Genomic DNA, 45132 nt, shown 5'->3' on the forward strand with positions numbered 1-45132 from the left:
GGGTAGAGGTGTGATTACGGGACAGCACCCCCCTCTGTCCTGCCGGACATCTCCCCCGCAAGGGGGGAGATTGGCCATCATCCATGATTTCGCCAACCTTCAAAACGAGGGCGCCTGATGGGTCACGACCTCGTCCCGCCACGCCAGCGCAAGAACGCAAAATCCATGCGTCGTGTGATGACCGATGCCGAGCTGAAGCTCTGGAACGAGCTTCGCGCGCACAGGCTGATGGGATTGAGCTTTCGACGGCAGGTGCCGATCGGCCCCTACATCGTTGATTTTGCCTGCTCGGACAAAAAGCTGACTGTTGAGGTTGATGGCAGCCAGCATGCGGATGCTGAGCATGTCGAGCGCGATGCAGAACGCAGCACCTTTTTGAAGGGCAGCGGCTGGACCATCCTGCGCTTCTGGAACGACGACGTCATTCGCGATATCGACAATGTCTGCCAGCACATCGTGATCGAAGCCGGCCTGGCCGGCGCTGAAATTCTGGCGAGCGAACCAGCAAGGGAGTCCGTACCATGATCGACCATCTCGGTATCACCGTTGCCGATTTCGATGCTTCGAAGGCTTTCTACGACAGGGCGATGGCGCCGTTGGGCGCTGCGCTGCTGTATATGGTGCCGCCGGAATACACCGGCGGCGCCAAGGTCGGCGGCTATGGCCGCGACCGGCCGGTGTTCTGGCTGAGTTCCGGCAAGGACAGGCCGAAAGACCACCAGCACGTCGCCTTCACCGCGCGCAGCCGCGCCGAGGTCGATGCCTTCCATGCCGCGGCACTTGCCGCCGGCGGCAACGACAATGGCGGGCCGGGCCTGCGTCCGCACTATCACCCGAATTATTACGGCGCCTTCGTCTTCGATCCCGACGGCAACAATGTCGAAGCCGTCTGCCATGCCCCGGAGTGAACCGCGATGAGCCTCGACAACCGACCGATCTATACCGGCGGCTGCCAGTGCGGCGCGGTGCGCTTTCGCGTCGAGGGCGCGCTTGGCGACGCTTCGATCTGCCATTGCCGCATGTGCCAGAAGGCGTTCGGCTCGTTCTACGCGCCGCTGGTTTCGGTGCGCGGCGCAACGCTCGACTGGACGCGCGGTGAGCCCAAATATTTCCGCTCGTCCAGCCATGTCGATCGTGGCTTTTGCGCCAATTGCGGCACGCCGCTGACCTTCACCGCGCCGGACGGCGTTGGCCTCGCCATCGGCGCGTTCGACAATCCGGCGGAGATCGTGCCGCTGATCCAGTGGGGCACCGAGGCAAAGCTGCCCTATGTCGACACGATCCCGCAATTGCCGGGCGAGGAGACGATGGCGGACATGTCGTCGGCCCCCTATCTGGCCGATCTCGTCTCCTACCAGCACCCGGACCACGACACCGAACAATGGCCGCCGAAGGAAAGATCATGACCGAGACAATACGAACCGGCGGCTGCCAGTGCGGCGCGGTGCGCTTCCGCATCAAGGGGGCGCTCGGCCGGCCGTCGATTTGCCATTGCCGCATGTGCCAGAAGCAGTTCGGCTCGTTCTTCGGGGCGCTGGTGACGGTGCCCAGGGATGGCGTCGAATGGACCCATGAGGAGCCAAGCTATTTCCAGTCGTCGGTCAACATCGATCGTGGCTTCTGCGCCCGCTGCGGCACGCCGCTGACCTATCGGCAGCCCGGTGGACTGGAGATCGCCATCGGCGCCTTCGACGACCGCTCCGATCTCGCCCCGCAAATCCAGGTCAACTACGCCGCGCGGCTGCCCTGGGTGGAGACGATCTTCGACCAGCCCATCCACCAGGACCCCGACTACTACGCCCGGCAGGAGCAGATCATCTCCTTCCAGCATCCCGACCACGAAACGGCGGACTGGCCGACCAAAGGTTTGCAGCTATGAGCAGTCGACTGCGCACCCTCTATCCCGAGATCGAGGCGTTCGAGTCCGGCATGCTCGATGTCGGCGACGGCCATCAGGTCTATTGGGAACGCTCCGGCACCAGGGGCGCCAAGCCGGCGGTGTTCCTGCATGGCGGGCCAGGCGGCACCATCTCGCCAAAACACCGGCGGCTGTTCGACCCAAAACTTTACGACGTCATCCTGTTCGACCAGCGCGGCTGTGGAAAATCGACGCCCAACGCCTCCCTGGAAGCCAACACGACCTGGCATCTGGTCGCCGATATCGAACGCCTGCGCGAGATGGCCGGCGTCGACAAATGGCTGGTGTTCGGCGGTTCCTGGGGCTCGACCCTGGCGCTTGCCTATGCCGAGACCCACCCTGATCGCGTCAGTGAACTGGTAGTGCGTGGCATCTACACGCTGACGCGTGCGGAGCTCGAATGGTATTACCAGTTCGGTGTCTCGGAAATGTTCCCGGACAAATGGGAGCGGTTCCTGGCGCCGATCCCGGAGGCCGAGCGCGGCGACATGATGGCGGCTTACCGCAAGCGGCTGGTGGGCAGCGACCGCAAGGCGCAGATCGAGGCGGCTCGGGCCTGGAGCCTGTGGGAAGGCGAGACGATCACGCTTTTGCCTGACCCCGAAACCAGCGGGCCTTTCGGACAGGACGACTATGCCGTCGCCTTTGCCCGTATCGAAAACCATTATTTCGTCCATGCCGGCTGGCTGGAAGAGGGCCAGTTGCTGCGCGATGCCTGGAAACTGAGGGATATACCCGGCACCATCGTCCACGGCCGCTACGACATGCCGTGCCCGGCGCGCTATGCCTGGGCGCTGCACAAGGCCTGGCCGAAGGCGGATTTTCACCTGATCGAGGGCGCCGGTCATGCCTATTCGGAGCCGGGCATCCTGGGTCAGCTGATCCGGGCGACGGACAGGTTTGCGGGCAAATGACCATGACCCGCGAGCGCCTCTACCTTTTCGACACCACCTTGCGCGATGGCCAGCAGACACCAGGCATCGACTTCTCCGTCGAGGACAAGATCGCCATCGCAAAATTGCTCGACGCTTTCGGCCTCGACTATGTCGAGGGCGGCTATCCCGGCGCCAATCCGACAGACACCGCCTTCTTCCAGGAGAAGCGCACGGCGCGCGCCAAATTTGTCGCCTTCGGCATGACCAAGCGGGCAGGGGTGTCGGCGTCTAACGATCCTGGCCTTGCAGCCCTTGTGCAATCGAAGTCGGACGCCATCTGCTTCGTCGCCAAGAGCTGGGACTACCACGTCCGCGTCGCGCTCGGCTGCACCAACGAGGAGAACCTCGACGCCATCAAGGCATCCGTCGAGGCGGCGATCGCCGCCGGCAAGGAGGCGATGGTCGATTGCGAGCATTTCTTCGATGGCTTCAAGGCCAATCCCGACTACGCCCTGGCCTGTGCCAGGACGGCCTTTGATGCCGGCGCGCGGTGGGTGGTGCTGTGCGACACCAATGGCGGCACGCAGCCGTCGGAAGTCCGCGCCATTGTCGAGCAGGTCATCGGCTCAGGCATCCCCGGTGGCAATCTCGGCATCCATGCCCATGACGACACCGGCCAGGCGGTCGCCAATTCGCTGGCCGCGGTCGAGGCCGGCGTGCGCCAGATCCAGGGAACGCTCAACGGCATCGGCGAGCGCTGCGGCAACGCCAACCTGATCTCGATCGTGCCGACCTTGGCGCTGAAGCCGGCCTTCTCCACCCGCTTCGAAACAGGTATTTCGGCGGAAGCCCTGACCGGTGTCTCCAGGCTTTCCCGCGCTTTCGACGAGCTCCTGAACCGTGCACCGGAAGCGCAGGCGCCCTATGTCGGTGCCTCGGCCTTCGCCACCAAGGCCGGCATCCATGCCTCCGCACTGGCCAAGGAGCCGGCGACCTATGAGCACGTGCCCCCGGAAGCGGTCGGCAACCGCCGCCGCGTCATGGTCTCGGACCAGGGCGGCAAGGCCAATTTCCTCGCCGAGCTGAAGCGGCGCGGGATTGATGTACCTAAGGACGACCACCGGCTCGATGCGCTGATTGCCGTGGTCAAGGAACGCGAGGCCGAGGGCTATGCGTATGAAGGCGCCGATGCCAGCTTCGAACTTCTGGCGCGCAAGATGCTGCACGGCCTGCCGGAGTTCTTCAACGTCACCTCGTTCCGTTGCATGGTCGAGCGCCGCTTCGACGCCAACGGCCAGTTGAAGACGGTGTCCGAAGCGATCGTCAAAGTGCTGGTCGACGGCGAGGAGAAGATGTCGGTGGCCGAGGGGCATGGCCCGGTCAACGCGCTCGACATTGCCCTGCGCAAGGATCTCGGCAAATTCCAGAACGAGATCGCCGACATGGAGCTTGCCGACTTCAAGGTGCGTATCCTCAATGGCGGCACGGAGGCGATCACCCGCGTGCTGATCGAATCGCATGATGGTACCGGCGCGCGCTGGTGGACGGTCGGCGTTTCCGAAAACATCATCGACGCTTCGTTCCAGGCGCTGATGGACTCCATCGTCTACAAGCTGATGAAGAACCGCGAGATGGCCGGGCTGGTGGCGGCGGAGTAGGGTTGAACCATCAACGAAAGTCCGTTGATCCATCAGAACTTTGTGATGGTCTTGGCAAGGCGGCTGGGCCATAGCGTTGGCCCATGGCCCCTGAAGCAACTGCCCTGGACACCGATTCAAAGGCCCGCCGCGGTTTTCTTTTGGCGCTGGGCGCCTATCTGCTGTGGGGATTGCTGCCCTTCTACATGAAGGCGGTCGCCCACCTGCCGCTCGCCGAAGTCATTGCCCACCGTATCGTCTGGTCAGTGCCGATCGCCGCGGCCGTGCTGGTCTGGGCCGGCCGCACGGCGGATTTCAAGGCGGCACTTCGCTCACCCCGAACCATCGCCATGGCCGCGCTGACAGCGGCGCTGATTTCGGTCAACTGGGGCATCTATGTCTGGGCGATCGCCGTCGACCGCACCGTCGAGACCGCGCTTGGCTACTACATCAACCCACTGGTCAACGTCGTCGTCGGCGCGCTGCTCCTGGGCGAGCGTCTCGACCGGTTGCAGATCGCGGCGGTGGTGCTGGCGGCAGTCGCCGTCACGGTGCTGACCATCGAGGGCGGCAAGCTGCCCTGGGTGTCGCTGGCGCTGGCGTTTTCCTTCGCCGCCTACGGCTTCTTCCGCAAGACGCTGCCGATCGGCCCGAGCCAGGGCTTCCTGCTCGAAGTGCTTTTGCTGTCGGTGCCGGCTCTCGGTTACATCGCCTACCTGATCGCGACCGGGCAGGACCACATCGTGTCCGGTAGCGGCGTCGATACGGCGTTGCTTATCGGCTGCGGTCCGGTCACATCGGTGCCGCTGCTGCTGTTCGCCTTCGGTGCCAAGCTGCTGCGCCTTTCGACCATCGGCATCATGCAATACATCGCGCCGACCATGGTGTTCCTGATCGCAGTCCTGATCTTCAACGAGCCTTTCGGCACCACCCAGGCCGTCGCCTTTGCTCTCATCTGGGTGGCATTGGCGATCTATTCCTGGTCGATGCTGACGAACGCGCGCAAGGCTTCTATCCGGTAAGGAGTTTCGATGTACCTGCTGCACATCGCCAACAAGAACTATTCCTCATGGTCGCTGCGGCCATGGGTGCTCATGCGCGAGCTGGATATTCCGTTCGAGGAGCGGCTGACGCCATTTCCGACCGGATCGAGCTGGGATCTCTACCGGCCGTTCTCACCCAGCGGCCGGGTGCCCTGCTTGATAGACAACAGCCTGGTCGACGATGGCTGGGCGGTCTGGGATTCGCTTGCCATCGTCGAGTATCTGGCCGAGCGTCACCATGGCGTCTGGCCCGTCGAGGCCAAGGCGCGCGCCTGGGCGCGCTCGGCCGGCGCCGAAATGCATTCGAGTTTCACCGCACTGCGCGGCGCGTGCCCGATGACTTGCGGCGTACGCGTCAAACCGTTCCCGATGTCCGATGCGCTGAAGCAGGATCTCTTCCGCCTCGGCGACCTATGGAACGATGGCCTTGCCCGTTTCGGCGGGCCGTTTCTCGCCGGCGCACATTTTACCGCCGTCGATGCCTTCTTTGCCCCGGTGGCGTTCCGGGTGCAGTCCTATGGGCTCACCTTCGAGGGGGCGGCTGCGGCCTATGCGGCACAGCTCCTCAATCTGCCGGCGATGCTCGAATGGTATGCGGCCGGCCTTGCCGAGACCTGGCGCGACCCGGACCACGAGGCGGAAATCCGTGCCGCCGGGACCATCATCGAGGATCTTCGCGCTTCGGCATGAACAGTCGCCGGGCTGCGGTTACAGCCCCCGGCCAAGCCGCCTGACGAACAGATAGGTGGCTGCCGCGATAAACACCGAGACCGCGGTCACCACCCAGAAACCCATGGGTGTGTCGACCAACGGCAGCCCGCCGACATTCATGCCGAACAGGCCCGAGATGATGGTCATCGGCAGCAACACCGCCGTCATGACAGAGAGTACATAGAGCAACTGGTTCGACTGCATGGTCAGCTTGGCCATCAACTCGTCCTGCAACAGCCTTGTGCGCGCCTGCAACTGCTCGCCGTCATGATAGAGCGTATGCGCCCGCTGCGAGAGCCTTGCCGCCATGTCGTTGATCGGGTCAGGCAGCTCGTTGCGATGCGAATGGTCGAGATGCCGGAACAGATTGGTGATCGTCGCCATCTGCCGATGGATCACCACCAGCTGCCGGCGCGCCTCGACCAGCGCCTGTCGCTCATTGTGCCATGCATCGCGCACGACGCGGTCCTCGATGCCGTCGAGCGTGTCGCCCAGCTTGCCGAGCTCGACCGACATGCCGTCGAGAGACTGGCCCGTGACCGCCTCGATCAGTTCCGCCGGCGAGCGGAATTTCCGCGATCCATTCTCCACCGCCTTGCGGACGGCATCGACCGATTCCAGCGGCTGCTTGCGAGCGCCGACCAGCATCGTCTCGTTGAAGGCAAAGCGGAAATGGACAAGCCCGCGCGCTTCCGAAAAGTCGTGTTTTAGGTCCGGCAGATCGCCATAGAGCCAGCCATCCTCGAAGTCGATGTGACAGCCATGGCTGGGGGCGAGGAAGGCGTCGCGCACCGGCCCCGGCAAAGCTTTTTCGGCGCCGATCTCCTGGCGTGCATGCAGGTCGGTGATCTGATAGCTGCGCCAGGTCCAGCACGCCTGTGCCGGGTCCTTGGTGCGCAGGCCATCGGCGGTGAAATGATAGATGAAGAACAGCCCGTGCTCGTCGGGCAGGTAAGGCGACAGGTCGGTGCCTTCCGGGGCAAGAGCGACATCCATGGGCAGTACCAGATACAGTTTTCGGAAATGGCGCCGCGTGGCGGCAGCCTGACCGCGATTTCTAGCACGGACGAGTCCGCTTGCGTGTGACGGTTTCTTGACGGTCGATCACGGTCCGTCGATCACCGGCATCGCTTTCGATGTTGCCCGTCATCTGCGGCGCGCGAACGGGCCTAGAGCCCAACGCAATGGTGCGGTCAGCCGCCAGCTGCGTGACGCGAGGATCGCGTCGCGTTCTGCGCGGAGAGCGTCTCGGTCGCGGACGAGCATGTCGCGTTGGAGGCTGAGATCGTGGTTGGTGCGAATAAGTGCGTCGTGGTCGAGTGCGAGGTCACGCGTCGTGACCGTCGGCTGCGGTTGTTCCTGCAGCGGCAGCCGGGCGAGGAGCCATTCGGAAATTGCTGCCGGGAGGGCCAGCGTTCCGTCCAATATCGGATTTGCCTCTGCCGATCCGGCGCTGAACAGGTGATGATAGTGGATGTGGACCAATCGCGCCGCGTCGGGTGCCGGCAACCCAGCCAGGTTGTTGAGAGGAAAATTGTGCGTATCCGGCAAAAGTCGCACGGAGTGGTTTCCCGCGACTGCCGCCAGCGAGAAGGCGGCCTGGCTTGTACCCCAATAGGCGGTGGCCTCTCCGTGCAGAACCCCGGTTCCGGTGTTGTAGGTTGGCCCGTCGGCCCACGACTTCATATCCGCGGCCACCAATTGTCTGAAAATGTCTTCGGTGCGCTGGAAAAGCCCGCATGCCCTTTTTGCTACAAAAAGCCCGCCATTGTAGCTCGCCCGCACCGCCTGGCCACCGACCGTTGTGTGCACGATGGGCAGATGGTCATAGTCGACGCCGACAAGGGCGCACAACTTTCTCCAGTAGCTGTCGAAGGGGTCGCCAGGACCCGTCGTGCACATTCCCTTGACATCGACCGGGCGCGCGGCGGCCGAACTGGCGCCCAACGAAAAATCGGGCTCGGCGACAAATATCGTATCGCTGTCGAGCTGGATGATGATTGGCGGCCCCGGCCGACGTTCGACGTGAGCAAGCGCGTGAATGCGATACGACGTGCCATATTGCGGGTAGCAGCTCTCGATCTCGATCGGCAGATATTCGACACCCATCTGCTCAAGTTTGCGCAGCGTCGACACGGATGGGCGACGGTTGCTCCTTGGCGACACGACCGTTATCGGACACCGCGAATAGGCACCGGCGAAACAGCGTATGCTCTCGCACAGAAGCAGGGCTTGCGCTTCGAGAATGCCCGCCTCGGCAATCAGGACAAATTCGACACTCTTTTCGGCGATGTCGCGGGCCTGGCCAGCCTCCCGCGGCAGGGCCGGTACGCCCGGCGAGGGCGCCGGTGAAGGCTCTATTTTCGCGGTTTCGCCGAGCCATTTCCCCGTCGCGCGCAACCGGGCCTTCAAGCCAGCCGCCAGCCGCGTCATTGCCGCTCTGGTCGCGGCACGCCGGTCGAGCGGCCAACACAGGGAACAGACCCTCAGCATCTCGTGCATCGGCAACGGCGGACTGGCCAGCATGCGGGCAACGAGGCCATGCGCCAGCTGCCTGGCGGCATCCGCATCCTCGGCCCGCTCGAACGGCCCGGCGGCGGCGAGGAAGACGCGAAGCACGGCAAGCAGCTTGCAGTAGGCGGCGGCGCGCCGCTCGACGGCGATCTCATGCCCACGGATGAATTCGGTCATATCGCGCGCGAAGGCGTCGTCATAAAGATCGTAGGTCAGCCCAAGCTTGGCCCAAAGCGTCTCACGGATCGGATGCGTCCGGTTGCGCGCGTTCTTCGAGTGCTTCGTGCTCAGCCCTTGCGTGTTCAGCCGGTAGCGCGTCAGCGGCTCGGCAAGGTTTCGCGCCCGGCACAAAGGCAGCAGGGCAAAACACAGATAGTGATCATGCGATATCCACTGATCGGCCTTGTAACCTCCGACGGCCTCGAAGCCGCTACGGCGATAGGCCATGGATGAATGATAGAATGGATTGTGGAACAGGATGGTCCACCGGATCGCCAGATCCGTTTCGGGCATCAGCTGCCCGCCGACGACGCGGTCGGCTTCGTCGATCAGCGTTACCGCGTTTCCGACGAGGCCAAGCTCGGAGTCCTCGTCCAGCGCCGCGACCAGCCGCCCGACATGCGTCGGCTCGGCGATGTCATCGCAATCCAGACGCAGGATGATGTCGCCGCGGGCCGCCTCGATGCCGCGGTTGGCGGCGGCGGCTGGGCCAAGATTGGTGGGATTGGTCACGATCCGTATGCGCGGATCACGGCGTGCCAGCGCCTCGAAGACCGCGTCGTCGCCCGTCGCGTCATCGACGATCACAAGCTCAAGATCGCGGAACTCCTGGGTTAGGATGCTGTCGACCGCCGCGTCGAGGAAGCGCTGGTCGGTGTAGACGGTCATGACGACGGAGGCGCGGGGAGCGAGATCTGTTTCCGTCTCGGGTCTGTTCTCCAAAGTTTGTCCCCCTGCAGATGTTCCCCGATAGCCAACTCGCCCGCGAGCCGCAAACGGAAATCGCTACAGGACGAGTTTGCTCACCCGTATCCGGCGAAAGTCTTGGAGGGAGAGGAGGCGGCAAGCCTTGCCGACCGCCGCTCCTCTTGCGCCGTCAGCGCTTCGGGCCGAAGCCTGGATAGGGATTGAGCGGGACGATGGCGGCGATGTCCATCATGCCCGCCTTGACCAGCGGCAAGGTGGCGAGATGGTGGCGCACATCGGCGTCGCTGCCGGCCTCGAACATCATACCGCTGCCCGGGATGTCGCCGCGGTTCCACACCTGACGCACCGCGCCTTCGGCATAAAGCGTGCGCCGCTGCTCGGCCTCGCCGGGCAGCAGCGGCGCGAAATCGGCATCGCTGAACTTTTCGGTGTTGCGGGTGAGAAGGGCAAAGAACTGCATGGCGGTCTCCTTGGGTTGGGGTGTGCCAACTATCGCCGTGGCTAGCCAGACTGTCCAAGACTGAATAGGCTAAAGTTGAGACCTCCAAGGACTTGAAGATCGAAGAAAAATGTTCGACTTGCGCCAACTCCGCTATTTCGTCACGGTCGCCAAAACCGGCAATGTTGGCCGTGCCGCCGAAATCCTGCATATTTCGCAATCGCCGCTCAGCCGGCAGATCATGCAGCTCGAGGAGCAGCTTGGCGTTCCCCTGTTTGAAAGAGCCAGGCAACGGGTCCATCTCAACGCCGAGGGCCGCGCCTTCCTCACCGAGGCCCGCTCGCTGCTGTCCAACGCGGGACGATTGGAGGAGTTCGGCCGCAACCTAGCCAGCGGCGCCGTCGGCCGCCTCGCCATCGGCTATGTCGAGGGCGCCGTGCATGCCGGGCTTGTCGCCGGGATGCTGCGTCAGTTCCGCCGCGAACGGCCGGATTTTCACCTTCAATTGCGAAGCCTGCGGTCGGCGGCGCAACTGGAGGGGCTACGGCAACGCTCGCTCGACCTTGGTTTCGTCTATTCGCCGCCGGCTGACGATGACCCGGACATCGCCGCCATCGCGCTGCGCTGTGAGCCGCTGGTGCTGGTGATCCCTGAAGATGATCCGCTTGTGGGGTTGTCGGACATCAGGCCGCACCATCTCGACGGCCGCACCTGGATCACCGTCGTGCGCCAGCCTGACGACACCAACCGTGGCCAGTTCCTGGCCGCGTGCGCCAAGGCCGGCTTTCTGCCCGACATCGCTTATGAGACGGCCGATCCGTTGACCTCGCTCGGTCTGGTCAGCGCCGGTCTTGGCCTGGCCACGGTGCAGGCCAGCCTGCGTGCCGCCGCACCGTCACGGATCGTGTTTCGCGACCTGCCATGGTTCGAGCGAACGGTTTCCATCCATCTTGCCTGGCGGCGCCACGACCGCCGCGCGGTGATCGCCGGCTTGCGGCAGGCAGCCGGGGAAGAGGGCAGGGCAGTAGGGCAGTAGGGCGGCCTTGTGTAGCAAAAGTACCAAGCGCGGATTGGCGGTGACGCCGTTTGAAGAGATTCGCGACTACCCTCTTAGTCGGATTCGTTGCCCTTAGCGGTTACATGGGCTCCGTTTTTGGTGCCACGCTGCCAGAACTTCACCCTGAAATTGGTGAAGCGCGTCACGCCGAACACATCAAGGTAGAGAATCCTTCCGTGAGCCCAAAATCCGGCTTCGCCGCGGATGATCGCCTCACACTCTTCCTTGGTCAGACTGTGGTCGAGGCGAGCATCGTTTGTTTCGAACTGGATATGCATTTCTTCGTTGGGGCCAAGTGTCCCACTACTGCTACCCCCAAGGGAATCGGGTTCTGGCCAAATAGGCTCTTTGCCATCGTGAGAGATTACCCAGTGGCCCTCACCTTGAACATGATAGGCGGGTGTCTGGCCGCAATTTTTGCCGACGACATGGATGTCAAAAACGCCTTTCCGAACATCATAATTGATAGTCGTTCTAGCGGCGATGTAGGCGCGCAATTGGCGCTCACTGCTGGAGACGGAGTGGTCGTAGGTCCACTTGGTGTAAAGAAAGGCGGCGAACAAAAGGACCATGCCAAGGGCGCCCAAAATAGCTTGAGCGTATGTCGGCACTACCTGCCTCTCGGCGGCTGTAGCGCCACGTTCGGCGGCATTAGCGCCGCGAACCTGAGCGTCCAAATCTTCGGAATCATGCTTGTYGGCTTTTGTCTCGCGTTCGGTTGCGTGATTGGCATCATCTGGATTTTCGATAACCTTTACCGGGAGAGCCGACTTCCAGGTGTTGCGCTCGCTGGTGTCTGCATTCCCTTGGGAAAGCTTATCAATGGTGGCTTGGCCTTCAGCGGCCATCATCTGGGCTTCCTGCGCGCCTACATGGGTCGTTAGCACCATGAACAGCGCAACTAATAGAAACCGCATAGACTCCCCCTCCAGATCGCGCTTCTTTTGTCTTGTCGCGTCTACGCCTGCTTGCCGCCCTGCTTTTCGCGGCGCGCTTTCTCGCGAGCGGACCGCATGATGCGGCGGTAATCAACGATCCAGCCGGAACTGAACTGCGGCATGAGTTGCATAGGAAGGCGCAATTCCTTGCCCTCTTGGATTGCTTTTGCGATCTTTGCCCGACTCGGTCCGAACAAGAACAGGAATGTCGAGTCCATATCAATGTTTCCCGTTTTGACGTCGAAAACCGTTTGATATTCTAGAAGGCCGTCCACATTGAATCCGGGGCCACGTATTCCGGGGCCGGGATCGTCAGTTTTCCCAAATGCGCCAATCAAATAGTCGCCCTCGCTATCCGGCTGTATGATCTTTGCAATTTTGAAGATGCTCACGGTTCCTTCAACATGGCCGCCAGTCGGTTCTTCATTAAAGACATTGGCGTTACTTCTTTGGAAATTGGCAGTGACGTTGAAGGCCGGCGAGTTTCCGGCATTTCGCACCCTTATGAAGACCTGCGGATCCCTACTGCCATAGTAAACAACCGTTCCACCGGTGACGGCGAGATACGCACGGGTCTGGAGTTCGCCCATTTCGCGAGTGGCGGCCACGGCATTTTCGGTGGCTTCGGTCGCTCGTTGATTGACAACCAGCGTGCTTCTGACCAGCCACACGGCCCAAGTGCTAACGCCTACGCTGAAGAGAGCGCAAAACGCTGCGATCCATTGTGCGTACGTATCAGACGGCGTAGCGTAGGTTTTCCAGAAGCCGGGCGTTTCGACTGGTTTTTCGTTCCCTTCGGTTGTCTGTTCGGTGTGTTGCTGTCGATCCTTACTATCGGCTGGATCACGAAACCTCGGAACGGCCCAAACGAGAATCAAAAGCGCGATGGCGAGCCCAACAACTAGCCCGAGTGCAGTGTCTGCGACCCTATCGCGCTGAGACATTGAAGTAAAAAAGCCGCCGTGAATTTGCCCCTAGAGAGCTTATTCCGCACGTTTACCTCTTTCTCGTCAACGCCAATCGCATTCAGCTTTTCGACTAACTGCGAATAGGTGACGCCTTTCCGCTTCAATTCGGCTTTCAGGAGGTTGGTGCGTTTACTAAATAAGACCGCAGTAGGGGCAGCACTCCAGGCAATCTACATACTGCCTCACTGCCCCTACTCCCTTATTCCCCTACATCTTGTCGATAACCGACTGCATTCCCTCTGTCGGGGCGTCGACCGAGGAGCCTGCCACCATGATGGCGGCGACGATTGCCTCGGGGTCGTTGACGACCAGCGGCTTGACCCGCTGCGCGGTGTGGATGAAGCCCTCGGCGGCCATGTGGTCGAGCAAGGCCAGCATCGGATCCCAGAATCCGCCGACATTGGCGAAGACGATCGGCTTGCGGTGATGGCCGAGCTGCCCCCAGGTCATGACCTCGACGATCTCCTCGACCGTGCCGATGCCGCCCGGCAGCGCCACAAAGGCGTCGGATTTTTCGAACATCCTGTGTTTGCGCTCGTGCATGTTGTCGGTGATTACGAGTTCGTCGAGCCGGTCAAGCGCGGTTTCGGTCGCCTCCTTGTTGATCAGGAAGCGCGGAATGATGCCCGTCACCTTGCCGCCGGCACGCAAGGCGCCCTCGGCTACGGCGCCCATGATGCCTTTGGTGCCGCCGCCGTAAATCAGCCTGAGGCCGGAGCGCGCAATCGAGCGCCCAAGCAGGTGACCGGCCTTGGCATAGGTTTCATCGCGGCCCGGAGACGAGCCGCAATAGACGCAGACGGATCGAATCGTGTTCATACCGATGATTGGTGATTGGGTCTGAAAGCGGGGTCAAGCCCGGGGCGGGCTTTTTCTTGTCGGCTTTGGCAAAACAGGCTAGACCGGCATTAGGTGGCTAAGGGGTAGGGAAATATGGCAATTAATCCACTGAAGGCGTTCTTGTTCGCAGCGGGTGGGACCGTTGCGGCCGCAGGAACCGCCTATGTATCGGGCGCACTCGACCCATATCTCATTCGCAGGCCGCCGGCGGAAGTGGCAGCACTGACGCCGCCCGCGGCGCCGAAACCAGCCGATCCCGGCACGGAAGCGCGGCTGCCGCCAGCGGCGGTGCCGGCCGCTCCCGCCGCGGCCCCTCAGACGACGGCCCCGGCCGCACCGGCAACAGATGCGGCGGCTCCAGCCGCGCCCGCAACGGATGCGGCGGCGCCTGCTGCGGCCGGTCCGATCGTGCCGTCCTTCGATGTGGTGCGCGTCGAGAGCAATGGCTCGATCGTCATTGCCGGCAATGCGGCGCCCAATTCGAAGGTAGAGATCCTCAACGGCACCACCGTGCTCGGCTCGACGGTCGCTGGTCCCGATGGCGCCTTTGTCATCGTGCTCGACGATCCGTTGAAACCCGGCGACTACACAATCGCATTGCGCGCCACCACCGGCGATGTCGTGACCGCCTCGGCGCAAACCGCCGTCGTCTCGGTTCCCAAGGATGCGGCGGGCCAGGTGCTGGCCATGGTCGAGGAGCCCGGCAAACCGGCCGAACTGCTCACCGTTCCGGCGCCCGAGACAAAGCCGGCGGCACCGGCCGCTGGCGACCAGGCTGCCGCCCCGGCGGCTCCTGCGCCAGCCGTGGTTGCAGCAGCCCCCGCTCCGGCGGCACCGGCTACGTCGCCCGCCGGATCAGTGGCCGAACCCAAGATCGTCGTCGAAGCGGTCGAAATCGACGGCAAAAAGATCTTTGTCGCCGGTCTCGCCGATGCCGGCCGCAAGGTGCGCGCCTATGCGAATGACATCCTGCTCGGCGACGCGAAGACGTCGCCGGACGGCCATTTCCTGGTCGAGGCGACGCGTGACATTCCGGTCGGCAGCTACACCATCCATGTCGATGGCCTCGATGCCGACGGGGTGACAGTTGTGGCCCGCGCCGCCGTACCGTTCGAGCGCGAGCCGGGTGATTCTGTCGCCGCCGTGGCGCCCGCCGAAGCAAAGCCGGCCGTGCCTGCCGTCGCCGGGGCTGCTCCGGCGGAATCCGCATCGGCTCCTGCTGCACCGGCCACCGAGGCTCCGGCCACGACGCCCGCTCCCGCCACCGACGCTGCAGGAGTTGTGGCTGCGGCAACGCCGCCAGGCGATGTGCCCGAGACGGTGGCGCCCAAGCTCGAGCATGCCGGCAGTGCCGTCATCATTCGCCGCAACGATACGCTTTGGCGGATTTCGCGGCGCGTCTACGGCCATGGCGTGCGCTACTCGACCATCTACCTCGCCAACCAGGATCAGATCAGCGATCCCGACCGCATCTGGCCGGGGCAGGTGTTCAAGGTCCCGCAAAAGTCGAAGGAAGGCGAAGCCGCCGACCTCAAGGCGATGGGCGAGCAGGCGACGACGGCTCCGCCCAAGACCAAGTGATTGTATTGAGCGCGCTCGCCTCCACCGCGAGGCGAGACGCCTTCGACTGAGTCCCTGCACAACAAAGGACTTCTGGTTCGGTGTTGAACCAGCCCGGCGGTGTCGCTCGGGCTGGTGACCCAATTCTGTTTCGTCATCAATCCCCGGCGCTTCGGCCGTGATCGGTTTCGGCGTCCACCAAATAGCCGAGGACGAACATGTCGATTGGGCGCTATAATCGGCGCGCAGTCAGAAACAGGACTTATAAATGAGAAAAGGCGACTTCAGCGAGTTGGCCATGTTTATCGCGGTCGCCGAAGAGGGAAGCTTTACACGTGCCGCCGCGAAGCTTGGCCTGTCCCAGTCGGCACTCAGCTATGCCGTCCGCATGCTCGAGGAGCGGCTCAAAGTCAGATTGATCTCGCGAACGACACGCAGCCTGTCGCTGACCGACGCTGGAGAAAGGCTGCTTCACAGCCTGCGTCCGGCATTCGACCATATCGACAATGAAATCGCTCAGCTCACCGCCCTTCGTGACAAGCCTGCGGGCACGATCCGCATCACCACCTTCCGGCACGCGGCAAGAACGGTGCTCTGGCCCGTCCTGTTGAAGCTCCTGCCGGAATATCCGGACATCGCTGTCGAGATCAATGTCGATGAAGGGCTGACCGACATCGTCGCCGGTCGGTTTGACGCGGGCATCCGCGTCGGCGAGCAGGTCGAGAAGGACATGGTTGCGGTCCGGGTGAGCGCGGACATCCGCATGGCGGTGGTCGGCTCCCCAACGTATTTTGCCACTCGCGAGGTTCCCCAAACGCCGCGCGATTTGAGCAACCACAATTGCGTCAGCTACCGGCAGAGCGCAGGGGGTGGGCTCTATGCCTGGGAGTTTGAGCGCGACGGCGTCGAGCTTGAGGTCCGGGTTAACGGGTCGCTCGTCATCAATGACAACGAGATGCTGGTTAACACTGCCCTCGGCGGACTGGGGCTGGTCTATACCTTCGAATCGCAAATCGCCCAGCATGTTGCCGATGGACGCCTCATCCGTGTGCTGGAGGATTGGTGCCCGCCATTCTCCGGCTACCACCTCTATTATCCAAGCAGACGACAACAAACCCCGGCCTTCGCCGTCCTGGTCGAAGCGCTCCGCTACAAAGGGTAGTGGTTTTCGACTGACGATGACGCATTTATCAATCCCATTTCTAAGTTCATGCAGATAATAGCGTCTAATCGGGATAAGCTGCGCGGTCTATCTCCTGTCCATCGAAGACAAGGAGTTGGATATGAGCAAGGTCTGGTTCATCACAGGTGCCGGCAGCGGTATTGGCGCCGCCACCGCCAGGGCGGCACTGAAGGCAGGCGATCGGGTGATCGCGACTGGCCGCAATCTCGACAAGGTCCGCAATGCGCTGAGCGATGTCGCAGGCGACAGGCTCGTGTGCATCCAGGTGGATGTCGCCAACGAAGCACAGGCGAAGGCTGCGGTTGACGAGGCGATGAAGGCCTTTGGACGCATCGACGTTCTGGTCAACAATGCCGGCTACAGCCTGCTTGGCAATTTCGAGGAGTTGAGCACCGCCCAGATCGAGGGACTGATCTCGACAAATCTGTACGGCGTCATCCACGTCATGCGTGCGGTCCTTCCAGCCATGCGCAAACAACGCTCGGGCCGGATCATCAACATCAGTTCGCTTGCCGGCATAATGGGCTTCAAGCATTGCGGCGCCTACAGCGCTGCCAAATTCGCGGTCGAAGGCCTTTCCCTCTCGGTGGCGCAGGAGGTCGAACAGTTCGGCATCAAGATCGTGGTGGTCGCGCCGGGCTTCTTCCGCACGGACCTCCTCGATGCCCAGAACGCCAAGTATAGCGCTAGCACGATCGAGGACTATGCCGCTGAAGGCACGGCCCAAGACATGTGGTCGGGCTATGACGGCAAACAGCAAGGTGATCCCGCCAAGCTCGGCGCTGTCCTCATCAAACTTGCCGGGATGGAGATTCCGCCGAGGCAGTTCCTGGCTGGCAGTGACGCCCTTGCGGCGTTCAAGCCGGTCCTCGAAGGGCGCCTCGAGGATCTGAGCGCCTACGCGGACCTGTCCATGTCGACAGACGGCTCATTCTAGGCCCACAAAACCAAAGGAATTGCACAATGAAGAGACTCGCTATCGGCGCGGTCGCAGCCACGGCCGCCACCATCGTTCTTGCCGCAACAGGCTTTGCGCAGAACACACAGCCGCCCGGCTACATGATCGCCAACTACACAATCAAGGATCAGGCGGGCTACCGCAAATATATGGAAGAGGCGGGTCCGCTTGCCCCGAAATATGGCGGCAAGATCATAGTCTTCAACCTCAACGCGAACGCGGTGGAAGGCCAGCCGAAAAAGGTTATGGCCATAGCCGAGTTTCCAAGCCTGGCCGACGCCCAGCGCTTCTACAATTCGCCCGAATATACGGCCGCGAGGAAGTTCCGCGTTGCCTCGACCGAAGGCACGGTTGTCATCACGGAAGGTTTTGTCCCTCCGCAGCCATAACGGGCGAACAGGGCGGGCAACACCGAGTGCGTCCTGGCCTCAAATCCCAGCGGACATCGACATCTCAACAACCATCAAGGAGGCCCACATGGGCAACCAGCGCGACAATTCTGTTCAGCAGGAAGGCGCTCTCTCGAATGACCGCCGACAGCTTCTGAAAGCCGGGGTGGCGCTTGCCGCTTTCCCTTTCATCGCCGCCTCATCCTCAGTTGCGACGGCTGCGGACAATCAAACGCAAACAGGTGCAACCATGACAGATGCCAAATCCGAAGAGTTCATCAATGGCCTTGCCGATTTGATGGCACATTCAACCCGCACGCCGATCCTGAGGTGGCCGAATGAATACGGCATGGAATACGAGGAGATCTTCTTTCCGGCGATGGATGGCGTGACAATCGAGGGCTGGTTCATCCCTGCCCAGTCAGACAGGTTGCTCATCTTCAATCACCCCATGCCCTGCAATCGCTACGGCTATCCGGGGCATCTGGAGCCGTGGAAAAATTTTGGCGGCTTCGAAGTGAATTTCCTGCCGGAATACAAGCTCCTGCATGATGCAGGCTACAACATCGTCACCTACGACATGCGCAACCATGGTCGCAGCGGGACGGGCAGCGGCGGCATCAATGGCCACGGCGTGCTGGAATATCGCGACGTCATCGGATCGCTGCGTTACGCGAAATCCCGGCCCGATACCAAGGACATGAAGACGGCCCTTTACAGCCGTTGCCTGGGAGCCAATGCCACCATCGTGGGCATGAAGAAGCATCCGGAGGAATTCAGACACATCAAGGCGATGATCGCCTTGCAGCCTGTCACGCCTGCGGTATTCGTGGAAACAGCTGTCGAAAACCAGAAAATCGCCAATGGCCTTGATCTGTTCGACGTGGCCTTTCACAAGCGGACCGGCTTCCACCTCGCCGACGTCTGGCCGATGGACTATGCCAGGGCAGTGACTGTTCCGACGCTCGTCGCGCAGGTTCGCAATGATTTCCTGACCAAGCCCTCCAATGTGCAGGAAATTTACGACACCATCTCCTCAGAGGACAAGAAACTGTTCTGGATCGAAGGGACAGACCAGCGTTTCGAAGGATATAACTACTTCGGAAAAAACCCCCAGCTGGTGCTCGATTGGTTCAGCTCTCACATTCCAACGGCCTAGCAGCCAAATCTGCCCAAAAGGGCAGCTTGCCGCAGAACCGGTCATCGTTTATCGCCGATGGACGATGACCGAATCCCCCTCCGAAACAGACGGATGCCGCTCCGCGCCGGCCAACTGCGCCCCGGACAGCCGCACCGTTGCCGCGCGGCTTGCCGCGTTATCCCACCCGGCACGCATCGAAATCATAAAGCACCTGTCAGCCAGCAACTCCTGTTGCTGCCGTGAAGTCGTCGATCGTTTCGATCTGGCGCAGTCCACCGTGTCACAACACCTGAAGATACTGGTCGAGGCCGGGCTGGTCCGCTTCGAGCCCGATCGCCAGCGCTCGCGCTATGCGGTCGACCACGCCGCGCTTGCCGATGTTTCCGCATCGGTCGCCGCGCTCGTCAATTCCTGCTGCTCCGGCCGCTGAAAATAAGAAGAAGGCACCAGAAATGGCCGAAAAAACCGTCTCCGACTCCTCGACCTTCAAGACGCTGCTCAATCTGTGGCCTTACATGTGGCCGGCGGATCGCGCCGATCTCCGGGCACGGGTCACCTGGGCGACGCTTCTCTTGGTTGTCGCCAAACTGACGCTGGTCGCCGGTCCTTATTTTTTCAAATGGGCGACCGACGCGCTGGCCGGCGACGCCAGGTCTGTGCCGCCGCTGCCAACCTTCCTGCTGGCGCCCGTCATGCTGGTCGTCGCCTACAACGTCGTGCGACTGGTGCAGCTTGGTTTCAACCAACTGCGCGACGCACTGTTTGCCCGCGTCGGCCAGTACGCGGTGCGCCAGCTCGCCTTCCGCACCTTCGTCCATATGCATGAACTGTCGCTGCGCTTTCATCTCGAGCGGCGCACCGGCGGCCTGTCGCGCATCATCGAGCGCGGCACCAAGGGCATCGAGACGATTGTCCGATTCATCATGCTCAACACCGCGCCGACCATCCTCGAATTCGCGCTGACCACCGGCATCTTCGCCTACACCTATGGCTGGAAATACGTCGTCGTCGTCGCGGTCACCGTCTGGGTCTATGTCTGGTTCACGGTGCGGGCGAGCGACTGGCGCATCGGCATCCGCCGCGACATGAACGACAGCGACACCGACGCCAACACCAAGGCGATCGACTCGCTGCTCAACTACGAGACGGTCAAATATTTCAACAATGAAGGCATGGAGGCCGAGCGCTTCGACCGCTCGATGGCGCGCTACGAGATCGCGGCGACCCGCATCTGGACTTCGCTCGGCTGGCTGAACTTTGGCCAGGGCATCATCTTCGGTCTCGGCACCGTCATCGTCATGTGCATGTCGGCACTCGAAGTGCAGGCGGGCACGCAGACGGTCGGCGACTTCGTCTTCATCAACGCGATGCTGATGCAGCTGTCGGTGCCGCTCAATTTCATCGGCTTCATCTATCGCGAAATCCGCCAGGGGCTGACCGATATCGAGCAGATGTTCGACCTTCTGGATGTTCCGCAGGAGATCGTCGACAAGCCGGATGCCAGGCCACTCGCCGTCAGCGCAGGGAAGGTCGAGTTTCGCGACGTGCATTTCTCCTATGATCCGAACCGCAAGATCCTGAAGGGCATCAGCTTCGCGGTGCCGGCCGGCAAGACCGTGGCCATCGTCGGGCCATCGGGCGCCGGCAAGTCGACCATCTCCAGGCTGCTGTTCCGCTTCTACGACGTCCAGGGCGGCCAGGTGCTGATCGACGGTCAGGATATCAGGGACGTGACGCAGGAAAGCCTGCGCGGGGCGATCGGCATGGTGCCGCAGGACACGGTGCTGTTCAACGACACCATCGCCTACAACATCCGCTATGGCCGCATCGGCGCCAGTGAGGAGGACATGCGCAAGGCGGCCGAACTCGCCCAGATCGGCCCGTTCATCGAGCGGCTGCCCGATGGCTACAAGTCGATGGTTGGCGAGCGTGGGCTGAAACTCTCCGGCGGCGAGAAGCAGCGCGTGGCGATCGCCCGCACCATTTTGAAAGCACCGCCGATCCTGATGCTGGATGAAGCGACATCGGCGCTCGACAGCCACACCGAGCAGGAGATCCAGGCAGCGCTCGATCTGGTCAGCCGTGGCCGCACCACCATCGTCATCGCCCACCGGCTGTCGACTGTGATTTCCGCCGACGAAATCATCGTGCTGCAGGATGGCCAGATCGCCGAGCGCGGCACCCATGCCGAGCTGATGCGCAAGCACGGCCTCTACGCCTCGATGTGGGACCGCCAGCGCGAAGCGACCGAAGCCGAGGAGCGGCTGCGCATCGCCCGCGAAGGCGACGAGCTTGGCGTCATCGTCCGCCGCCGCACGTCGGAGGTGTCATAGCGGCGGCTCTTCTTCTCCCCCTTGTGGGAGAAGGGAAAGAATCCGCTTGACCTCAACTTTAGTTGAGATTGTAGGCCGTTCTTGGAGCCCGCAAACACCAAGATCCAGGAACGGAACAATCGAAAATGAGCAAGATAAATCAGAGTGCTGATGGCGGCAGCGTGTTCAGGGTGGACAAGTTCGTCGTCCCGGCCGCCGCCCGCGAAGAGATACTCGCCAAGGTCAAGGCAACGCATGAGGTGCTACGCCGGCAGGATGGCTTCGTGCAAGATTTCCTGCTCGAGCAATTCTCGGGTCCGGGCGAATTCAACCTGGTCACGATCGTCGAATGGGAAAGCCAATCGGTCGTCGACCGGGTCGTGCCGATCGTCACGGCCGAGCATGCGCGTACCGGTTTCAATCCGCAGGAGACGATCGCCCGGCTCGGCGTGCGAGCCGACATCGCCAACTATCAGCGGATCCCCGGGGTGTAAGGCTCTACGGCCAGCCGACGCCAGGTGCCTGCGCTTCAACGCTGAGCACCTGGCCGGTGCGGGCATCGCCGGTCATGTGCTCGAAGCCGCGCCATTCGGCGGCGGCGATGAACAGCGTTTTCAGGTCCGCACCGCCCAGCATGCAGGCAAAGCAGCCGCGATCGACATTAACGGTCTGCAGCACCTCACCGCCTTCGAGCACCCGCACGCAGTGCTTGTTGGGGACGTCCGCGTACCAGGCCGCCCCTTCGGCATCGAGGCAGATGCCGTCGGGAAAACCATCGAGGTCGGCCCAGACGCGGCGGTTGGCGAGGCTGCCGTCCGCGGCGATGTCGAAGGCGGTCAGCCGATTGGCGTGCGATTCGGCGACGATCAGCGTCTTGTTGTCCGGCGTCACCGCCATGCCGTTGGCAAAGGCGATATTTTCCGCCACTTGCCGGACCGCGCCGTCCGGCGTGACCAGCACGACGGTACCTGGGCCGAAATACTGGCCGGGGGCCGGCGCCGGGCCGCCGCCATTGACATAGATGTTGCCGCGCCCGTCGACGACGATCTCGTTCCACGGGCTTTTCGACAGGCCGCGCAAATCGGCGTGGGTAACCAGTGAACCGTCCGGTTCCCTGCGCAACAGCAACCCCTCGCGACCGGAGACGACGAGCAGGCGGCCGTCCGGCAGCCAGTCTATGGAGTAGGGCAGCACAGCCGGCACGGTGAGAACGATCTCGCGGCTGCCGTCGGCATCGACGGCGATGATCTCGCCGGTCCCCCAGTTGCAGAGCCACAGGCATCCGTCATGCCAGCGCGGCGATTCCCCGAAGGCGAGGCCTTCCGTCACGACACGAGCTTTGTTGCCAGATGATGCCTGCATGATCGGGAGCCTCCGTTGCACGCGTCGTCGGCCCTTGCGGGCGGAATGAAGCGCTGTCTCACCAAGGACGGGCGAGGGGGCGCATCCCCGACAGCAGCCCTACTGTTTTTCGCTCAGGAAGAACGTTCCATCGGCATGGCCGTTGGCGCCGCATGATGGCGGTTCCGAAATGCCGTCCTTGCCGGTGCCGCTCTGCTCGACGACGAGCGCATCGCCATCGCGATGGAAGGTGAAAACAAAGCCGGTCGGCTTTTCGTTGTCGTCGGTATCGACCAACCGTAATTCCGTATGTGCCTTGACCGTGCCCCCGATCTCACACGAACCACTGCCGGAGACAGGATTGGCGACATCTTCCGACACGTCGAGCTTGCCGGCGCCAGCCGCCTTGATCTCGACCGTGCCGCGAACGCTGCTCCATGTGCCGATGAAACCGGTATCCTTGGGCTTGCGGATACCGGCGAGGAAGGCCACGCGGTCGCGCAGGAATTCGCCGAGATCGAAATTCTGCCGATCCTTGGGTGTGTTCTCGTTGAAGCCGGCGATCTGGTCGCGATACGCAATGAAATCGCTTTGGTCGTCCCGCAAGGCCTTGCCGGCGTGAGGATCGAGCGTCTTCAGCACCGCCGCGTAGGTTTTCGCCACGTCTGCATCGGCCTGCGCCAGGGCAGGGTCGGCGCAGATGGCCTTTTCCGCCGCGCTGGCGGCCTTGGCGCAGTCGAAGGATGGCTTGGCTTGTGCCATGGCGCTCCCGCTCGATGCCAGCAGTGCGGCCAGAACTGCAGCGATTTCAGCCCATCGCCTGGAATCAAGGTTGGCCCCGTTCAGGTGTCGGATCATGGGAAGTCGGTCTTTTCTCTGGAGCTGCGAACCGGCGGTGGCCTGAATTCTGGCGGCAAGGATGCCGACAGGCAAGCGCATGACGGCTCCTCCCAGTTGCGGCCAATGCGGCCTTGCCGATTGTTGCGTTGCGGTGAATTGGGCTTTCGGCTATTGAGGCCGGACTTGAAACGGAGCCTGCCCCAGCCCGATGAGCCTTGTCGATACGGTCAAGAACGCGTTCGTACCGATCCATCGCGAAGGCTATCCCTTTATCGCGGCCTTCGGCGCGGCGACGCTTTTCCTCGGCTACTTCTCGTCGATCCTGTTCTGGATCGGCCTTATCCTGACCGCCTGGTGCGTTTATTTCTTCCGCGATCCAGAGCGCGTCACGCCGGTTGACGATCGCCTTGTGGTGAGCCCCGCCGACGGCATCATCTCGGCGGTTGGACCGGCCGTGCCGCCGCGCGAACTTGGCCTCGGCAATGTCGAGATGACCCGCATCTCAGTGTTCATGAACGTGTTTTCCTGCCATGTGAACCGCGCCCCGGTGCGCGGCCGTATTGCCAAGATCGAGCACCGGCCGGGCAAATTCCTCAATGCCGAACTCGACAAGGCGAGCACCGAGAATGAGCGCAATGGCCTGGTCATCGACAGCCCCAACGGCACGGTCGCGGCTGTCCAGATCGCCGGTCTGGTGGCGCGCCGTATCGTCTGCTGGGCCGAGGCCGGCGGCTCGATTGCCATCGGCGAGCGTTTCGGCCTGATCCGCTTCGGCTCCCGTGTCGACGTGTTCCTGCCGCTCACCGCCACGCCGCGCGTTGCCGTCGGCCAGACGGCCGTCGGTGGCGAAACCGTGCTGGCCGAATTCGGCGGTGTCGCCGGCACTCCCCTCGTGCGGATTTCCTGACCGGTGGGCACGCAATATAAAAAGTTCGAAGCCCATGCCAGCGGCGGCCCGCGCATCCGCGAAATCCCGATGCGCATGGTGCTGCCCAACCTCGTCACCGTGCTGGCCATCTGTGCCGGCCTGTCCGGCATCCGTTTCGGCTTTGAGGGCCGTTTTGAGCCGGCAGTGGTGATGGTGCTGCTCGCGGCTTTCCTCGACGGCATTGACGGGCGGCTGGCGCGGATGCTGAAGGCGACCTCCAAGTTTGGCGCGCAGATGGATTCGCTGGCCGACATCGTCAACTTCGGTGTTGCGCCCGCCCTGGTGCTCTATGCCTTCCTGCTCGACCGCGCCGGATCGCCGGGCTGGATCGCAGCACTTCTGTTCGCCATCGCCTGCGGGCTCAGGCTTGCCCGCTTCAACGTGCTCGACGACGAGAAGGCCGAGCGCCCCGTGTGGCAGTCCGAATATTTCGTCGGCGTGCCGGCGCCGGCGGGCGCCGTGCTGGTGATGCTGCCTCTCTATCTCTATTTCCTGCGCACGGGTCTGGAGCCCAGTCGCCCGGCTGCCTTCGTCGCCACCGGCTTCACCATCCTGGTTGCCTTCCTGCTGGTCAGCCGGCTGCCGGTCTATTCCGGCAAGAGCCTGAGAGTGCCAGGCGACAAGGTGCTGCCGATCATCCTTGGCGTCGTGCTCTACGTGCTGCTGCTGATGACCTATCCCTGGTACACGCTGACCGCTTCGGTCGCCGGTTATCTGCTCTTCCTGCCGTTCAGCGTGCGCGCCTATTCCAAGCGCGCCAAGCAGGAGGGCGAGAAAGTGCCGCCTTCGGACATCGGGTAGGGTTGCTCGAAGCCAGCTCCGCGTTCGTCATCCTGGGTCCCTGCGCTCCGCTTCGCGTCGGCTTCAGGCCGCCACACCCAGCCCCAGCCTGTCGATCGCCAGCTTTCTGGTCGACACATAGTCGGTCTTGCCGGAACCCAGCACCGGGATTTCCTCGACCTTGATGATGTCGTTCGGCACCATCAGTTCGGCGGCGCCCGCCTGCTTGCCGAATTTGCGCAACTCGTCGGGATTGGCATCGTCGGCGGTGGTGACCAGCACGATGCGTTCGCCGCGCCTCTTGTCCGGCACCGCCACCGCCGCATGGCGTTCTTCCGGCCACAGCGACTGCACCAGCATCTCGACAGCACCCAGCGACACCATCTCGCCGGCGATCTTGGCGAAGCGCTTGGCACGGCCGCGAATGGTGATGAAGCCTTCGCGGTCGACGGCGACGATGTCGCCGGTGTCGTGCCAGCCGGTCAGCGGCTGCAACTCACCGGGGCGATCGGCAGTCATGTAGCCCATCATCAGGTTCGGTCCGTCGAGCCACAACTGGCCGGCGTCGGATATGCCTTCGACCGGCTCCAGCTTCATGCGCATCGCCGGCAGCAGCCGGCCAACCGTGCCGTCGCGGCCATGGATCGCGGTGTTGACGGCAACCACGGGTGCGGCTTCCGTCAGCCCAAAACCTTCGATGATCTCGGCCTGGAAGCGTTCGCGATAGACGCGGCGGGTTTCCGGCTTCACAGCCTCGGCGCCGGCGACGACGAAGCGCAGGCTGGAAAAATCGCCGTCCTTGGCGGTGCGCGCATAGTTGGCGAGGAACGTGTCGGTGCCGAACATGATGGTCGGTTTCACCTTGCGCGCGATCTCGGGGATGATCTTGTAGTGCAGCGGTGAGGGGTAGAGGAACAGCTTTACCCCGGTGACCAGCGGCAGGATGGTGCCGCCCGTCAGGCCGAAGGAATGGAACACCGGCAGCACGTTGAGCAGGATGTCGGCGGGCGAGATGGTGATGCGCGCCTCGGCCTGCATGGCGTTGGCAAGCAGGTTCTTGTGCGACAGCACCACTGCCTTGGGTGTGCCTTCCGAACCCGAGGTGAACAGGATCACCGCAGGCTTGGCCGCATCCTGCCGCTGCAGCGGCCAGCGCCAAAGCAAGGCCGCGGCAAGCTTGTCGAGCGCGGTGACGTCTTCCCGCACATCCTCCAGCCAAAGCAGCTTGGCGCCGCCGTTCTCGACCGCCGCGACGATATCGGCGAGGTCGGCCTTCTCGACGAAGGCACGGGAGGAGACAACCGTGCGGATCACCGCTGTGCGCACCGCCGCGGTCACGCTGGCCGGGCCGGCGGTGTAGTTGATCATTGCCGCCACCCGGCCGCCAGACAGCAGGCCGACAAACGACAGCACCACGCCATTGGCGTTGGGCAGCAGCAGGCCGACCGCTTCGCCCGGCGCCGTCACCGCCTCGAACCGGCGGCCCAGGACACGGGCGCCGATGAACATCTTGCGGTAGCTCAGCGCGCCGGAGATGACGTCCTCGATGATCGAGTGCGAGGCGCCGACACGGGCAGCGGCGTCGCGCATGGCCAGGAACAGGCCACGATCGAGGTCGGCGCCGAAAAGCCGGGCCTCGGCGACACGGTCGAACAGCGCGTTGGTGTTCGAGGCCTGGTCCGGGTTGCGCGCTGCCAGTTCGGCGATGGTCATCGGTTCCAGCACGCTGATCGACAGTTGCGGAAACCAGTGCCGCGGCGCCTTGTCCGCCGGCGTCAGCGACACCGGCAGGCTGCGCGCGCCGGCGACGAAGATCGGCACGATCTTGGCGTCGGCCTGCATGGCGATGCGGGTGACGGCGCGAAACAGGCGAAACGTCTTGACGTTGGGCTCGACCGCGTCCGGCAGATAGACGGCGAGCCGCCCCTTGCCCTTCAGCACGCGCACCAGCCTGCGGCTGACGAAGAGATGTTCGGCGTTGAAGGCGATGGTGCGGCCAAGCTCGCGCCACGGTTCGAGCCATGGCGACCGCGCCGAGACCTCGTCGAGTATATGCAGCGTATCGTCCGGCAGCAGCGACAGCATCAGCGCCGGCTCGAAACGCGATTGATGCGAGATGACGTAGATGACAGGGGCCTGCGCCTTGCGGGCGATCCTGACGCGGTTGTCGCTGATCCGGTAGGCAAGCTTGAACGGCACATAGAGCAGTGCCTGGGTGAAACGCAGGCCGAGGCGGAATTTCTCCACCACGCCGATCAGCAGCCAGGCCAGGACAAGACCCGCAAGCAGCGCCAGTGTCAGGATCATGCCGCTTCTCTCCCAACGATTCTAGCATGCGGCTCTTTGYGACCGCTTCGGGGCAGAGCGTAGCGGAATGGAGGGCAACGTCAATGTGGAGGCGCGGCGCTCGCTTCCTTCCCCCTTTTTGGAGAGAAGGGAAGGCAGCAGCTCACGCCGCCTTCAACCGCCCGCTGATGAAACGGAACTCCTGCGTCTTGCCRCCATAGCCATAGGCGGCGGCCGGCACTTCATGCACGAAGGCATAGCTTTCCTCATGCACACCGCCCAAAAGGCGGCCGAAGGCGTCGAAAATCGCCTTCAGATAGGCCTCCAGCTCGACCTTGGTGTTGGTGCCGTCGACCACCTTGATATCGAGCCAGAACGTGTTGGTGCCATGCTCGGCCAGTGACTTGCCGCCGGCGAACCAGTGCTGCGGATCGAAATAGGAAACGGCAACCGCGGTGATCGTCGGATCCTTGCGCAACTGCGCGGCCGTGATCTCGGTGATTTCTCCGGCGATCCGGGCGGACAGCGCGGCATCAGGCTTGCCGGTGACGCTAACGTTGATGATGGGCATTTTTCTTCTCCTGGTTTGAGCGGCGTCGGATCGCCGTTGGAAGGACCATGCCACTGTCATCGAGTCAAAAAAATCGAATTGTTTTCAATTGAAGGTTCGATATCATCGAACTATGGAAACGCTCGATCCCGACCTGCTCAGGACTTTCATCGCTTTCGTCGACAGCGGCTCGCTGGCGCAGGCGGCGTTGAGCGTCGGCCGTTCACCCTCGGCGGTCACCACGCAGATGCAGCGGCTCGAGGAAATCGTCGGCGAAGCGCTTCTGGCGCCGCAGGGCCGGGGCCGAGGCCTGACGCCCGCCGGCGAGGATCTCGTCGGCCATGCAAGGCGCATCCTTGCCGCTCACCGCGAGGCGTGGCTGGCGTTGAAGGGCGCGCGTGCTGCCGGGCGCGTTGCCATCGGGACGACGCAGGATTTTGCGGACAGCGGTCTGCCCGATCTGCTGCGCGCCTTCGCCGTCAGCCATCCGCGCGTCAGGATCGAATTGCGTGTCGGCCGCTCCGCCGAACTGGCGCAAGCGATGCAGTCCGGCGGGCTCGATCTGGCGATCGTCATGCGCCAGACTGCTGCGCCGGACGAAGTCGGCGTGCTGCGCGAACCGATGATATGGCTGTGTTCGCAAAGGGGGCTGGCCTCGCGCCAGGAAGAATTGCCGCTGGCGTTGCTCGATCCCTATTGCGGCTTTCGCGAAGCAGCACTTGCCGCACTCGATGCGGCCGGCCGCCGCTATCGCATCGCCGCCGGCAGCGCCAGCCTGGCCGGTCTGCGCACGGCGGTGAATGCGGGTGTTGCGCTGACGCTGCGCACCGCGCGCTTTGCCCATTCCGGCATTGTCGAAGCGCCGCGCGAACTTGGTCTGCCGCAGGTTCCGATAGCTGAATTTGCCGTTCGGCTGCGCGCCGGTGCCGATGGTCCGGCAGCTGATCTGGCGGCACTGCTCAGTGGCAATTTGGCTTTGCCCGGCCTCCTTGGCTGATCGACAAGCTCCGATCTCGCTGCGGAACAAACGCCCAAGAAAAAGCCGACCTTGCGGTCGGCTGGGAGTAGGACGGGCCGAGGGGTTTGGGGGGACTTGGGGGTGGCCCGTCACACCAACAATGCATGAGCCGGACGATGGTTCCGCGACTGTGTAACTTTTTTACGAAATATTTGACGCCAGCCGTTGCGAGCGGGCCATCAGCCAATCCCGCCCCGCATGGGCAAACACCGCGCACAACACGATGGCGCCGCCGATCATGCTGGCGGCTGGTGCGATCTCGCCCAGGAACAGGAAGGCAAACAGGATCGCGAACGGCACTTCGGCCGAGCCGAGCAGCCCGGATTCGGCCGCCGGAATGAGCCGCGCCCCTTCCGTCCACAGGATCGAGGACAGCGCAAAGCATGAGCCAAAGGTGGCAAGCAGCACCGCATCGCGCGGCGTGACCGCCAGCGGATCGGTGACGAACCAGCCGAGCACGAACAAGAGGAAGGCCGAAACCGCGCCGGCCCACACTACCGGCGTCTCGCGGAAGGCGCGCACCATGATCATGTAGAGCGCGCTGCCGATGGTCATCAGCAGAGCCAACCCGTCCCCGAACAGATGACCGGTGCCGAACCCGGACCAGACCATGATCGCCACGCCGGACAGCGAGACGGTAGCGGCGACCATCGTCTGCAATCGGAACGGCTCGCGCGTCAGAACCCAGGCCAGCAGCGCTGTGACGAAAGGCGCGGTGGCATAGATGATCGCGACATTGGCGACGAAGGTGAACTTGAAGGCCGAGATGAAGGCGATGCTGGCCAGCGCCCCTTCCACCGCCAGCAGCCAGCCGCGCCAGCCAAGGCGCAACGTTTCGCGGTTGCCGGAGCGATGGCGGCGCCACAGCACATAGAGGCTGATCAGGATCGAGCCGACAAAGCCGCGCCAGCAGGTGATGGTCAGCGGATCGGCATGGATCGACTTGGTCAGCACCCCGGTCAGGCCGAACACCGCCGCCGACGACGACACCAGCAGGATACCCAGCGTGCGCTCAGTGGTGCTGTCCGTCGGGGCTGCAATGTCACTCATGCCGCCAGCCTACGCCGTTGCGTCCTGACATCGTAGCGTCAGCAGTGACGGCGATCCACATCATAGCCGCTTGCGGAAATGCTCCGTGCCGACAATCAGCAGCCCGGCGGCGATGATAAGGGCGGCGCCGAAGAACACTTCACGGCGCGGCACGTCGCCCCAGATCGCAAAGCCGAGCGCGAACGCCCACAACAGCGAGGTGTATTCGAGGGGTGCAAGGATCGAAGCCGGCGTTCGCTTCATGCCTTCGAACAGAAGATATTGCGCAAACCCACCGAGCGCGCCGACGCTGGCAAGGAGCAGCAACTGGGTCCAGTCCGGCGTTTGCCACCAGAGCAGCGCCGGTCCCGCCGAAAAGAGCAGGAAGTAGAAGTTGTTGAGGAGAAGCTGGATCATCGAACGCTCGGCAAGCGCGGTCTTGCGCAGGAGCACGATGGCTATGCCCCACAAAAAGGCCGCCGCCAGCACCAGCAACACCGGCACGGACAGGCCGAGATGGGTCGGGTCGCAAGCGACGAAGACGCCGGCAAAGCCGATCAGCACCGCAAGCCAGCGCAGCATCGGCACCTTTTCGCCGAGCATCACCACCGAAAGCACTGTGACGATGATCGGTGCCGCGTAATAGACGGTGGTCAGTTCTGCAAGCTGAAGGCTGCGCGCGGCATTGTAGTAACAAAGCCAGGCGGCGAGCGTGAAGGCGCTGCGCACCAGCATCGGCCGCACGATCGGCGAGCGCACCGTGTCGGCAAACAGCCGTTGGCCGCCGATCGCCGCGCAGGCGCCCAGAATGGTGATGCTGCGGAAGAACATGATCTGCCAGACCGTCATGCCGGTGACCAGCAGCTTGATCGAGGCATCCTGCGTCGAAAACAGGAAATAGGCCGCACCGGTCAGCAGGATTCCGGCGAGAACCCTTTCGCGTGTTTCGAGAATCGCGACATCGGCCATAAGGCGCGGGACCAGTGTTGCAGGGGGCGGCAAAATGCTGTGTGGAGCGACGCGAGAGGAAGTCTCCCGTACCAAAAGCTATACGGGCGAAAGTCGGCACAGCGCTACGCCAGGCCTAAGCTTGCGTTGGGGCAGGGGATGGCGACCTTGCTTCCAGAAGGCAATCGGCACTTATATCTGACAAAGCCACGCCGCTGTCCGGCCACGAGAGCGAAGGAACGGAAATGGATGCGACCCAACTGAAGGCGATGCAGGCGCCACTGAAGCAGGCCTATCGCGACGACGCTGCGCAGGCGCTGATCACGCTTCGCGCCAAAGGGTCGATCGACGACCAGTCTGTTGCCTGCAAGGTGGAGACGGGCAGGGCGATCGCCATCGCCGGATTGCATCCGGCAACCGGTGGCTCGGGGCTCGAACTCTGCTCGGGCGACATGCTGCTGGAGGCGCTGGTGGCCTGCGCCGGGGTGACGCTGAAGGCGGTGGCGACGGCGCTGGAGTTCAAGCTGGGCGCTGCCACGGTGGAAGCCGAAGGCGACCTCGATTTTCGCGGCACGCTCGGTGTCGCCAAGGATGCGCCGGTCGGCTTTCGCGCCATCCGGCTCAATTTCGATCTCGATACCGACGAGCCGCAGGAGCGGGTAGACTCCCTGCTGAAGCTGACCGAGCGCTATTGCGTGGTGTTCCAGACCATCAACCAGAAGCCGGAGCTGACGGTGAGCGCACGGCGCTGAAACGCCGTGCGCCGGGCGCTTACTGCGCTGCCGGCTCTTCGGCGTCGCCCTCGTCGGTGAAGGGGGAGGCGCTCGGCACGCATTGCACCGACCAGCCGGTCGGTGTCGGCTGCTTCTGATATTCGGTGATGGCGGCGGTGCACTGTTCGCGCTTGTCGAAGGTGCTGGGCAGCACGACCATGCCGCCCTGCGGGCCGGCGATTACCAGATACCAGACCAGCGCTGCGGTCGTTGCCATGGGGATGTCCTTGTTCTGCCCGATTGGGGCGCTTGTTGCGGGAGTCGCTGCGATCCTATCAACTCCGCCGAAATGACGAAAGCATGACCGCCGCGCTGCCTTCCGCCATCACATCACAGCCGCGTGATGCGATGGCGGATCTGGGCCCAGATCTAAACCCAGGCGGGCTTAGTTGGTGGCAAAACAATAGAACAGGCCGTCACCGCCGGTGCCCTTCAGCGCCTCCTGGCTGCAGCCGCCACGCGAGGCATGCGAGGAGTTCCAGGATTTGGCGGCCGCCGAATCGTCGAGGCCGGTGCGGTCGTGATGGCCCATCATCGCGGCACCTTCCGCTCCGCTCATCGTCCAGTCGCCGCAGGTCTGGTCGGCGATCTTCGTGCCATCGGGTTTGGAGCCGGTCAGCATGTCGTGGCGGTTTGGCTTGTCGCCACGGCCGTTGACCACTTCGCCCTTCTCGTTCAGCGCCGTCTGCTTGGTGATGCCATTGGCGTCGCCGTGCAATGAGGCGACATCGTCGGCGATCTTCACACCCTTGGCGTTCACCCACGGCCCCTTGCCGATGCGGTCGCGCGCGTCGGTATCGCTGGTCGACAGATAGGCGGCCCAGCTCTTGCCGGTGACGCCGGCGGCTTCCGCCAGCGAGGCGCAATGCGCGTCCGCACCCTTGAGGCCGCCGAGGTCGGCACCCTTGCCGGGGCCAACGCTGGTGACGAAGAAGCTCATCTTTGCGTCTTGCGAATAGGCGGCGCCCGTGGCCGCGATCAGGGCGGCGGCGGTGGCGAGAAGCAGTCTACGCATGGTGGTCCTCCGTTCAGGTTTCGAATGTGTGACATTCGAAGAACGTCGGCGGTGACGAGAATCTTCCGGCAAAAAGCAGCTATTCCGGCTGGCGATAGGCGACAAAGCGGTTGTGCTTGGCCTGGAAGATCAGTCCGGTCTCCTTCAGGTCCGGGCTGGCCAGCGGCACGATAAGCTTGGCGACCTCCGAAGGGTGAGGCAGTGTTGCCGGATCCTCGCCGGGTACAGCCTGGGCGCGCATCGCGGTGCGGGTGGGGCCCGGGTCGGCGGCGTTGACCCTGAGCGGCAGGCTTTGCGTCTCATGCGCCCAGGAGCGCATCATCGTCTCGACCGCCGCTTTGGACGCCGCGTAGGGCGCCCAGAAGGCGCGCGCCGAGTGGGCCGAATTCGCGGACAGCAAAATCGCGCGGCCGGCGTCGGAGAGTCGCAGCAGCGGGTCGACCGAGCGGATCAGCCGCCATGTCGAGGTGACGTTGATGGTCATCACCTTTTCGAACGTTTTCGCCTCGACATGGCCGATCGGCGAGATCACGCCGAGCACGCCGGCATTGGCGACGAGAATGTCGAGCTTGCCCCAGCGTTCGTGGATGGCGCCGCCCAGCCGGTCGATGCCGGCCATGTCGGCGAGGTCGAGCGGCACCAGCGTCGCCTGGCCGCCGGCCGCCTTGATCTGGTCGTCGAGCTCTTCCAGCCCGCCGACGGTACGCGCTACCGCGATCACATGCGCGCCAGCTGCAGCCAATTCCTTGGCGATGAAATAGCCGATGCCGCGCGAGGCGCCGGTGACGACCGAAACGCGGCCGGTAAGGTCGAGGGTCATGCTATGGATTCCGGGAATTTGACGAACGCGGATGACGGCGCGGCAATCCTACGACCCGCTCGTCGCCAGCAGCGACAGCGTGCGCACATTGTCGTGGCCTTCGAAGTCGAGCAGGCGGGTCGGGTACTGGCCGGTGAAGCAGGCATCGCAGAATTGCGGCTGGTCGTTGTCGCGGCTGGCCTCGCCGACGGCGCGATAGAGGCCATCGATGGTGAGGAAGCCGAGCGAATCGACCCGGATGAACTCGGCCATTTCCTCCACCGACATCCGCGATGCCAGAAGCTTGGATTTCTCCGGCGTGTCGACGCCATAGAAGCAGGAGGCGCGCGTCGGCGGCGAGGCGATGCGCATATGCACTTCCCTGGCGCCGGCATCGCGCACCATCTGCACGATCTTCTGGCTGGTGGTGCCGCGCACGATGCTGTCGTCGACCAGCACCACGCGCTTGCCCTCGATCATGCGGCGGTTGGCGTTGTGCTTCAGTTTGACGCCCATGTGGCGGATCGAATCGCCCGGCTGGATGAAGGTCCGGCCGACATAGTGGTTGCGGATGATGCCGAGCTCGAAGGGAATACCGGCGGCTTGCGAAAAGCCGATCGCGGCCGGCGTGCCGGAATCCGGCACCGGCACGACGATGTCCGCCTCGACCGGGCTTTCCTGCGCCAGTTCGGCGCCGATGCGCTTGCGCACCTCATAGACGTTGCGGCCCTCGACCGAGGAATCCGGCCGGGCGAAGTAGACATATTCGAAGATGCAGAAGCGGGTCTTCTGCGGCTCGAACGGGAACAGGCTTTCAATGCCCTTGGACGTGACGACGACCATCTCGCCGGGCTTGAGATCGCGCACGAATCGCGCGCCGATGATGTCGAGCGCGCAGGTTTCCGACGCCAGGATCCAGGCGCCGTCGAGATCGCCGAGCACCAGCGGCCGAATGCCGAGCGGATCGCGGCAGCCGATCATCTTCTTGGATGTCATCGCCACCAGCGAGAAGGCTCCCTCGACCTGGCGCACAGCATCGATGAAACGCGAGTTCAAATCGCGCTCCTTGCTGGTGGCGACGAGGTGCAACAGCGTCTCGGTGTCGGAAGTGGAGGAGAAGATCGCGCCCTGCTTCTGCAGCGCCCGCTGCACGGTCATGGCGTTGGTCAAATTGCCGTTGTGCGCGACGGCAAAGCCGCCATCGGCCAGTTCGGCGAAGAAGGGCTGGATGTTGCGCATGCCTGCGCCGCCTGTCGTGGCGTAGCGCGTATGGCCGATGGCGCGGTTGCCTTGCAAGCTGTCGATGACGCGCTGCTTGGTGAAGGTGTCGCCGATCAGGCCGACATGGCGTTCGACATGGAACTGGGTGCCGTCATAGGAAACGATGCCGGCCGCTTCCTGACCGCGATGCTGCAACGCATGCAGGCCAAGTGTGACTATGGCTGCCGCATCCTGCCGGCCGAAAATGCCGAACACGCCGCATTCGTCGTGGAAATGGTCGTCAGCCTCGGCGGAAAGCACGTCGTCTGCGTCTGCCATCTTAAGCTCCGCTAAAATCGCCATATAGTGCGGGTTCGCGTCGAAAGCAACGCGCCCGTGCAGCCGTTCACACCATCGTCAGTTCCTGGCGCCCGTTCCGGGCGTCAGTTTGCCGGTGCAGCCGGCGCTGGATTGGCCGGAGCGTTCTCCGCGGGCGGTGCTGCGGCGTCATCGTCGGGAGCGGGCGTGTTGGCATCCTCGCCACCCGCCGGGGCATCCGCAGCCGGTGCGTCCGGAGCAGCGGGCGTCTCAGCAGCCGGCTGATTCGGATTGAGTTTCTTGAGGATGGCGTTTTCCGGATCCTCGGGCAGCAGGCTTTCGAGCTTGGCGCCGATCTGCTCCAGCAAGGGCCGCGACTTGGCATCCGTGACCCAGGCCGGTGCCTTGGCGCCAGCCAGCCAGTTGAAGAACAGGAGCGCGACGGCAACGACCAGAATGCCGCGCGCCGCGCCGTAGAGAAAGCCGAGCGTGCGGTCGAGAGCGCCGATCCTGGAATCGATGATCCAGTCGGCGAGCTTCATTGTGATGACCGAGACGACGATCAGCGCGATGACGAAGACGATGCCGGCGGCGGCCGCCATGGCGATCTTTTCGTTGTCGATGTAAGGCTTGAGGTAAGGCAGGACCGGCTTGTAGAAGAAGAACGCCGCCGCTGCTGCCGCTGCCCAGGAGACGACGGACAGGATTTCGCGCGAGAAGCCGCGAACCATGGCGAGCATCGCCGAGACCAGGGTGAAGCCGACGAGAATTCCGTCAAGCAGCGTAATCGGCATGTCTTTCGCCCCACTCCATGAGCCGCATTATAGCGCGGAGCATCGGATTTTCCCAAAACCGGTTCCCAGTTTTGGGTCCGATGCTCTAGTCTTGCTCGTCCACGCGGCTTCGGCGTGTGCCGGCTATGCGTGCCACGAGGTCGGCAAGCTCGGTCGGCTGGAAAGCGCCGGCCCCGATCCCCCCGGCAAGTTCCTCGCTGCCCAAGGGCAGAACCGCGCTTCCAAAACCCAGCTTTTCGGCTTCCTTCAGGCGCTGTTGCGCATGCGCAACCGGCCTCACGGCGCCCGAAAGGCTGATTTCGCCGAAATAGACGCAATCGGCGGGAAGGGCAAGACCGGTGAGCGAGGAAACCAGGGCCGCCGCCACCGCCAGGTCGGCCGCGGGCTCCGAAATGCGATAGCCCCCGGCGACGTTGAGATAGACATCATGGCTGCCGAAGCGCACGCCGCAATGGGCTTCCAGAACCGCCAGGATCATCGACAGCCGGGCGCCGTCCCAGCCGACGACGGCGCGGCGCGGCGTGCCGAGCGAGGAGGGGGCGACCAGCGCCTGGATCTCGACCAGCACAGGCCTTGTGCCCTCCATGCCGGCGAAAACCGCGGCACCCGGCGATTTCGCGTGGCGCTCGCCGAGAAAAAGCTCGGACGGGTTGGCGACCTCGCGCAGGCCCTTGTCCGACATTTCGAAGACGCCGATCTCGTCGGTCGGCCCAAACCGGTTCTTCACCGTACGCAGGATGCGGAAATGGTGGCCGCCTTCGCCCTCGAAGTAGAGCACGGCGTCGACCATATGCTCGACGACGCGCGGCCCGGCGATCTGGCCTTCCTTGGTGACATGGCCGACCAGGACGATCGCCGCACCCGTGGATTTCGCGTAGCGGATCATCGCCTGGGCGGCAGCTCGCACCTGGGTGACGGTGCCCGGCGCCGAATCGGCGAGGTCGGTCCATAACGTCTGGATCGAATCGAGGATCACCAGGTCCGGCCGCCTGCCGTCGGCGATGGTGGCGAGGATGTCCTCGACATTGGTCTCGGCGGCAAGTTCCACCGGCGTGGCGGCAACGCCGAGCCGCTGCGCCCGCAGCCTGATCTGCGCGACGGCCTCTTCGCCCGAGACGTAGACGACGCGGTGGCCTTTTGACGCGAGTGCAGCCGCGGCCTGGGTGAGCAGCGTCGACTTGCCGATACCAGGATCGCCGCCGACCAGCAGCGCCGAGCCGCGCACGAAGCCGCCACCGGTGGCGCGATCGAGTTCGCCGATGCCCGAGATGATTCGCGGCGCGTCCTCGATGTCGCCCGACAGCGTTGTCAGCACCACTGCGCGGCCCTTGCGGGCGTTGCGCGTGTTGGCCGGCCCTGAGCCGATGCCGCCGGACGTGCCTTCCTCGACCAACGTGTTCCACTCGCCGCAGGCATCGCATTTGCCGGCCCAGCGCTGATGCACCGATCCGCAATTCTGGCAGATGAACTGAACCCGCGATTTGGCCATCAGTTGGATGCTGCCTGGAAGTAATCGGGAGTTGGCGATCCTGCCCACCCCCCTCTGTCCTGCCGGACATCTCCCCCGCAAGGGGGGAGATTGGATGTCATCACCGTCTTCGCCAATCGCCCAGGTTGAAGAGAGGGCGCCGCAAATGAAACTGCCGATCTCCCCCCTTGCGGGGGAGATGCCCGGCAGGGCAGAGGGGGGTGTGGCGGAATGCGAGGGTAGATCAAAAACTCACTCGAATCTTTCAGGCAAATGATGCTCTTCGGCGAGGTCGGAGAAGCGGGTGAACTCGCCCTGGAAGGCAAGGCTGACAGTGCCGGTCGGTCCATGGCGCTGCTTGGCGATGATCACTTCGGCCTTGCCCTGGACCTCGACCATCTTTGTTTCCCAGGCGAGGTGCTCGGGCGTGCCTTTCTCGGGCTCCTTGTTTTTGATGTAGTATTCCTCGCGGTACACAAACAGCACCACGTCGGCGTCCTGCTCGATCGAACCCGATTCGCGCAAGTCCGACAGCTGAGGATGCTTGTCGTCGCGGCTTTCGACCTGACGCGAGAGCTGTGAGAGCGCGATGATCGGCACGCCAAGCTCCTTGCCGAGCGCCTTCAGTCCGGTGGTGATCTCGGTGATTTCCTGGACGCGGTTCTGCGACGCCTTGGCGGACGAACCCTGCATGAGCTGGATATAGTCGATGACCATCAGATCCAGCCCGCGCTGGCGCTTGAGGCGGCGGGCGCGCGCCGCAAGCTGGGCAATCGAAATACCGCCCGTCTGGTCGATGTAGAGCGGGCGCTTGTGGTTCTCCTGCGTGTAGGCGACAAGTTTGCCGAAATCGGCTTCCGTCAGGTCGCCGCGCCTGATTTTCGACGATGGGATTTCGGTTTGCTCGGAAATGATGCGGGTGGCCAATTGCTCCGACGACATTTCGAGCGAGAAGAAGCCGACGACGCCGCCATTGGCCGCCTTGACGGAGCCGTCCGCCTGCTGGGCAGGCTCATAGGCGGCAGCGATGTTGTAGGCGATGTTGGTGGCCAGCGACGTCTTGCCCATGCCCGGACGGCCGGCGATGATGATCAAATCCGACGGCTGCAGGCCGCCCATGCGGTGGTCGAGATCGCGCAGGCCGGTGGCAATGCCGGACAGGTGCCCATCGCGCATATAGGCGGCACTGGCCATGTCCACGGCGTTCTTCAACGCGTCGGAAAAACTCTCGAACCCGCCATCGTAGCGGCCGTTTTCGGCCAGCTCGAACAGCCGCCGCTCGGCATCCTCGATCTGTTCGGTGGGCGCCATGTCGACCGGCGCGTCATAGGCAATGTTGACCATGTCCTCGCCGACGGTGATCAGCGCGCGACGCGTCGCAAGGTCATAGATGGCGCGGCCATAGTCGGTGGCGTTGACGACGGTGACGGCTTCCACCGCCAGCCGTACGACATATTGCGCCATCGTCATGTCGCCGACCTTCTCATCGGCCGGCAAGAAGGTTTTCAGCGTGATCGGCGTTGCAACCTTGCCCATGCGGATGAACTCGGACGCCACCTCATAGATCTTGCGGTGCAGCGGTTCGTAGAAATGGCCGGCCTTCAGAAAGTCCGAGACGCGGTAGAAGGCATCGTTGTTGACCAGGATGGCGCCGAGCAGCGCCTGCTCGGCCTCGATGTTGTTTGGCGCTTCACGATAAAGCGGTGTTTCCGCGACGCCGAATTTTCGCGCTGCCTCTGCCATGATATCCCCGATTTCGATCCCGGCTCTTCGATACCAGAATGACAAAAGTCAGTGCTGACTTATCTGCAACAGTGCCGATGCCAACCAACATCAATGTTCGCTTGTTCACAGGAACAACAAATCGTCCACAGGACAGAATTCCCGTCCCCCGATTTCTGTTGACTCGGCAGAGGAACAATCTACACGAAAAACAAGAACGAAGCAAGAACAATTGTGCCGGTCAAATCTCCAGAACGTCGCCCCAGTCCGACCGCCGCGCTGCCTTGAACGTCTCGCCGTCGCGCTTGGTGAACAGCCTTTCGCCGGCACTGCCATTGCTCTCGCAAAGTTTCAGCAACACCTTGCCGGATCCTGATTTTGGTGGCGCGATGACCCGTGCCCGAAGGGAAGGAGCAGGCTGTCGCGAAGCGGCGACATAGATGAACTTCTCGTCTTCCCACGGCACGTCGGCATCCTTGGCCAGCCGGTGCAGGCGCGAACGGGCGACGCGGCGGGAAAAATGGCACCAGTCGGGCGGGGCGAGCGGGCAGGGCGCCTGATGCGGGCAAGGCGCAAGTACATGCGCGCCCGCCTCGATCAGCTGCCGGCGCACGGCAAGGATGCGCTGCCATCCGGCCGGCGTGCCCGGCTCGACGACCAGCAGCGTATCGCCGGTGAGTTGCCACAGCCGACCGATGAGCTTTGGCAGAGACGCAGGGACAATTTCGTCGAGCACATAGGCGCAAGTGACCAGATCGGCGGGCTCGAGGTCGGCAAGGTCGATGGTGGCGTCGCCGGCCAGCCATCTGGTTCGGGCGGCAATCGCGCCGGCGGCAAGCGTTTCGCCGACCTTGCGCGCCGCGGCGCTGGCTTCGAACAGCACCGCCTGTTCGAGATCGGGCCACAAGTCGCTCGTGGCCCAAAGCACCGTACCAGGGCCGGCGCCGACATCGAGCAGGCTCTTGGGTTGAAGACCGGGCCTGGCGTCGCCGAGCGCATCGAGGCTGGCGCGGACGGCGGCGTAGGTCGCCGGCAGCCGCGTCGCCAGGTAGGCTTGCACGGCCAGGTTCTCAGCCATATGCAGCCGACCATCGCGCAGTTCGGCGCGGTACCGGTCGGACAGCGTTTTTGCCGCCTGCTTGAGTGTCGCCAGCGGAACGTTTTCGAGCAGCCGCTCGACACCCTGGCGAAGTGGGGCCGGTAACTCCATGCTCAGGCTCCGCGTGGCGCGACGAGGATCACAGAGGCGCCGACAATGCAGAGTGCAGCTCCAGCGAGGTCCCAGCGGTCGGGGCGCACGCCCTCCGCCAGACACAGCCAGCCAAGCGACGCCGCGATGTAGATGCCGCCATAGGCGGCGTAGGCGCGGCCGGCGGCATTGGCATCGACCAGCGCCAGCAGGAAGCCGAATAGAGCGAGCGAGGCGAGACCGGGGAGCAGCCACAGCGGCGACTTCTCCAGCCGCCACCACGCCCAGAACGAAAAGCAGCCGGCGATCTCGGCCAGGGCGGCAGCGACATAGAGAACATAGGTCATGAAAAAGGTCCGGTGGCGATCACTGGACCTTTTTCAGTGCAGGCGCCGGCAATGGCAAGCCGCAATACTATTTCCAAGGCATGTCGCTCAAAAGCGGGTCCGGCTTTGGGAGGACGACTTGCATAAAACAAAGACCTAAAGCGCCTCGCATGCGTCCGTTCAAACGCGGCGCGCTTCAGTCCGCAACCTTGCGGCGGCGAGCTGGCTTGGCAGCCGGGCTCTTCTTGATGGGATCCGTTTCACGGTGACCCATATCGCGCATCTCAAGCGCCTTCTCGCATTTGGCCATGTACTCGCGCGTCGTCGGCAAGGTGTCGTTCTTCTTGGCGATCTGGATCTGGAAGATCACCAGATCCTGCCAGCGGAAAGCGGCTTCCGAGGCGGCCAGGTAGAACTCCCACATGCGGCAGAAGCGCTCGTCGTAGATCGCCTTGGCCTTGTCGCGGTTGGCGGCGAAGCGCTCGCCCCAGTGCTTCAGCGTGTCGGCATAGTGCAGCCGCAGGATTTCGATGTCGGTGACGACCAGCCCCGACTTCTCGATCGCCGGCATGAYYTCGGAGAGCGCAGGGACATAGCCGCCCGGGAAGATGTATTTGCGGACGAAGGCGGTGGTCGCCCACGGCACGCCGGAACGGCCGATCGTGTGCAACAGCATGACGCCATCCGGCTTGAGCAGCGTCGCCGACTTGTCGAAGAAGGTGCGGTAATGGTTGACGCCGACATGTTCGAACATGCCGACCGAGACGATGCGGTCGAAACGCTCGTTGAGCTCGCGGTAGTCCTTCAGCTCGAAATGCACACGGCTTTCCAACCCTTGCGCGTGCGCTCGGTCGGTGGCGACGCCATGCTGTTCGGTCGACAGCGTCACGCCTTGCACGTCGACATCGAACGCCTTGGCGAGATAGAGGCTGAGCCCGCCCCAGCCGGACCCGATGTCGAGCACCGTCTGGCCGGCCTTCAGCCTGAGCTTGGCGGCGATGTGGCGTTTCTTGGCAGCCTGCGCTTCGTCGAGCGTCATGTCCGGCTGCTCGAAATAGGCGCAGGAATACTGCATGTCCTCATCGAGGAAGAGCCGGTAGAGGTCGCCCGACAGGTCGTAATGGCGCTGCACGTTGCGGCGCGAGCGCGAGGCGGTGTTGATCTGCTGCAGGCGGCGGAAGGCATGACGCAGGCCTTCGATGGCTTTCGACCATGTGGCGTCGATGCCGCCGCTGCCCATGTTCTGGAAGGCGAYGCGCATCACACCCAGCACGCCGCCTTCGAGAATGTCGAGCTCGCCGTCCATGTAGGCTTCCGGCACCGCCAGCATCGGATCGAAGGTGATGGCGCGCTCGGCATGCGCGGTCTTGATGTGCATGTGCACCGGCTCGCCGCTGCCGTCGCCGAACACCACCGCAGCGCCCTTGGGGCCGGTTACCTTGAGATTGCCGGTGCGCACCAGGCGGTCGAGAACGCGCTTCAGCAGAATATTCATGACCAAATGTCCCCTCAGACAGGCTGTCTCGGCCCACGACCCCGAAAATCGAAATCGACTTTCGGGAAAGGGATCGTGCGCCAAACCAAAGTTTCACAGCGTCCTTAGCGCGGCCAAAGGACGCGCGACGCTGTAGTCTGCATCAATATATAGGGGTTCGAAAAGTTCCATTTGGCACAAAAATGCCCGGGCGAGAGACCCGGGCATTGGTCCAGTATGGCTGAGGCCAACTGGGAAGCTAAAGTGCGGCACGCCCGGAAGGGCGCACCGGCGACTCAAATCGTCAGGCGTTGTCTTCGCCGCCTTCGAACTCGGTGTTCGGGTCGAAGAAGTTTTCCGGCCGCGCATTGTCGTTGATGTCGTCGCCATAGATGGCTTCGGCGGTGGTCAGCGTCTCGCCCTTGGCCTGGCGTTCGGCTTCGTCGGCCGTGCGGGCGATGTTCAGCGTGATCGTGACCTCGACTTCCGGATGCAGCGCGATCGCCACATTCGTGAGGCCGATGGTCTTGATCGGCTGGTTGAGCAGGATCTGGTTGCGGTTGACCGTGAAGCCTTCCGCCGTCAGCAGATCCGCGATGTCACGGGTCGACACCGAGCCGTAGAGCTGGCCGGTTTCGCCAGCCGAACGCACGGCGATGAAGCTCTTGCCGTCGAGCTTTTCGGCGACCTGGCTGGCTTCCGACTTGCGCTCAAGGTTGCGGGCTTCGAGTTGGGCGCGCTGGCCTTCGAACTTCTTCTTGTTGGCTTCGTTGGCGCGCAGCGCTTTGCCCTGCGGCAGCAGGAAGTTACGTGCAAAGCCGTCCTTGACCTTGACGGTATCACCCATCTGGCCGAGGCGGGAAACGCGTTCGAGAAGAATGACTTCCATGGTTTTGTTCCTTTGGTTGGGCGCTAATCGTTCGGATCGACGCCGAATGTCTTGGGAACAGGTCAGGAAGCTTGGGGCGCGCGCTGGCGCCGGTGTCGCTGTCCTGCCTGTTCAGGCAGTTAGAGGTTTGACCTCAACTCGGGATTTGAATGCGATCCCCGCGGCGCCCGTCGCCGAGGTGAAAAAAGCGGGCGGCAAGCCGCCCGCTCGAAAGTCTTAGCGAACCACGTAGGGCAGCAGGCCGAGGAAGCGGGCGCGCTTGATCGCCTTGGCGAGTTCGCGCTGCTTCTTCTGGCTGACGGCTGTGATGCGCGACGGCACGATCTTGCCGCGCTCGGAAATGTAGCGCTGCAGCAGACGCACGTCCTTGTAATCGATCTTGGGGGCGTTGGCGCCGGAGAACGGGCAGGTCTTGCGGCGGCGATGGAACGGGCGCCGGGTCGGGATCTGGTTGATGTCGACCATTATTCTGCACCCCCTTCAAAGCCTTCGCGTGGACGGCGCGGACCACGATCGGCACCGGCGTCGCCGAACGAGCGCGGCGGACGATCGCCACGGTCGCCGCGATCACGGTCGCCGAACGAGCGCGGACCACGATCGCCACGGTCACGGTCGCCGAAGCCACCGCGTTCCGAGCGCTCTTCGCGCTTCTGCATCATGGCCGACGGGCCTTCCTCATGCGCCTCGACCTTGATGGTCAGGAAACGCAGCACGTCTTCGGACAGGCCCATCTGGCGCTCCATCTCGTTGAGCGCGGCCGGCGGGCAGTTCAGGTCCATCAGCGTGTAGTAAGCCTTCCGGTTCTTGTTGACCCGGTAGGTGAGGGACTTCAGTCCCCAGTTCTCGACCCGGCCGACGGACCCCCCATTTGCGGAGATGACGCCCTTGTACTGTTCGACAAGCGCATCGACCTGCTGCTGCGAGAGGTCCTGCCGGGCAAGAAACACATGTTCGTAAAGAGCCATAGTGTATCAGTGCCTTTCTTCGTTTCTCTCCCGGTTCCCGGCGGCAAAAGCCTCTGCAACTTCTCTGACCCGCTGTTCCCGGTAAAAGGGGGCGGGGAAGAAAGGAGCATGACGAGACGGTCGAGAGCGGAGACACGGGAGGCGGAAGCACTTCTGTCTTCACACGAAGGTTTTCGAAAAAACCTCCGGCCCTCCGTTCAGCCCCCAGCTGGGACCGGCAGATTGCGGGCGTCTATACAGCAATCCGCCCACAACGCAAGCGCAAGCGGCATTCCCTTGTGTCGCAGGGGCGGAAAAATCAAGCAGCAACAATGGCAAGGCTTCGTGGTTTCCGGCAACCGGGCCTTAACCACAATGTCAGGTTGTGTGGAGTTGAGATCCTGCAGTCAACGCTCGATTCATCAAAGAAGGCGCAGAAGCCAGGCCAATCCGCGCACAAAAGCGGCAAGCATTTCCGGGGGGGTAAGGATGCTTCTTAGCAAGTTCTGGCGCTCGACGAGCGGCAATTTTTCGCTTGTGCTGGGGCTGGGGTTGCCGGCCATCCTCACGGCTGTCGCCTTCGCAACCGATGTCTCCACCCTGATGCGGGCCAAGAGCAACCTGCAGAATGCCCTCGATGCGGCAAACCTTGCCTCTTCGCATCTGGGCGATCTCGATGTCACCCGCAATGACGCCTTTGACCGCTATTTCCAGGCCAACATCGCCGGCCATGGCGAACTCGGCAATGCGAAGGCGACGTTGACGGTCGACAAAGGCGTCAATTTCGTCAAGACGAAGGCGGTTGCCTCAGCCGACGTCACTCTCAACTTTGCCTTCCTGTTCGGCAAGGAAAAGCACATCGAGGTCGATGCCTCCGCCGTCGAATCGAACAACCAGCTCGAAGTCGTGCTGGTGCTGGACAACACCGGCTCCATGGCCGGCGCGCGCATGACGGCGTTGAGGACGGCGACCAAATCATTGCTCGACACGCTCGAGGCGACAAAATCGCCGACGCACCAGATTCGCGCCTCGCTGGTTCCGTTCGTCACGGCCGTCAACGTCGATGGCGATGAATTCGACCCGTCCTGGAT

At 63.2% G+C, this 45132-nt stretch carries 48 protein-coding genes; 22 read left to right on the forward strand and 26 right to left on the reverse strand.

Going from position 1 to position 45132, the window contains the following annotated elements; genetic code table 11:
* The first annotated feature begins 117 nt into the window (after positions 1-117).
* The 8 genes from AC1D0I_RS25385 to AC1D0I_RS25420 all read left to right on the forward strand — a co-directional run bounded on the left by AC1D0I_RS25385 (position 118) and on the right by AC1D0I_RS25420 (position 6163).
* Complete coding sequence (locus AC1D0I_RS25385; RefSeq protein ID WP_477398560.1) at positions 118-525, forward strand: endonuclease domain-containing protein; 408 nt, start codon at positions 118-120, stop codon at positions 523-525.
* A complete protein-coding gene (locus AC1D0I_RS25390; protein ID WP_477398562.1) occupies positions 522-908 on the forward strand; it encodes a VOC family protein in 387 nt (128 codons plus the stop codon). The genes AC1D0I_RS25385 and AC1D0I_RS25390 overlap by 4 nt, the downstream gene beginning before the upstream one ends.
* Positions 909-914: 6 nt before the next feature.
* Positions 915-1406: a GFA family protein gene (locus AC1D0I_RS25395; RefSeq protein ID WP_095086514.1), complete on the forward strand. Its 492-nt coding sequence runs from the start codon at positions 915-917 to the stop codon at positions 1404-1406.
* The gene (locus AC1D0I_RS25400; protein WP_457151885.1) at positions 1403-1879 is read left to right on the forward strand and encodes a GFA family protein; all 477 of its coding nucleotides are present in this window, start codon (positions 1403-1405) and stop codon (positions 1877-1879) included. Before AC1D0I_RS25395 ends, AC1D0I_RS25400 begins: the two co-directional genes overlap by 4 nt.
* Positions 1876-2832 (forward strand): prolyl aminopeptidase, encoded by a 957-nt coding sequence (pip, locus tag AC1D0I_RS25405; RefSeq protein ID WP_477398564.1) that lies wholly within the window; start codon positions 1876-1878, stop codon positions 2830-2832. Before AC1D0I_RS25400 ends, pip begins: the two co-directional genes overlap by 4 nt.
* Positions 2829-4451: a citramalate synthase gene (gene cimA / locus AC1D0I_RS25410; RefSeq protein WP_477226255.1), complete on the forward strand. Its 1623-nt coding sequence runs from the start codon at positions 2829-2831 to the stop codon at positions 4449-4451. Before pip ends, cimA begins: the two co-directional genes overlap by 4 nt.
* A gap of 83 nt (positions 4452-4534) precedes the next feature.
* A complete protein-coding gene (gene rarD / locus AC1D0I_RS25415; protein WP_477398566.1) occupies positions 4535-5452 on the forward strand; it encodes an EamA family transporter RarD in 918 nt (305 codons plus the stop codon).
* A gap of 9 nt (positions 5453-5461) precedes the next feature.
* Complete coding sequence (locus AC1D0I_RS25420; RefSeq protein WP_477398568.1) at positions 5462-6163, forward strand: glutathione S-transferase family protein; 702 nt, start codon at positions 5462-5464, stop codon at positions 6161-6163.
* 18 nt (positions 6164-6181) lie between these two features.
* Here the strand turns inward: AC1D0I_RS25420 and AC1D0I_RS25425 are convergent, their stop codons facing one another.
* The 3 genes from AC1D0I_RS25425 to AC1D0I_RS25435 form a co-directional block, all read right to left on the reverse strand.
* Positions 6182-7180 (reverse strand): transporter, encoded by a 999-nt coding sequence (locus AC1D0I_RS25425; protein ID WP_477287334.1) that lies wholly within the window; start codon positions 7178-7180, stop codon positions 6182-6184.
* Positions 7181-7330: 150 nt separating this feature from the next.
* On the reverse strand, positions 7331-9640 hold the full coding sequence (locus AC1D0I_RS25430; RefSeq protein ID WP_477398570.1) for a glycosyltransferase family 2 protein: 2310 nt from the start codon (positions 9638-9640) through the stop codon (positions 7331-7333).
* Between the two features lie 154 nt (positions 9641-9794).
* Complete coding sequence (locus AC1D0I_RS25435; protein ID WP_477287330.1) at positions 9795-10085, reverse strand: muconolactone Delta-isomerase family protein; 291 nt, start codon at positions 10083-10085, stop codon at positions 9795-9797.
* Positions 10086-10194: 109 nt separating this feature from the next.
* On the opposite strand from AC1D0I_RS25435, the gene AC1D0I_RS25440 reads away from it, so the two are divergent.
* Positions 10195-11100 carry a LysR substrate-binding domain-containing protein gene (locus AC1D0I_RS25440; protein WP_477398572.1) on the forward strand — a complete coding sequence of 302 codons (906 nt, stop codon included), beginning with the start codon at positions 10195-10197 and terminating at the stop codon, positions 11098-11100.
* A 74-nt stretch (positions 11101-11174) separates the two neighbouring features.
* Here AC1D0I_RS25440 and AC1D0I_RS25445 read toward each other — a convergent pair whose 3' ends face one another.
* The 4 genes from AC1D0I_RS25445 to AC1D0I_RS25460 form a co-directional block, all read right to left on the reverse strand.
* Positions 11175-11972, reverse strand: a complete 798-nt coding sequence (locus AC1D0I_RS25445; RefSeq protein ID WP_477398574.1) for a hypothetical protein — start codon at positions 11970-11972, stop codon at positions 11175-11177.
* A 107-nt stretch (positions 11973-12079) separates the two neighbouring features.
* On the reverse strand, positions 12080-13003 hold the full coding sequence (locus AC1D0I_RS25450) for a hypothetical protein (protein WP_477398613.1): 924 nt from the start codon (positions 13001-13003) through the stop codon (positions 12080-12082).
* The gene (locus AC1D0I_RS25455; protein ID WP_477398575.1) at positions 12961-13131 is read right to left on the reverse strand and encodes a DUF6471 domain-containing protein; all 171 of its coding nucleotides are present in this window, start codon (positions 13129-13131) and stop codon (positions 12961-12963) included. Before AC1D0I_RS25455 ends, AC1D0I_RS25450 begins: the two co-directional genes overlap by 43 nt.
* Before the next feature lie 103 nt (positions 13132-13234).
* Complete coding sequence (locus AC1D0I_RS25460; RefSeq protein ID WP_457151876.1) at positions 13235-13846, reverse strand: LOG family protein; 612 nt, start codon at positions 13844-13846, stop codon at positions 13235-13237.
* 114 nt (positions 13847-13960) lie between these two features.
* On the opposite strand from AC1D0I_RS25460, the gene AC1D0I_RS25465 reads away from it, so the two are divergent.
* From AC1D0I_RS25465 to AC1D0I_RS25500, 8 genes are all read left to right on the forward strand, one after another.
* Positions 13961-15448 (forward strand): LysM peptidoglycan-binding domain-containing protein, encoded by a 1488-nt coding sequence (locus tag AC1D0I_RS25465; RefSeq protein ID WP_477398577.1) that lies wholly within the window; start codon positions 13961-13963, stop codon positions 15446-15448.
* 247 nt (positions 15449-15695) lie between these two features.
* The gene (locus AC1D0I_RS25470; protein ID WP_477398579.1) at positions 15696-16589 is read left to right on the forward strand and encodes a LysR family transcriptional regulator; all 894 of its coding nucleotides are present in this window, start codon (positions 15696-15698) and stop codon (positions 16587-16589) included.
* A 121-nt stretch (positions 16590-16710) separates the two neighbouring features.
* On the forward strand, positions 16711-17547 hold the full coding sequence (locus AC1D0I_RS25475) for an SDR family oxidoreductase (protein WP_477398581.1): 837 nt from the start codon (positions 16711-16713) through the stop codon (positions 17545-17547).
* A gap of 26 nt (positions 17548-17573) precedes the next feature.
* Positions 17574-17957, forward strand: a complete 384-nt coding sequence (locus AC1D0I_RS25480; protein WP_477398583.1) for a DUF1330 domain-containing protein — start codon at positions 17574-17576, stop codon at positions 17955-17957.
* Between the two features lie 88 nt (positions 17958-18045).
* Positions 18046-19116, forward strand: a complete 1071-nt coding sequence (locus AC1D0I_RS25485; RefSeq protein ID WP_095086473.1) for an alpha/beta hydrolase family protein — start codon at positions 18046-18048, stop codon at positions 19114-19116.
* Between the two features lie 64 nt (positions 19117-19180).
* Positions 19181-19528: an ArsR/SmtB family transcription factor gene (locus AC1D0I_RS25490; RefSeq protein ID WP_457155640.1), complete on the forward strand. Its 348-nt coding sequence runs from the start codon at positions 19181-19183 to the stop codon at positions 19526-19528.
* A 22-nt stretch (positions 19529-19550) separates the two neighbouring features.
* Positions 19551-21431: an ABCB family ABC transporter ATP-binding protein/permease gene (locus tag AC1D0I_RS25495; protein WP_477226266.1), complete on the forward strand. Its 1881-nt coding sequence runs from the start codon at positions 19551-19553 to the stop codon at positions 21429-21431.
* A 125-nt stretch (positions 21432-21556) separates the two neighbouring features.
* Positions 21557-21904, forward strand: coding sequence for an antibiotic biosynthesis monooxygenase family protein (locus AC1D0I_RS25500; protein ID WP_477398585.1), 348 nt, complete (start codon positions 21557-21559; stop codon positions 21902-21904).
* Positions 21905-21908: 4 nt separating this feature from the next.
* On the opposite strand, the gene AC1D0I_RS25505 is transcribed toward AC1D0I_RS25500, so the two are convergent.
* Both AC1D0I_RS25505 and AC1D0I_RS25510 read right to left on the reverse strand, forming a co-directional pair.
* Positions 21909-22772: an SMP-30/gluconolactonase/LRE family protein gene (locus AC1D0I_RS25505; protein WP_477398587.1), complete on the reverse strand. Its 864-nt coding sequence runs from the start codon at positions 22770-22772 to the stop codon at positions 21909-21911.
* A 99-nt stretch (positions 22773-22871) separates the two neighbouring features.
* Entirely contained in the window at positions 22872-23513 is a 642-nt protein-coding gene (locus AC1D0I_RS25510) for a lysozyme inhibitor LprI family protein (RefSeq protein WP_477398589.1), read from the reverse strand.
* Between the two features lie 286 nt (positions 23514-23799).
* Here AC1D0I_RS25510 and AC1D0I_RS25515 point away from each other — a divergent pair, with 286 nt between their 5' ends.
* Both AC1D0I_RS25515 and AC1D0I_RS25520 read left to right on the forward strand, forming a co-directional pair.
* Positions 23800-24498 (forward strand): phosphatidylserine decarboxylase, encoded by a 699-nt coding sequence (locus AC1D0I_RS25515; protein ID WP_477287304.1) that lies wholly within the window; start codon positions 23800-23802, stop codon positions 24496-24498.
* A gap of 3 nt (positions 24499-24501) precedes the next feature.
* Entirely contained in the window at positions 24502-25320 is an 819-nt protein-coding gene (locus tag AC1D0I_RS25520; RefSeq protein ID WP_095086458.1) for a CDP-alcohol phosphatidyltransferase family protein, read from the forward strand.
* 63 nt (positions 25321-25383) lie between these two features.
* Here AC1D0I_RS25520 and AC1D0I_RS25525 read toward each other — a convergent pair whose 3' ends face one another.
* A complete protein-coding gene (locus tag AC1D0I_RS25525) occupies positions 25384-27606 on the reverse strand; it encodes an AMP-binding protein (protein ID WP_477398591.1) in 2223 nt (740 codons plus the stop codon).
* Positions 27607-27748: 142 nt separating this feature from the next.
* Positions 27749-28156: a tautomerase family protein gene (locus AC1D0I_RS25530; RefSeq protein ID WP_477398593.1), complete on the reverse strand. Its 408-nt coding sequence runs from the start codon at positions 28154-28156 to the stop codon at positions 27749-27751.
* Between the two features lie 112 nt (positions 28157-28268).
* On the opposite strand from AC1D0I_RS25530, the gene AC1D0I_RS25535 reads away from it, so the two are divergent.
* Complete coding sequence (locus AC1D0I_RS25535; RefSeq protein ID WP_477398594.1) at positions 28269-29132, forward strand: LysR substrate-binding domain-containing protein; 864 nt, start codon at positions 28269-28271, stop codon at positions 29130-29132.
* 162 nt (positions 29133-29294) lie between these two features.
* Here AC1D0I_RS25535 and AC1D0I_RS25540 read toward each other — a convergent pair whose 3' ends face one another.
* Together AC1D0I_RS25540 and AC1D0I_RS25545 are read right to left on the reverse strand one after the other, a co-directional pair.
* Positions 29295-30203 carry a DMT family transporter gene (locus tag AC1D0I_RS25540; RefSeq protein ID WP_477398596.1) on the reverse strand — a complete coding sequence of 303 codons (909 nt, stop codon included), beginning with the start codon at positions 30201-30203 and terminating at the stop codon, positions 29295-29297.
* A 60-nt stretch (positions 30204-30263) separates the two neighbouring features.
* Entirely contained in the window at positions 30264-31151 is an 888-nt protein-coding gene (locus tag AC1D0I_RS25545) for a DMT family transporter (RefSeq protein ID WP_477398598.1), read from the reverse strand.
* 224 nt (positions 31152-31375) lie between these two features.
* On the opposite strand from AC1D0I_RS25545, the gene AC1D0I_RS25550 reads away from it, so the two are divergent.
* The gene (locus AC1D0I_RS25550; protein WP_477398600.1) at positions 31376-31882 is read left to right on the forward strand and encodes an OsmC family protein; all 507 of its coding nucleotides are present in this window, start codon (positions 31376-31378) and stop codon (positions 31880-31882) included.
* Between the two features lie 19 nt (positions 31883-31901).
* Here AC1D0I_RS25550 and AC1D0I_RS25555 read toward each other — a convergent pair whose 3' ends face one another.
* From AC1D0I_RS25555 to rpsF, 13 genes are all read right to left on the reverse strand, one after another.
* Positions 31902-32120, reverse strand: coding sequence for a hypothetical protein (locus AC1D0I_RS25555; RefSeq protein WP_027045347.1), 219 nt, complete (start codon positions 32118-32120; stop codon positions 31902-31904).
* A gap of 168 nt (positions 32121-32288) precedes the next feature.
* Complete coding sequence (locus AC1D0I_RS25560) at positions 32289-32918, reverse strand: hypothetical protein (RefSeq protein WP_477398602.1); 630 nt, start codon at positions 32916-32918, stop codon at positions 32289-32291.
* Between the two features lie 79 nt (positions 32919-32997).
* Positions 32998-33738, reverse strand: a complete 741-nt coding sequence (locus tag AC1D0I_RS25565) for an SDR family NAD(P)-dependent oxidoreductase (RefSeq protein WP_477398604.1) — start codon at positions 33736-33738, stop codon at positions 32998-33000.
* Positions 33739-33786: 48 nt separating this feature from the next.
* Positions 33787-35256, reverse strand: a complete 1470-nt coding sequence (gene purF, locus AC1D0I_RS25570; RefSeq protein WP_095086431.1) for an amidophosphoribosyltransferase — start codon at positions 35254-35256, stop codon at positions 33787-33789.
* 104 nt (positions 35257-35360) lie between these two features.
* Positions 35361-36029 (reverse strand): CvpA family protein, encoded by a 669-nt coding sequence (locus tag AC1D0I_RS25575; protein ID WP_457151113.1) that lies wholly within the window; start codon positions 36027-36029, stop codon positions 35361-35363.
* A gap of 85 nt (positions 36030-36114) precedes the next feature.
* Positions 36115-37518: a DNA repair protein RadA gene (gene radA / locus AC1D0I_RS25580; protein ID WP_457151112.1), complete on the reverse strand. Its 1404-nt coding sequence runs from the start codon at positions 37516-37518 to the stop codon at positions 36115-36117.
* A 231-nt stretch (positions 37519-37749) separates the two neighbouring features.
* On the reverse strand, positions 37750-39240 hold the full coding sequence (locus AC1D0I_RS25585) for a replicative DNA helicase (RefSeq protein WP_095086422.1): 1491 nt from the start codon (positions 39238-39240) through the stop codon (positions 37750-37752).
* Between the two features lie 220 nt (positions 39241-39460).
* The gene (locus tag AC1D0I_RS25590; RefSeq protein ID WP_477398605.1) at positions 39461-40429 is read right to left on the reverse strand and encodes a small ribosomal subunit Rsm22 family protein; all 969 of its coding nucleotides are present in this window, start codon (positions 40427-40429) and stop codon (positions 39461-39463) included.
* Positions 40430-40431: 2 nt separating this feature from the next.
* On the reverse strand, positions 40432-40755 hold the full coding sequence (locus AC1D0I_RS25595) for a YnfA family protein (protein ID WP_477398607.1): 324 nt from the start codon (positions 40753-40755) through the stop codon (positions 40432-40434).
* A gap of 175 nt (positions 40756-40930) precedes the next feature.
* Positions 40931-42229, reverse strand: a complete 1299-nt coding sequence (locus AC1D0I_RS25600) for a class I SAM-dependent methyltransferase (protein ID WP_477398609.1) — start codon at positions 42227-42229, stop codon at positions 40931-40933.
* A gap of 283 nt (positions 42230-42512) precedes the next feature.
* Positions 42513-43097, reverse strand: coding sequence for a 50S ribosomal protein L9 (rplI, locus tag AC1D0I_RS25605; protein ID WP_095086410.1), 585 nt, complete (start codon positions 43095-43097; stop codon positions 42513-42515).
* A gap of 216 nt (positions 43098-43313) precedes the next feature.
* A complete protein-coding gene (rpsR, locus tag AC1D0I_RS25610; protein WP_006203718.1) occupies positions 43314-43562 on the reverse strand; it encodes a 30S ribosomal protein S18 in 249 nt (82 codons plus the stop codon).
* A complete protein-coding gene (gene rpsF / locus AC1D0I_RS25615; RefSeq protein ID WP_023761609.1) occupies positions 43562-44062 on the reverse strand; it encodes a 30S ribosomal protein S6 in 501 nt (166 codons plus the stop codon). The genes rpsR and rpsF overlap by 1 nt, the downstream gene beginning before the upstream one ends.
* 468 nt (positions 44063-44530) lie before the next feature.
* Between rpsF and AC1D0I_RS25620 the strand changes: the two genes are divergently transcribed.
* Positions 44531-45132 (forward strand): TadE/TadG family type IV pilus assembly protein (locus AC1D0I_RS25620; RefSeq protein WP_477398611.1); only part of this gene is annotated, 602 nt, incomplete at its 3' end.

This window comes from Mesorhizobium sp. P2_D1 (assembly GCF_056404455.1).

What these genes read in the sequence shown, in the direction of transcription:
- AC1D0I_RS25485 (WP_095086473.1), top strand. Translation starts at nt 18,046, where the DNA reads ATGGGCAACCAGCGCGACAATTCTGTTCAGCAGGAAGGCGCTCTCTCG.
- pip (WP_477398564.1), top strand. Translation starts at nt 1,876, where the DNA reads ATGAGCAGTCGACTGCGCACCCTCTATCCCGAGATCGAGGCGTTCGAG.
- AC1D0I_RS25590 (WP_477398605.1), bottom strand. Translation starts at nt 40,429, where the DNA reads ATGGAGTTACCGGCCCCACTTCGCCAGGGTGTCGAGCGGCTGCTCGAA.
- AC1D0I_RS25510 (WP_477398589.1), bottom strand. Translation starts at nt 23,513, where the DNA reads ATGGCACAAGCCAAGCCATCCTTCGACTGCGCCAAGGCCGCCAGCGCG.
- rplI (WP_095086410.1), bottom strand. Translation starts at nt 43,097, where the DNA reads ATGGAAGTCATTCTTCTCGAACGCGTTTCCCGCCTCGGCCAGATGGGT.
- AC1D0I_RS25515 (WP_477287304.1), top strand. Translation starts at nt 23,800, where the DNA reads ATGAGCCTTGTCGATACGGTCAAGAACGCGTTCGTACCGATCCATCGC.
- AC1D0I_RS25565 (WP_477398604.1), bottom strand. Translation starts at nt 33,738, where the DNA reads ATGACCCTCGACCTTACCGGCCGCGTTTCGGTCGTCACCGGCGCCTCG.
- AC1D0I_RS25535 (WP_477398594.1), top strand. Translation starts at nt 28,269, where the DNA reads ATGGAAACGCTCGATCCCGACCTGCTCAGGACTTTCATCGCTTTCGTC.
- AC1D0I_RS25545 (WP_477398598.1), bottom strand. Translation starts at nt 31,151, where the DNA reads ATGGCCGATGTCGCGATTCTCGAAACACGCGAAAGGGTTCTCGCCGGA.
- AC1D0I_RS25400 (WP_457151885.1), top strand. Translation starts at nt 1,403, where the DNA reads ATGACCGAGACAATACGAACCGGCGGCTGCCAGTGCGGCGCGGTGCGC.
- AC1D0I_RS25435 (WP_477287330.1), bottom strand. Translation starts at nt 10,085, where the DNA reads ATGCAGTTCTTTGCCCTTCTCACCCGCAACACCGAAAAGTTCAGCGAT.
- AC1D0I_RS25585 (WP_095086422.1), bottom strand. Translation starts at nt 39,240, where the DNA reads ATGGCAGAGGCAGCGCGAAAATTCGGCGTCGCGGAAACACCGCTTTAT.
- AC1D0I_RS25420 (WP_477398568.1), top strand. Translation starts at nt 5,462, where the DNA reads ATGTACCTGCTGCACATCGCCAACAAGAACTATTCCTCATGGTCGCTG.
- purF (WP_095086431.1), bottom strand. Translation starts at nt 35,256, where the DNA reads ATGGCAGACGCAGACGACGTGCTTTCCGCCGAGGCTGACGACCATTTC.
- AC1D0I_RS25475 (WP_477398581.1), top strand. Translation starts at nt 16,711, where the DNA reads ATGAGCAAGGTCTGGTTCATCACAGGTGCCGGCAGCGGTATTGGCGCC.
- AC1D0I_RS25560 (WP_477398602.1), bottom strand. Translation starts at nt 32,918, where the DNA reads ATGCGTAGACTGCTTCTCGCCACCGCCGCCGCCCTGATCGCGGCCACG.
- AC1D0I_RS25470 (WP_477398579.1), top strand. Translation starts at nt 15,696, where the DNA reads ATGAGAAAAGGCGACTTCAGCGAGTTGGCCATGTTTATCGCGGTCGCC.
- AC1D0I_RS25390 (WP_477398562.1), top strand. Translation starts at nt 522, where the DNA reads ATGATCGACCATCTCGGTATCACCGTTGCCGATTTCGATGCTTCGAAG.
- rpsF (WP_023761609.1), bottom strand. Translation starts at nt 44,062, where the DNA reads ATGGCTCTTTACGAACATGTGTTTCTTGCCCGGCAGGACCTCTCGCAG.
- AC1D0I_RS25465 (WP_477398577.1), top strand. Translation starts at nt 13,961, where the DNA reads ATGGCAATTAATCCACTGAAGGCGTTCTTGTTCGCAGCGGGTGGGACC.
- AC1D0I_RS25500 (WP_477398585.1), top strand. Translation starts at nt 21,557, where the DNA reads ATGAGCAAGATAAATCAGAGTGCTGATGGCGGCAGCGTGTTCAGGGTG.
- AC1D0I_RS25490 (WP_457155640.1), top strand. Translation starts at nt 19,181, where the DNA reads ATGACCGAATCCCCCTCCGAAACAGACGGATGCCGCTCCGCGCCGGCC.
- AC1D0I_RS25450 (WP_477398613.1), bottom strand. Translation starts at nt 13,003, where the DNA reads ATGTCTCAGCGCGATAGGGTCGCAGACACTGCACTCGGGCTAGTTGTT.
- AC1D0I_RS25595 (WP_477398607.1), bottom strand. Translation starts at nt 40,755, where the DNA reads ATGACCTATGTTCTCTATGTCGCTGCCGCCCTGGCCGAGATCGCCGGC.
- AC1D0I_RS25505 (WP_477398587.1), bottom strand. Translation starts at nt 22,772, where the DNA reads ATGCAGGCATCATCTGGCAACAAAGCTCGTGTCGTGACGGAAGGCCTC.
- cimA (WP_477226255.1), top strand. Translation starts at nt 2,829, where the DNA reads ATGACCATGACCCGCGAGCGCCTCTACCTTTTCGACACCACCTTGCGC.
- radA (WP_457151112.1), bottom strand. Translation starts at nt 37,518, where the DNA reads ATGGCCAAATCGCGGGTTCAGTTCATCTGCCAGAATTGCGGATCGGTG.
- rpsR (WP_006203718.1), bottom strand. Translation starts at nt 43,562, where the DNA reads ATGGTCGACATCAACCAGATCCCGACCCGGCGCCCGTTCCATCGCCGC.
- AC1D0I_RS25395 (WP_095086514.1), top strand. Translation starts at nt 915, where the DNA reads ATGAGCCTCGACAACCGACCGATCTATACCGGCGGCTGCCAGTGCGGC.
- AC1D0I_RS25440 (WP_477398572.1), top strand. Translation starts at nt 10,195, where the DNA reads ATGTTCGACTTGCGCCAACTCCGCTATTTCGTCACGGTCGCCAAAACC.
- AC1D0I_RS25550 (WP_477398600.1), top strand. Translation starts at nt 31,376, where the DNA reads ATGGATGCGACCCAACTGAAGGCGATGCAGGCGCCACTGAAGCAGGCC.
- AC1D0I_RS25555 (WP_027045347.1), bottom strand. Translation starts at nt 32,120, where the DNA reads ATGGCAACGACCGCAGCGCTGGTCTGGTATCTGGTAATCGCCGGCCCG.
- rarD (WP_477398566.1), top strand. Translation starts at nt 4,535, where the DNA reads ATGGCCCCTGAAGCAACTGCCCTGGACACCGATTCAAAGGCCCGCCGC.
- AC1D0I_RS25385 (WP_477398560.1), top strand. Translation starts at nt 118, where the DNA reads ATGGGTCACGACCTCGTCCCGCCACGCCAGCGCAAGAACGCAAAATCC.
- AC1D0I_RS25525 (WP_477398591.1), bottom strand. Translation starts at nt 27,606, where the DNA reads ATGATCCTGACACTGGCGCTGCTTGCGGGTCTTGTCCTGGCCTGGCTG.
- AC1D0I_RS25460 (WP_457151876.1), bottom strand. Translation starts at nt 13,846, where the DNA reads ATGAACACGATTCGATCCGTCTGCGTCTATTGCGGCTCGTCTCCGGGC.
- AC1D0I_RS25480 (WP_477398583.1), top strand. Translation starts at nt 17,574, where the DNA reads ATGAAGAGACTCGCTATCGGCGCGGTCGCAGCCACGGCCGCCACCATC.
- AC1D0I_RS25540 (WP_477398596.1), bottom strand. Translation starts at nt 30,203, where the DNA reads ATGAGTGACATTGCAGCCCCGACGGACAGCACCACTGAGCGCACGCTG.
- AC1D0I_RS25575 (WP_457151113.1), bottom strand. Translation starts at nt 36,029, where the DNA reads ATGCCGATTACGCTGCTTGACGGAATTCTCGTCGGCTTCACCCTGGTC.
- AC1D0I_RS25425 (WP_477287334.1), bottom strand. Translation starts at nt 7,180, where the DNA reads ATGGATGTCGCTCTTGCCCCGGAAGGCACCGACCTGTCGCCTTACCTG.
- AC1D0I_RS25495 (WP_477226266.1), top strand. Translation starts at nt 19,551, where the DNA reads ATGGCCGAAAAAACCGTCTCCGACTCCTCGACCTTCAAGACGCTGCTC.